62 protein-coding genes and 1 pseudogene (2 of these 63 only partly in view) are annotated in these 54,682 nt (G+C 65.2%); 39 read left to right on the top strand and 24 right to left on the bottom strand.

Annotation, left to right across the window (positions count from 1 at the left end):
• On the bottom strand, positions 1-45 hold the beginning of the coding sequence (locus tag ACWIBS_RS14865; RefSeq protein WP_376127297.1) for a helix-turn-helix transcriptional regulator. The gene continues 483 nt to the left of window position 1, outside the view; 45 of the gene's 528 nt are visible here — the first part of the coding sequence; it begins with the start codon at positions 43-45; its stop codon lies beyond the left edge, outside the window.
• Positions 46-194: 149 nt separating this feature from the next.
• Here ACWIBS_RS14865 and ACWIBS_RS14860 point away from each other — a divergent pair, with 149 nt between their 5' ends.
• The 6 genes from ACWIBS_RS14860 to ACWIBS_RS14835 all read left to right on the top strand — a co-directional run bounded on the left by ACWIBS_RS14860 (position 195) and on the right by ACWIBS_RS14835 (position 4,683).
• A complete protein-coding gene (locus ACWIBS_RS14860) occupies positions 195-422 on the top strand; it encodes a hypothetical protein (RefSeq protein WP_071044816.1) in 228 nt (75 codons plus the stop codon).
• 78 nt (positions 423-500) lie between these two features.
• On the top strand, positions 501-2,141 hold the full coding sequence (locus ACWIBS_RS14855) for a hypothetical protein (RefSeq protein WP_376127299.1): 1,641 nt from the start codon (positions 501-503) through the stop codon (positions 2,139-2,141).
• Complete coding sequence (locus tag ACWIBS_RS14850) at positions 2,138-2,965, top strand: hypothetical protein (protein WP_376127300.1); 828 nt, start codon at positions 2,138-2,140, stop codon at positions 2,963-2,965. Before ACWIBS_RS14855 ends, ACWIBS_RS14850 begins: the two co-directional genes overlap by 4 nt.
• Positions 2,966-2,978: 13 nt before the next feature.
• Positions 2,979-3,635 (top strand): ParA family protein, encoded by a 657-nt coding sequence (locus ACWIBS_RS14845; protein ID WP_071044819.1) that lies wholly within the window; start codon positions 2,979-2,981, stop codon positions 3,633-3,635.
• Positions 3,632-3,955, top strand: a complete 324-nt coding sequence (locus ACWIBS_RS14840; RefSeq protein WP_376127302.1) for a hypothetical protein — start codon at positions 3,632-3,634, stop codon at positions 3,953-3,955. The genes ACWIBS_RS14845 and ACWIBS_RS14840 overlap by 4 nt, the downstream gene beginning before the upstream one ends.
• 212 nt (positions 3,956-4,167) lie before the next feature.
• The gene (locus ACWIBS_RS14835; RefSeq protein ID WP_454137041.1) at positions 4,168-4,683 is read left to right on the top strand and encodes a protein-tyrosine phosphatase family protein; all 516 of its coding nucleotides are present in this window, start codon (positions 4,168-4,170) and stop codon (positions 4,681-4,683) included.
• Positions 4,684-5,033: 350 nt separating this feature from the next.
• On the opposite strand, the gene ACWIBS_RS14830 is transcribed toward ACWIBS_RS14835, so the two are convergent.
• From ACWIBS_RS14830 to ACWIBS_RS14765, 14 genes are all read right to left on the bottom strand, one after another.
• On the bottom strand, positions 5,034-5,762 hold the full coding sequence (locus ACWIBS_RS14830; RefSeq protein WP_376127304.1) for an SOS response-associated peptidase: 729 nt from the start codon (positions 5,760-5,762) through the stop codon (positions 5,034-5,036).
• Between the two features lie 89 nt (positions 5,763-5,851).
• Positions 5,852-6,304, bottom strand: a complete 453-nt coding sequence (locus tag ACWIBS_RS14825; RefSeq protein WP_376127306.1) for a ParB family protein — start codon at positions 6,302-6,304, stop codon at positions 5,852-5,854.
• Positions 6,301-7,299, bottom strand: a complete 999-nt coding sequence (locus ACWIBS_RS14820) for a ParA family protein (protein WP_376127308.1) — start codon at positions 7,297-7,299, stop codon at positions 6,301-6,303. Before ACWIBS_RS14820 ends, ACWIBS_RS14825 begins: the two co-directional genes overlap by 4 nt.
• Before the next feature lie 100 nt (positions 7,300-7,399).
• Positions 7,400-8,764 (bottom strand): hypothetical protein, encoded by a 1,365-nt coding sequence (locus ACWIBS_RS14815; protein ID WP_376127310.1) that lies wholly within the window; start codon positions 8,762-8,764, stop codon positions 7,400-7,402.
• A gap of 409 nt (positions 8,765-9,173) precedes the next feature.
• On the bottom strand, positions 9,174-9,404 hold the full coding sequence (locus tag ACWIBS_RS14810) for a type II toxin-antitoxin system RelB/DinJ family antitoxin (protein ID WP_071044894.1): 231 nt from the start codon (positions 9,402-9,404) through the stop codon (positions 9,174-9,176).
• Positions 9,405-9,488: 84 nt separating this feature from the next.
• A complete protein-coding gene (locus ACWIBS_RS14805) occupies positions 9,489-11,594 on the bottom strand; it encodes an FtsK/SpoIIIE domain-containing protein (protein WP_376127313.1) in 2,106 nt (701 codons plus the stop codon).
• Positions 11,594-11,878, bottom strand: a complete 285-nt coding sequence (locus ACWIBS_RS14800) for a hypothetical protein (protein ID WP_376127315.1) — start codon at positions 11,876-11,878, stop codon at positions 11,594-11,596. Before ACWIBS_RS14800 ends, ACWIBS_RS14805 begins: the two co-directional genes overlap by 1 nt.
• 78 nt (positions 11,879-11,956) lie before the next feature.
• The gene (locus ACWIBS_RS14795; protein WP_376127317.1) at positions 11,957-13,237 is read right to left on the bottom strand and encodes a M23 family metallopeptidase; all 1,281 of its coding nucleotides are present in this window, start codon (positions 13,235-13,237) and stop codon (positions 11,957-11,959) included.
• A complete protein-coding gene (locus ACWIBS_RS14790; protein ID WP_376127318.1) occupies positions 13,234-15,210 on the bottom strand; it encodes a hypothetical protein in 1,977 nt (658 codons plus the stop codon). The genes ACWIBS_RS14795 and ACWIBS_RS14790 overlap by 4 nt, the downstream gene beginning before the upstream one ends.
• Entirely contained in the window at positions 15,207-17,744 is a 2,538-nt protein-coding gene (locus ACWIBS_RS14785) for an ATP-binding protein (RefSeq protein ID WP_376127320.1), read from the bottom strand. Before ACWIBS_RS14785 ends, ACWIBS_RS14790 begins: the two co-directional genes overlap by 4 nt.
• A gap of 9 nt (positions 17,745-17,753) precedes the next feature.
• Positions 17,754-18,332, bottom strand: a complete 579-nt coding sequence (locus ACWIBS_RS14780; protein ID WP_376127322.1) for a hypothetical protein — start codon at positions 18,330-18,332, stop codon at positions 17,754-17,756.
• A 3-nt stretch (positions 18,333-18,335) separates the two neighbouring features.
• Complete coding sequence (locus ACWIBS_RS14775) at positions 18,336-18,638, bottom strand: hypothetical protein (protein WP_376127324.1); 303 nt, start codon at positions 18,636-18,638, stop codon at positions 18,336-18,338.
• 27 nt (positions 18,639-18,665) lie between these two features.
• Entirely contained in the window at positions 18,666-19,670 is a 1,005-nt protein-coding gene (locus tag ACWIBS_RS14770; RefSeq protein ID WP_376127326.1) for a conjugal transfer protein, read from the bottom strand.
• Entirely contained in the window at positions 19,667-19,918 is a 252-nt protein-coding gene (locus ACWIBS_RS14765; protein WP_071044835.1) for a hypothetical protein, read from the bottom strand. Before ACWIBS_RS14765 ends, ACWIBS_RS14770 begins: the two co-directional genes overlap by 4 nt.
• A gap of 260 nt (positions 19,919-20,178) precedes the next feature.
• Between ACWIBS_RS14765 and ACWIBS_RS14760 the strand changes: the two genes are divergently transcribed.
• From ACWIBS_RS14760 to nrdH, 25 genes are all read left to right on the top strand, one after another.
• The gene (locus ACWIBS_RS14760) at positions 20,179-20,904 is read left to right on the top strand and encodes a hypothetical protein (protein WP_376127328.1); all 726 of its coding nucleotides are present in this window, start codon (positions 20,179-20,181) and stop codon (positions 20,902-20,904) included.
• Between the two features lie 2 nt (positions 20,905-20,906).
• Complete coding sequence (locus ACWIBS_RS14755) at positions 20,907-21,095, top strand: hypothetical protein (RefSeq protein ID WP_376127330.1); 189 nt, start codon at positions 20,907-20,909, stop codon at positions 21,093-21,095.
• Between the two features lie 52 nt (positions 21,096-21,147).
• Positions 21,148-21,465 (top strand): ArsR/SmtB family transcription factor, encoded by a 318-nt coding sequence (locus tag ACWIBS_RS14750; protein ID WP_376127332.1) that lies wholly within the window; start codon positions 21,148-21,150, stop codon positions 21,463-21,465.
• 315 nt (positions 21,466-21,780) lie between these two features.
• Positions 21,781-22,482, top strand: a complete 702-nt coding sequence (locus ACWIBS_RS14745) for an SAF domain-containing protein (protein ID WP_376127334.1) — start codon at positions 21,781-21,783, stop codon at positions 22,480-22,482.
• A gap of 95 nt (positions 22,483-22,577) precedes the next feature.
• Positions 22,578-23,321, top strand: a complete 744-nt coding sequence (locus ACWIBS_RS14740; RefSeq protein ID WP_376127336.1) for a hypothetical protein — start codon at positions 22,578-22,580, stop codon at positions 23,319-23,321.
• A gap of 1 nt (position 23,322) precedes the next feature.
• Positions 23,323-24,960: an ATPase, T2SS/T4P/T4SS family gene (locus ACWIBS_RS14735; protein ID WP_376127338.1), complete on the top strand. Its 1,638-nt coding sequence runs from the start codon at positions 23,323-23,325 to the stop codon at positions 24,958-24,960.
• Positions 24,957-25,832, top strand: a complete 876-nt coding sequence (locus tag ACWIBS_RS14730; protein WP_376127339.1) for a type II secretion system F family protein — start codon at positions 24,957-24,959, stop codon at positions 25,830-25,832. The genes ACWIBS_RS14735 and ACWIBS_RS14730 overlap by 4 nt, the downstream gene beginning before the upstream one ends.
• Positions 25,829-26,713 carry a hypothetical protein gene (locus tag ACWIBS_RS14725; protein ID WP_376127341.1) on the top strand — a complete coding sequence of 295 codons (885 nt, stop codon included), beginning with the start codon at positions 25,829-25,831 and terminating at the stop codon, positions 26,711-26,713. The genes ACWIBS_RS14730 and ACWIBS_RS14725 overlap by 4 nt, the downstream gene beginning before the upstream one ends.
• Before the next feature lie 39 nt (positions 26,714-26,752).
• Positions 26,753-26,995, top strand: a complete 243-nt coding sequence (locus tag ACWIBS_RS14720) for a hypothetical protein (protein WP_376127343.1) — start codon at positions 26,753-26,755, stop codon at positions 26,993-26,995.
• A 7-nt stretch (positions 26,996-27,002) separates the two neighbouring features.
• Positions 27,003-27,401: a hypothetical protein gene (locus ACWIBS_RS14715; protein WP_376127345.1), complete on the top strand. Its 399-nt coding sequence runs from the start codon at positions 27,003-27,005 to the stop codon at positions 27,399-27,401.
• Entirely contained in the window at positions 27,383-27,838 is a 456-nt protein-coding gene (locus ACWIBS_RS14710) for a hypothetical protein (protein ID WP_376127347.1), read from the top strand. Before ACWIBS_RS14715 ends, ACWIBS_RS14710 begins: the two co-directional genes overlap by 19 nt.
• Before the next feature lie 7 nt (positions 27,839-27,845).
• On the top strand, positions 27,846-28,220 hold the full coding sequence (locus ACWIBS_RS14705) for a DUF3060 domain-containing protein (protein ID WP_075807116.1): 375 nt from the start codon (positions 27,846-27,848) through the stop codon (positions 28,218-28,220).
• A gap of 9 nt (positions 28,221-28,229) precedes the next feature.
• Positions 28,230-28,886, top strand: a complete 657-nt coding sequence (locus tag ACWIBS_RS14700; RefSeq protein ID WP_376127349.1) for a hypothetical protein — start codon at positions 28,230-28,232, stop codon at positions 28,884-28,886.
• 410 nt (positions 28,887-29,296) lie between these two features.
• On the top strand, positions 29,297-29,920 hold the full coding sequence (locus ACWIBS_RS14695; RefSeq protein WP_376127351.1) for a hypothetical protein: 624 nt from the start codon (positions 29,297-29,299) through the stop codon (positions 29,918-29,920).
• Positions 29,921-31,050: 1,130 nt separating this feature from the next.
• Positions 31,051-33,093, top strand: coding sequence for a hypothetical protein (locus ACWIBS_RS14690; protein ID WP_376127353.1), 2,043 nt, complete (start codon positions 31,051-31,053; stop codon positions 33,091-33,093).
• The gene (locus ACWIBS_RS14685) at positions 33,090-33,653 is read left to right on the top strand and encodes a prepilin peptidase (RefSeq protein ID WP_376127355.1); all 564 of its coding nucleotides are present in this window, start codon (positions 33,090-33,092) and stop codon (positions 33,651-33,653) included. The genes ACWIBS_RS14690 and ACWIBS_RS14685 overlap by 4 nt, the downstream gene beginning before the upstream one ends.
• Positions 33,654-33,795: 142 nt before the next feature.
• Positions 33,796-34,056, top strand: coding sequence for a hypothetical protein (locus ACWIBS_RS14680; protein WP_376127357.1), 261 nt, complete (start codon positions 33,796-33,798; stop codon positions 34,054-34,056).
• Complete coding sequence (locus ACWIBS_RS14675) at positions 34,040-35,143, top strand: zeta toxin family protein (RefSeq protein WP_452325339.1); 1,104 nt, start codon at positions 34,040-34,042, stop codon at positions 35,141-35,143. Before ACWIBS_RS14680 ends, ACWIBS_RS14675 begins: the two co-directional genes overlap by 17 nt.
• Before the next feature lie 36 nt (positions 35,144-35,179).
• Complete coding sequence (locus ACWIBS_RS14670) at positions 35,180-36,226, top strand: PDDEXK nuclease domain-containing protein (protein WP_376127361.1); 1,047 nt, start codon at positions 35,180-35,182, stop codon at positions 36,224-36,226.
• A gap of 6 nt (positions 36,227-36,232) precedes the next feature.
• Positions 36,233-37,060, top strand: coding sequence for a hypothetical protein (locus ACWIBS_RS14665; protein WP_376127363.1), 828 nt, complete (start codon positions 36,233-36,235; stop codon positions 37,058-37,060).
• 197 nt (positions 37,061-37,257) lie between these two features.
• A complete protein-coding gene (locus tag ACWIBS_RS14660; protein ID WP_376127364.1) occupies positions 37,258-38,196 on the top strand; it encodes a hypothetical protein in 939 nt (312 codons plus the stop codon).
• The gene (locus ACWIBS_RS14655) at positions 38,196-38,564 is read left to right on the top strand and encodes a hypothetical protein (RefSeq protein WP_376127366.1); all 369 of its coding nucleotides are present in this window, start codon (positions 38,196-38,198) and stop codon (positions 38,562-38,564) included. The genes ACWIBS_RS14660 and ACWIBS_RS14655 overlap by 1 nt, the downstream gene beginning before the upstream one ends.
• Positions 38,561-39,190, top strand: a complete 630-nt coding sequence (locus ACWIBS_RS14650; RefSeq protein WP_376127368.1) for a hypothetical protein — start codon at positions 38,561-38,563, stop codon at positions 39,188-39,190. The genes ACWIBS_RS14655 and ACWIBS_RS14650 overlap by 4 nt, the downstream gene beginning before the upstream one ends.
• Before the next feature lie 716 nt (positions 39,191-39,906).
• A complete protein-coding gene (locus ACWIBS_RS14645; protein ID WP_376127369.1) occupies positions 39,907-40,185 on the top strand; it encodes a hypothetical protein in 279 nt (92 codons plus the stop codon).
• 65 nt (positions 40,186-40,250) lie between these two features.
• A complete protein-coding gene (gene nrdH, locus ACWIBS_RS14640) occupies positions 40,251-40,484 on the top strand; it encodes a glutaredoxin-like protein NrdH (RefSeq protein WP_071044856.1) in 234 nt (77 codons plus the stop codon).
• A gap of 39 nt (positions 40,485-40,523) precedes the next feature.
• Here the strand turns inward: nrdH and ACWIBS_RS14635 are convergent, their stop codons facing one another.
• Positions 40,524-40,760: a hypothetical protein gene (locus ACWIBS_RS14635; protein ID WP_376127372.1), complete on the bottom strand. Its 237-nt coding sequence runs from the start codon at positions 40,758-40,760 to the stop codon at positions 40,524-40,526.
• 219 nt (positions 40,761-40,979) lie between these two features.
• Positions 40,980-41,480 (bottom strand): hypothetical protein, encoded by a 501-nt coding sequence (locus ACWIBS_RS14630; protein WP_376127374.1) that lies wholly within the window; start codon positions 41,478-41,480, stop codon positions 40,980-40,982.
• Between the two features lie 191 nt (positions 41,481-41,671).
• Between ACWIBS_RS14630 and ACWIBS_RS14625 the strand changes: the two genes are divergently transcribed.
• The 4 genes from ACWIBS_RS14625 (at position 41,672) to ACWIBS_RS14610 (ending at position 47,816) form a co-directional block, all read left to right on the top strand.
• Positions 41,672-41,977: a hypothetical protein gene (locus tag ACWIBS_RS14625; RefSeq protein WP_376127376.1), complete on the top strand. Its 306-nt coding sequence runs from the start codon at positions 41,672-41,674 to the stop codon at positions 41,975-41,977.
• Positions 41,978-42,036: 59 nt separating this feature from the next.
• Entirely contained in the window at positions 42,037-44,199 is a 2,163-nt protein-coding gene (locus ACWIBS_RS14620; protein ID WP_376127378.1) for a site-specific DNA-methyltransferase, read from the top strand.
• The gene (locus ACWIBS_RS14615) at positions 44,196-46,787 is read left to right on the top strand and encodes a DEAD/DEAH box helicase (protein WP_376127380.1); all 2,592 of its coding nucleotides are present in this window, start codon (positions 44,196-44,198) and stop codon (positions 46,785-46,787) included. Before ACWIBS_RS14620 ends, ACWIBS_RS14615 begins: the two co-directional genes overlap by 4 nt.
• Before the next feature lie 639 nt (positions 46,788-47,426).
• Positions 47,427-47,816: a hypothetical protein gene (locus ACWIBS_RS14610; RefSeq protein WP_376127381.1), complete on the top strand. Its 390-nt coding sequence runs from the start codon at positions 47,427-47,429 to the stop codon at positions 47,814-47,816.
• A 59-nt stretch (positions 47,817-47,875) separates the two neighbouring features.
• Here the strand turns inward: ACWIBS_RS14610 and ACWIBS_RS14605 are convergent, their stop codons facing one another.
• Positions 47,876-48,004 (bottom strand): hypothetical protein, encoded by a 129-nt coding sequence (locus ACWIBS_RS14605; protein ID WP_376127383.1) that lies wholly within the window; start codon positions 48,002-48,004, stop codon positions 47,876-47,878.
• A gap of 138 nt (positions 48,005-48,142) precedes the next feature.
• Between ACWIBS_RS14605 and ACWIBS_RS14600 the strand changes: the two genes are divergently transcribed.
• A complete protein-coding gene (locus tag ACWIBS_RS14600; RefSeq protein ID WP_242089912.1) occupies positions 48,143-49,411 on the top strand; it encodes an IS256 family transposase in 1,269 nt (422 codons plus the stop codon).
• 75 nt (positions 49,412-49,486) lie between these two features.
• Here ACWIBS_RS14600 and ACWIBS_RS14595 read toward each other — a convergent pair.
• From ACWIBS_RS14595 to ACWIBS_RS14580, 4 genes and pseudogenes are all read right to left on the bottom strand, one after another.
• A pseudogene (locus tag ACWIBS_RS14595) lies at positions 49,487-50,065 on the bottom strand (HNH endonuclease family protein); the annotation flags it as partial.
• 1 nt (position 50,066) lies between these two features.
• A complete protein-coding gene (locus ACWIBS_RS14590; protein ID WP_376127385.1) occupies positions 50,067-50,357 on the bottom strand; it encodes a hypothetical protein in 291 nt (96 codons plus the stop codon).
• 396 nt (positions 50,358-50,753) lie between these two features.
• The gene (locus tag ACWIBS_RS14585; protein WP_376127387.1) at positions 50,754-51,344 is read right to left on the bottom strand and encodes a hypothetical protein; all 591 of its coding nucleotides are present in this window, start codon (positions 51,342-51,344) and stop codon (positions 50,754-50,756) included.
• Positions 51,345-51,346: 2 nt separating this feature from the next.
• Complete coding sequence (locus ACWIBS_RS14580; protein ID WP_376127389.1) at positions 51,347-52,270, bottom strand: ArdC family protein; 924 nt, start codon at positions 52,268-52,270, stop codon at positions 51,347-51,349.
• Between the two features lie 487 nt (positions 52,271-52,757).
• On the opposite strand from ACWIBS_RS14580, the gene ACWIBS_RS14575 reads away from it, so the two are divergent.
• The 3 genes from ACWIBS_RS14575 to ACWIBS_RS14565 all read left to right on the top strand — a co-directional run bounded on the left by ACWIBS_RS14575 (position 52,758) and on the right by ACWIBS_RS14565 (position 54,017).
• Positions 52,758-53,252 (top strand): hypothetical protein, encoded by a 495-nt coding sequence (locus ACWIBS_RS14575; protein WP_376127391.1) that lies wholly within the window; start codon positions 52,758-52,760, stop codon positions 53,250-53,252.
• Positions 53,253-53,354: 102 nt separating this feature from the next.
• On the top strand, positions 53,355-53,696 hold the full coding sequence (locus tag ACWIBS_RS14570) for a hypothetical protein (protein ID WP_376127393.1): 342 nt from the start codon (positions 53,355-53,357) through the stop codon (positions 53,694-53,696).
• Positions 53,697-53,711: 15 nt separating this feature from the next.
• Positions 53,712-54,017, top strand: a complete 306-nt coding sequence (locus tag ACWIBS_RS14565) for a hypothetical protein (protein WP_376127395.1) — start codon at positions 53,712-53,714, stop codon at positions 54,015-54,017.
• Positions 54,018-54,050: 33 nt separating this feature from the next.
• Here the strand turns inward: ACWIBS_RS14565 and ACWIBS_RS14560 are convergent, their stop codons facing one another.
• Both ACWIBS_RS14560 and ACWIBS_RS14555 read right to left on the bottom strand, forming a co-directional pair.
• Complete coding sequence (locus ACWIBS_RS14560; protein WP_376127397.1) at positions 54,051-54,416, bottom strand: hypothetical protein; 366 nt, start codon at positions 54,414-54,416, stop codon at positions 54,051-54,053.
• Between the two features lie 13 nt (positions 54,417-54,429).
• Positions 54,430-54,682, bottom strand: the 3' portion of a protein-coding gene (locus ACWIBS_RS14555; RefSeq protein WP_376127398.1) for a DUF3846 domain-containing protein. It continues 110 nt past the right edge of the window; 253 of the gene's 363 nt are visible here — the last part of the coding sequence; its start codon lies beyond the right edge, outside the window; it ends in the stop codon at positions 54,430-54,432.

The following is a 54,682-nucleotide window of genomic DNA, read 5'->3' as shown; positions in this document are numbered from 1 at the left end:
TTCCGCGCTGCTTATCCGGCGCCCGGCAGCGTTGGTGTCTTTCATTCGCGGGAGGCCCTCTTCTCGATCGAGCATGCGTGACTGCGCGCTTCCTTCATAAATGTAACGAGCCGTGGCGACAGGTTCCCACTGGAAGGGGCGACACTCCCCATCCGGTATCTGGTTTCGCATCCCTGTTCCGTAACATGGTTGTCATGGCGAACATCGATGACATCCGCCGGCAGATCTCTCAGGTCGGTGTAGAGATCTCCCGCACCGACGAACTGCTGGAGCGTCGTGGGCATCTGGTTGAGGAAGCGCGCGCAGCTGGCATGACCTATCGGGAAGTTGCCCAGCTGCTGGGTATGACCGAGACCGGGCTTCGGAAGACGCAGAAGGCGTTTCGCGCGCGCTCGTCTCATCTTGAGGCACGCGCATCCTGAGCTTCGGGACCCTCAGAAGCCGTCGCAGTTCGTGAAATATGCTTGCAAATTGCAATATTCTTTTACTAATATAAGCACATGGAGGTGACGGGCATGGAGGACTTCGACTACCGCCCGAAGCCTTGGGTACCGAAAGACGTTCCGACCATCTGGGTCGATCACACGTCCGGGCAGGGTGTGACGCAGGACGGCGTAGTTGTCCGGCCGGTTGTTGGCGATCGCCGGAAGAACCCGAACCTCACCGACTTGCTCGATACAGCCGCCAGCTACGGCGCCAATCGGATCATGCTGACGGGAAAGCGCCCCGAGCCCGAGCCGGGCATTCGCCACTGGCTGTACGTGCAGACGCCGCGGTGGAAGCCCGGTACTCACTGGATCAACAACGGGCCGCCTACGGGCAGGTTCGAGCACGAGACCACCGGCTTCAAGATCGAGATCCGCACGGCCGAAGAGTGGTTCGGTGAGATTCCTCTCACCCCTGCGCAGGCGCGGAGCGCGTGGGACACCACAGCCGCGATTCTCAAGGCCGCCGATGAACGCGCGCGGATGTTCAACTCCCCCGCTGCGACCGGAACGAACCTCTGGGCTCTGTCGCTGCCCAAGAACGTCAATCCCGTGCCGGTGTCCTCTGACATCGCCGAGGAGATCCACGCGACCAGTGGCCAGCACCATATCGAGCATCTCGTTGCCGGCCCGGACTTCTCGACCCACGAGGACTGCGTCCCGCTGGTTGATCCGGCCAAACAGAAGAAGATGGCCGAGTTCGCGTATGTCGACGGTCGCTTCATGTACGCCGCGCTCGGCCGCGAGCTCGGGTTGGGTCCAGCGCGTCGGCTGAATCGTGCGGCCGCGTATCAGCTGATGGATGAGGATCCGTACGCACGCGCGAGATTCAACGTGCGCTTCCAGGTGCCCTCGACGTGGAACCACGTCGGACTCCTCGGCGTCCGCCACCAGCGGGTGGAAGAGGGTTGGTACTACCCGAACCGTCCAGGGGCGCGTGGTGAGACGTGGGCGGATGCAGCCGAGATCCAGGTGGCGCGCGCAGCGGGGTGGGTGATTGACCCGCTCGAGGCTGTCGTCTTCCGCAAGGCGCGTCCGTTGGACACCTTCTTCGAACGGATCATGCGCGCCCGAGACCGGGTCAACGAGCACCCCGATATGCACCCTCTGCTGCGCAAGGCGGTGATGGCTGCGCTTCGAGCGATCGTGCTGCACAGTGTGGGCGCATTCGCGTCGTCGGGTCGCGATCAGACCCGTGTCGCGACAAACGCCCTCGATGTTCCTCCGCAGTTCCAAGCTCGCATGCAGCGGCAAGGAAAGCTGTTCGTCTACCACGTTCCCAGCGAACGCAACTCCCGGACGGAGTCCTTCTATCACCCGGAGCTCGCTGCTCAGGTGTGGGGGCGAGCTCGCGCTCGAGTACTCGACGGACCAAGCGCTCTCGGGCTCCACACCGCCGGGGCTCTCGCAGTCGATCCGTCCACACTGCTGGGCATCCAGGGTGACGCCATCTACACCAGCATGCTGCCGACCTGGTCACTGCCGGTCGCGAGCGGTGGCGGCGACGACGGCAAGCCTGGCCGCCTGCGTCTGCAGGGCTATCTGCGTGGGTCGTTCCTGACGCCGGAGCGACTGCAGCAGCGCCTGTCGTTGCGCGGCCGCGCAGAAAAAGCCGGCGTCGAGTCGGCGCTCGAGCACGAGGTGGTGATGTCGTGAGCGACAACAGCAATAGCGCCCGATCTGCGCAGGACTTGGTGCGCTTCCTCCGCGGGCGCGGGATCTCGACGGCGGAGATCGCGGCCGAGTTGCACCGCTCCCCCAGGATGGTGCGGAAGATCCTCAACGGCGAGACCAGCGGCGCGCTGTATCGATCGACTCTTGAGGAGCTGGCCAACACCGGTCGCACCTCCAGCGTTCCCCCTCGCCGGCGCCTGAAGTCGGGGGGTCTGGTTCCCGTCCGGGCCAAGGCGGGTGCAAAGCAGAAGACCGTGGTTCCTGAGGATCCAGGTGGCAAGTACACCTCCGCCCGCCAGGGTGGTGCCATGCAGGCGTCGACGACGTACATGGCCGAGGGTGGTCGGCAGGTCGAGCTCCGCCTCCCCAAGGGGAAGACTGCGAAGGGCCGCACGTCGGCCGACGCTGAACTCGTCCGCCAGATCCGGAACGCGGCCAAGGGCCAGGCCCGCGACAATCAGAAGAAGATCCGCGCGACCTTGACGTTCGCCAACGGGCGCGTCATGGAGGTCAACACGTACAACGCCTCGACGATGCTGCAGCGCGTCAACGAGGCCGGCGGCAGTGCACTGGAGTGGATGCGCGGTGAGTCCAAGAACAGGTACCTCAACCTCGACGTGTCCCGCGAACCCATCACAGGGGTCACCCTGACGGTGTTCGCCGACACGAAGACACCCGAGTACGAGGACTTCAAGGCTCAGGGCAGGCCGCGGCGATCGCGTGCACTGAACCCTGCCGAGATTCGGCGCCAAGAAGAAAAGGCACGCCTCGAGCAGGGGCGACGCCGCGGCGGCCGCAGGTCGTGACGAGGAGTAGACGATGACTGATAAGCAGACGCCACTAGAGAACCCCCTGAGGCTCACCGTCGGCAACCTCAAGGGCGGCGTGGCCCGGTCGACGACGTCGATCATGCTTGCCCTCGCTCTGGTTAAGCGCACCGGCCAGCGCGTGCTTCTGGTCGACGCGGATGCCGCGAACGGCACGAGCTTCGAGTGGTCCGAGTACGCCGGCGAGGTGTGGCCAGCCGAGGTCAACGTCGTGTACCTGCCGTCACAGATGCTCGGCAAGCGCGTCCGCGAGATGTGGCCCGAGGGGCACCTGATCATCGATACCGGCAATGACTCGACGACCCTGCGGCAGGCGCTCATGGTCACCGACCACCTGGTGATGCCGATCGGCGCCACCCCCTCGGAGGCCACGCGGCTCACCCCGACGCTGCAGGCCGCTGCCGAGGTCGCAAGCATCAAGCCGATACAGCTGTCCATACTCTTCACACGCACCAAGCCAAACACCATCAGCTTCCGTGAAGCGTGGGAGCAGCTCAAAGCGATGGAAGGCGATGTCGAGGGTCTCCACGTTCTCGATGTCAATGTGCCGTTCCAGCTGCTCTACTCTCAGGCGTTCGGCACCGTACCCACGAACCTCGGCGTCTACCCCGACGTGCTCGAGGAGATCCTGGCGGGAGGCGACCGATGACCCAGCCACAGAGGAAGCCCAAGACGGACTGGAGCGCAGCGTTCAGCAAGCCCGAGACGGCTTCGCGATCCCTCGAGCCGGTGACGGAAGTCGACGTCGAAGACGCCGAGCAGGATCTCGCCAAGCCGGCACCGCGTCGACGCGGGCCCTACAACGTGAAGAAGGTCGACAAGAAGCCGGCCACGTTCCGGCTGCCGCCCGATGTTCATGAGCTGATCGATCGCGCTCGCCAGGAGGCTGCCGACAACGGCATCCGGCTGACGAAGGACGACGCGGTGACTGCGGCGGTACGTCATCTCTACGGACGCAAGCGACGCTGAGTCAGATCGTCTTGAAGGCCACCGATACTTCATCGGTGGCCTCTTCTCTTTCCGTGAACGTCGCATCACATCGACCGGGAGCTCACGCGGAAGACTCCAGAACGCATGACATTTCGACTCGAAAAGTTGTTCGATGACACGCAGTTTGGCGAGTACTCGAGCTTCGGCTTGCCGGAATTCCGCGGTCCCTCGATCCGCCACCGGCACTCGTTATGCCAGACAACTTGTCAGTAGTCGACGAGCAGTGTGCGCAGCCCGCACGCAACCAAACGGCCGCCCGGCAGGATGGAAGCATGCATACGTGGGATCCGATGATGGCTGGGGTTGTCGAGCTTCCAAACGGTCGCACCGTGCGGGGTCGATCCCTGAGGGCAGGCCCACCGGTTGGCGATGAGGTGCCCGACTTCGGGATCTATCTGACCGCGAAGCCGCACGCTGAGGCTTGGGAATCCCGATGGGTTGCCTGGCCGGACTTCCGTGTGCCGCGAAGCGCGACCGATGCGGTTGCAGCGATCGAGGAGGCGTTGACCCGATCAGCCCGAATGAAGGTCGAAATCGCGTGCGGAGGTGGACGGGGACGAACAGGAACGGCTATCGCAATCCTCGCGCGCTACAGCGGTGTCCCCGCAGAGGAAGCCGTGGAATGGGTGCGCACGCACTATCGATCCGGCGCCGTGGAGACACCGTGGCAGAGGCGATTTGCGGGGCAAGTTGCGATCACACGCTGATCCAGCGGTTCTGATGACAGACGATGAGTCTCGCCGAGTCTCGCATTGACTAAGGAGGATCTATGATCACTCACCGCAAGGTTATGGCGCTACTGACAAAGTTCGTGGCCGTACTGACAGAGTTCTGACAATCGGACAAAAGTGCTTGCAAATTGCGTGTATTTTGCTTGCAGATTTCGCCGCCCGTGTTAGGCTGAGCCGCAGCGTTGACCCGCGCTATAGCGCGAGGGAGATGCGGAGGCTCAGACCAACAGGCCCTCTCCCCCAGTACACGGAACGCATTGAAGTGCGTCACGTTTCGGACGTTGAGGGCTGCTTGCATTTTTCAAGCACTTTTCGGTTGGCGCTGCTCAGCTCGGCTGATCGATCGGTTCGAGCAGCGTCGAGTCGTGCCGGTCGACGGTGCGGGCGTTGTTCATCCGAGGGTCGACAAGATGGGTGCGCATCGTTTCGGCGATCGCGCTCGAGCTGGCATCGAGTTCGTCGAGCAGCTCGAGGCGGTTCCTTTTCGATGCGGCGCTGTCGTTTTGAATGGTGAGCGAGGTGGGGTTGAGCCAGTCGTCGCGGAGGTCGTCGGAGATGAACGCCGGCATCCGGTCGTGGATCTCTCCGGATGCGTCTCGTGCCTCTCTGGTGATGACGACGAATACCCGCTGCCGCTCTCCTGCGATGTCGGTCGTCCAGGTCAGGCCGGCAGCGGCGAGGATCCCGTCGCCGGCGATCAGGTGCGGCTGCTTGCTTCCCTTCGGCCCCGTCCATTCGAAGTAGCCCGGCGCCATGGGAACGATGCAGCGGCTGTTGGAGAACGCGCCGACCCAGAACCCGGTAGGCAGCTTCTCGATCCTGGCGTTGATAATCGGCCCACCGCCGGGGCGGCTCGCGGGCTTGGGCCAATCCCATCGTGCGAGCGTGAGCTCGCGTTGAACGTCATCGTCAGCGAGACGTTCACGGATGATCGGAACGCTGGTCGTGGGCGCAATCGAGTAGGTGGGTCGCCAATCCTCGGGTTTGCCTCCGCTGACGACAAACTCCGTGATCAGCTCGTTGGTCTTCGACGACAGAGAGAAGCGGCCGCACATGAGCAGAGCGTAGCTCGCCCGTATCCCTGCAGCTCGAGGATGGCTCGGCTCCAGACCGTGGTGCGATACACGCACCCGACTGTGTGTATTCAGTCGCGCACGGGGCGGCCGCGTTGCAGTTTTCCCGCGGCCGCGAACTCGTTGCCGGAGTTGTGGAGCTGCTCTCGACGGATGGCCTCGTTCACGAGTGCCGTCTCTACGAAGGCGCTGAACGATTCGTCCCCTTCGAGGTGCGCGGTCGCTTTGTAGGCGGCGACGACCCGTGCCCGCTTGCCCGCGTCGATGTAGGTATTCACGCGTCCCTGAGCGCCCTGTGCGGGCGGGGCAGGCTTCCGTGGCTGCTGGGCCTTCGGTCGCACGTTTGGCGCCGTGGAGGCCTTCGTGGGCTGCTCCTTGGGCGTTTCCGGCGCGGGTGTCCCTGCGGATACTTCTTCCGGCGCGGGTGGCGTGGCTGTCTCGGCGTCGCGATTGGCGGCAAACATCCGCTTGGGATCGACCTTGCGAGGCGCGAGGCCCGTGATGCCCCGGGTGCTGTCGGTCATGAGTGGGCTCCTTCCAGCGTCGGCGTCTCTGCCATGATGATGCGGTCGTTGATCTCCTGTGCGATCGCCTGCAGGTCATCGGCAACGGATCCTGCCGTGGCGCTGGTGAGCTGCTTGTCCTTGAGTTCGCCGCTGCGGATCTTCCACCAGGCGATGCCAGCCTTGGCCTCGGCCTTTGCTCGCTCGTCGAGCTCGTGCGCGAGGAGCCCGGCGCGGCGTGCCTGGCTGGCGACCGCTTCGCTGTGGCGAACGGTTCGTCGGAACACGACCTCTCGGCCGATGCCGCCTTCGTCCCCGACTCCGAACATCGCGTCGAGCTCGGCGCGCGCGTCGCGCTCGGCGTTGCGGATCACGACTGTGCCGTCCTTGCGTCCGGTGGCGGTTCCCACATCGGTGAGGATCACTCCCAGCAAGTCGATCCCCCGGTTGACGTCGAGCACCTGGTCGATGCGCTCGGCCACTTTCGCGACGCCCTTGATGCTCGAGTTGTCGGTCTTGCTCGGCACAAGCACCCAGCGTGCTGCCGACAGGGCTGCCAGTTGAAGTACTCCGTCGCCGGGTGGGCAGTCGAGGAAGATGAAGTCGTAGCCGGAGGCCACGGGCTCGAGGATGCGAGCGAGTGCGAGCTTCGCTGCGGTCGGGTCGTTGCCCATCTTGGCGCTCAGTGCCGCGGTGACGTTCGCGAGGTGTCCCCCGCCGGCCCAGACGTCGAGGTTTTCTCGGACGCCGATGAGCGCGTCCACGCTGCCGCCGAACATCAACGCCTTGGCGAGTGACTCTCCCTGGTCGTTGCGGTCGTCGTCGGCGTAGCCGAGGTCGTCTTCGAGGTTGCCCTGCGGGTCGAGGTCGACCAGGAGTACTCGCGCGCCGGCGAGGGCGAAGTAGCCACCTATGTTTGCTGCGAGCGTCGTCTTACCGACACCGCCCTTGAGGCTCTCGATCGCCATCACTCTGCTGAGCTGGTCATGGTCGATCGTGGCTCGCGCGTTCACCATCGTGGATCCTCTCGCCGTTAGTAACGGGATTACCGTTTATTGCGTGTATCACGTCTTTCACGAATATAACGTGTATTCCGTCGTTGACGCAATACACGTCTTATCCGTTATTGGCGTTATTAGCGTCGTTGCCGTTTTTTCCGTCATTGCCCGATGACGCGAGGTGCCCCACGATGTCGCTCACTGCGGACGGCAGCGGCGCCCGGTGGGGGAACACGACGCGAACTCGAGCGGCGTCCTCAGCGCCGTCGACAAGGGCGACGACGAGTTCTTCGCCGTTGTCGCTGTCACGCCACCGCGCAGCCCCAGCTGCGACGTCGTGCTCTGGGTGCCATCCGTGCATGGTCAGGCACTTATCGAGAGCGGAGATCTCGCCCACCAGCTGCTGCGTTCGCACTGGCATGGCGTAGAGGGCCCGCTCGTGGCCGATGAGCGCCATCACGAGCGCCTTCGCAGCGGCTGCCCGCTGTGCTGCGCTTGCTGGCTGCCTCCTCAGGCTGTGACGGCGGAGCTGTTCGATGATCGCTTCACGAGCGCTTTGATCCTCCTCCAGCAGGCGCTGCCGCTCCCTTTCGGCTTGTCGTGCCGCCTCAAGGTCGGAGTGTCGCTTCGTGAGGCGATCTGCGTGCTCTCTGAGTTGCCGCTGCAGGCGTGTCTCGCCTCGAGTGAATGTCTGGAGCTTGGACAGCATCCAGGCGAAGTGCGCGAGACGGTCGCGCTTTTGCCCGTTCTCGAGCGGGAGGATTTTCGCGGCCGCCATCGCCTCGTCGAGCTCTGCGCGGAGCGTGGCGAGGGTGTACCTGTCGGGCGTGACGTCGTAGCGCTGCAGGATGTTGCTCAGCTGGCCGATGTGGCGGCCGCCGTGCAGTGCACCGGTGGCTGTGGGTGGTCCTCCGGCGTCCAGGCCGTAGTTGCGGGCGACGGCCCAGGTGAATCGCTGAACTTCGATAGGGCGAGGCGATGTCGCCGGGGGGACCCGGCGTGTACTTCTTCGTCTCGGCTTTGGCCGCGAAGCGGCCGTCTCGCGCGCTCCTGCGCGCGTTGGTGACCATTTTTGAACAGGAGATGTCTTAAGAACTGAACCTCTGCGAGGTAGGTGGCAAGTATCCACAGGGCTGGTGGGGCGAGGCATGACGAGAGCGCGCACCGATGCGGCAGCTTCCTGATATCTCCCGTGCAGCCTCTTGGCCTGGCTGCGCTCGGCGGGGGAGAGGTGCCGGCCCATGACGACCGTGACGGCGAGGCCGAGCTTCTCGAGCAGACGCCGAGCTTCGCCGACGGTGCGCTTGCTCATACCCAGGCGCTTCGCGACCGTCTCGTGCGAGGTGCTGACGCCGCGGCCGGTGCGCACGTCGGCCGCGGCCATGTCGGCGCGGGCGACGAGGATCGCACTCCCAACGGAGATCTTCTTTCCGCGGAGCTGCGCAGCCCGCTCAGAGCCCAGGACGCGCTCGACGAGCGCCATCCAGGCGCGTGCAGAAGTCCACGCCGGCAGTGCCGCATAGGCGCCGTCAGCAGGAGTTAGCGACCACGATCCCGAACGCTGCGAGCCAGACTGCGGCTTTCGATCGGATGAAAGGCCTGCTACTCCGGCATCCACAGGCGAAATCTGCTTGCATTTTTCTTGCAAACTGCTTGCAGATTTCGCGTGGCGAAGCTCGCTAATCCCAGCATTAACGGTTACGATGAGGCCACCTCCTCTACCTCCTCGGTAGGCGTGACAAGACCCCGGGTTGCTTCCCGGGTGACATACACAAGAGATCTGGCTGGCAGGCCTGAACTCTTGAGGACTAACTCGGACTGATTTGTTTGGCGACGCTCAGACCGAGACCATTGACACCAGGACCCCTCGCTTCGGCGGGGGGTCCGTCGTTTTATGCCGTATCGATAGGCAGCTCCCCATCCCGTGGAAGTTCGGGCATCCAAACGGGAATGCCCTGGTCCGTCAACTCGATGTGGGCCACGAGCTCGTCGACGAACTCGGAGGTCGAGATGCCCACTCGCGCTGCGATAGCGTCGGCGCGCACTTTCGTCTGACGCTCGATGCGCCAGCTGGGCTGGACCGGGTCGAGCAGCGCCCCACGTCGCCGCTGAATACGTGCCATGCGCGCCACTAAACCACATGTGCACACGCACATGGAAGACATTCGAGTGCGTGTCTACATCTCGGGACATGAAGAGCAGCACGATTATGCACCGGGGCTACGCACGGTGATGGCGCCGTCAGAGGGCAGCGAGAGCGTGCCTGGTTCGCCGGTTTCGAAGTCGCGGTAGGTGAAGGCGATGTATCCCTCGTCGAACTCGTCGTACTCGGCTGTTTCGACGAGTCCCCAGGTGTTGGTGTCGGGGTCGACGAGGGCGAGCATGCCTTCGCGGGCGAGCGTGCCGTCGTCGGTGAGGACTTCTTCCACGACGAGCTCGTCGGGCTGGGTGTAGCCGGCGAACAGTTCTTCGGCGTCGTCGAGCTCGGGCTCTGCTTCTTCACGCTGGATTCGGTCCAGCTCGGCGACACGGTTGTCGTCTTCGAGGCCGGTGATGAGTCCGCGCGCTTTGTGCTGAAGTTCGTCGATGCGGTCGGCTGTGACGATCCGAGCCGCCATGTAGTCGTTGTAATCGGGCACCCCGTCGGTGCCCGTGCCGTCGAGGTCGGCTTGGTCTTCCGGGTCGACGATCGCCATCAGCTGGTGGATGGTGTGCTTCGGTGTGATCTGCTGGACGAGTTTGAGGTCGTCGGGAAAGACCCAGTTCTCAGGGTGTTCGGGTTCGGTCTGGTAGGGGTCGGGCGTCCAGTAGGCCTGGATCTCGACGGGGGTGCCGTGGTCGTCGTAGGCGATGCCGCGGCCCTTGGCGTTCACGGGAACGGTGACGCCGGTCGAGTAGGAGTTCCACATCATCTGTGCGCCGTCGGGGGAGAGGCGTCCGAAGGATGCGCGGAAGCCGAAGTTGTCGCGCATGTCGCCGGTCAGGAACTCGGCGTCAGGGCGCTGGAGACCGAGCAGCGCGTGCATTCGCACCTTGCGGGCCAGGGACATGAAGTCGCTGATTTCCTCGAGCACGGGCGGCTGTGTGCCGGGGCCCTTGGGTTTGACGGTGCGGTACCAGCGGGTGACGGCGTTCTTGAAGGTCTTGAACTCGTCGATGGGGAACAGGACGGGGGTGAAGTCCTCGAGGCGCATCCGTCCGCTCTCGTAGTCCTCGAAGCGCTGCTGCATGGTGCGGAACACCTCGTGTGCGACGCGCGCCTGGTGGTCGATGCGTCCGGCGATGATCCGCACGTTCGGCCAGGAGCGCAGACCGAGCAGCTCGATGCGCTTGCCGTCGATGCCCCAGATCTCCCACCCCTGCGCGGCGAGAAACTGGATGATGCCCAGCATGGCGACCGTCTTGCCGGCGCCGGTCTTTCCCGTGATAAGGCCGTGCGGGTCACGCTTGGGACGCCAGTAGATCGTGTTGCCGTCCTCGTCGACGGCGAACGGGACTTTGAGGTCGTCGTAGCTGGCGAGCGGATCGACCGCGGCGGGGGCGCGGTTCGGGTTGAAGATCACGCCCGACATGTCGGGACGCACCTCGAGGCGGACGGTGTCGTTCTGCAGATCCCAGAATGCCCGCCAGCGGCCGTCGAGCACCGAGGAGATCTGCGACTCGATGCGGCCGCGCAGCGCGCTCGAGGACAGCCTCGGCGTCACTTCGTAGCGGACGGTGATCTCGCGCAGCTTGTCGTCCACGAACTTCGTTGACGCCTTGGCGTCCCCGCCGAAGGTCTTCGCGATCACGGTGTGCACACGCTCGATCTGCGCGTCCTTGCTGGTGTCGGCCTCTTCGGTGTTCAGCGCGAGTTGGAACCACCCTTTGCGGGGCTTGTGCTTGCCGAGCTTGTATCGAGAGTCGAAGGCGCGTTCAACGATGCGCTTGGTCTCTCCCAGAATCTCGGGGAAGGACTCGTCGGCGATGGGGTTGTAACGCACCAGGAGACGCGTGGGCTTGCCGAACCATCCACCACGCCACCGTGTAGCGGTCAGCTGTTCCCGTGCCGGAGCGGGCCATCCCAGGGTCCCGTAGAGGCGCATCAGGCACAGGTCCAGGGATTCCTGACGACGGGAAGAGCGAATGTGAGTGGCGATGACAGCCGCGGTGAGCGCGACCGTGATGATGCCGACGAGGATCAGGGTGAAGATGGGCAGTTCGAGGAGCATGCCGGCTCCGATTGCCAGCAGCATGCCGGTCAGGAGTGCGCCGACGGCGAGGATTGGCGGGTTGCTGCGGGGGAGTGCGGCGGTTGTGGCGCGGACGGACATCAGCGGGTCGCCTTTTCGTCGCGGCGTGCGTGGAGCCGTTTGATTCCGAGGGCGCCCAGGGTCAGCAGTGCGACGAGGAGACCTCCGAGGATGACGATCCTTGCCGTGTCGAGCCCGATTCCGTCTGCGATCGGGATGACGACGTTCTCGTCGACGAGGAGGTGGGCTTCGAGGAGCAGGGCGCGCACGTCGGGGAGGAAGGAGGCGAGCAGTCCGGGGCCCAGTAGGAGCGCAAGGATCGGCAGGGTGAGGATCAGCATGGTGCGGTCGTCGTCGGTGTTCATGAGTCCTCCTGCGTTGGTACGCGTTCACTCCATAAGGGGTTGGTTTGCGATGGTCGAGTCGACAAATCCGCGCTGCGGTTAGAGCCGTCGGCACCAGTCGGTGGGGCATACATCGACGCTCCACAGCTGCATGAACTGCTCGGGGTCGACGAAGTTCTGGTGCTCGGGGAGGGTCGCTGAGCGCATGCGTGTTTCGTTCTGGGAGAGGGTGAGCTTGGCGACTTCGGCGTTGGTGTTGTTGGCGACGTTGATGCGCAGGTCCAGGTGGCAGCCGCCGCTCGGGGGCACGTTGCCGACCTTCCCGATCTGCTGCCCTGCGGTCACTTGGTCTCCGACGTCGACGAGGCGGTCGGACTTGTACATGTGCAGGTAGGACACGACGAAGCCGTCGGGGTGCTTGACGGATAGCCACAGGGCGCTGGAGAGAACTACTTCGCCGGGGAGGATCGCGTAGACGGGCGCGCCGCAGTTGCCGGGCCAGTTCTGCAGGTCGAGCGCAGCGTGCCAGGTGGAGGCGCCGGGTACGTCGATGTCTCGGGGCCCGTAGCCGCTGGTCATTTGGTAGGGCTGGTCCAGGGGCAGCGCCATTTCGCCGATGATCGTGCCCGTGCCGCAGCCGGAGCTGATCCCACCGCCGAGCTGGGTGATCAGGAGCTCTGCGCCGGCTTCCCACTTGTCGTACGCGTCGGGGTAGGCGCTGATCTGCACGGTCTGGGCGGCGACGCCGGGTGTCATGGCTTCCCACCCGGGGATATCGAGCAGGCCGCGGGGTGAACCGCCGTTGGGGCCGTCCTTGCCGCCGAAGAAGGCGCGGATGGAATAGTCCAGGTTCATCCGCTCGGCGACGGTTCCCCAGCCGGCGCGCTGCTGGAAGGGGTTGAGGCTGTCGTGGTCGCTGCCGACGGCGTCGTGGTCGTAGTTGAGCGACTCGGGGACGGTGGAGTTCGCGTACATGCGCAGCACGGATTCCTGCAGCGCTGTCATCAGCGCGACTTTGATGCCCTGGTCGGAGACGCCCAGTTGCCGGCCGACGGTGATGATCGAGGTGGCGATCGTCAGCTGCTTACTCTGGAGGGTGACCGTGCTGTCTCCGCGGGGGATCTCCAACGTCTCCGGCGCCGCGGCGGGTGTGGAAGCGGTAGCTGCAGAGGCGACGGGTCTTGGGGCGGGCGGTGCGCCAGTGGGTGCTCCTGTCGGGGCTGGGCCAACGGCGCCGGCTGTGGAGGGGAGACATCCGGTTGAGCTGCCGGCTGCGGCCGCAGAAGAGGACAGCGCTCCCAGCGCGACGACGACGAAGCCTCCGGCGCCGATGACGAGCACGACGACGAGGGCTGCGGCGACGAGGAGCAGCTTCTTCATTGGCGGGTCAGTTCCTTCGGCCGGAAGGCTTCCAGCTGTCGACGGCGCTCGAGAGCGCGCGGTGACGCCTGCGCGGGAGTGGGCGGCAGCGAAGACACGTCGTGGACGATCGTCGGCATACGGCGAGCTGTCGCGACACCGTCCTTGTCGACCTGGATGCGGCTGGGCATTTCGGAGACGGTGACGACCTTGAGCTCGCCGACGTCGTTGCGCTGCGCTCGTTGCGCTGCTGCACGCGCGGCGCGACCGGCGAGACCTTTCCCTGCCTCGAGCGCAGCGGCTCCGGCGGCTCCAGCAACCCCACCGGCCGCGGCGCCCTTGGCGACGTTGACGACCGTGGTGCCCGCGCCGATCGCCTTGCGCACACCCGCGCTCCCGTGCGGGCGAGGGCCACCATCGGGAACCGTTGCGCCGGATCCGCTACTCCCGCGGCCGCCACCCGTTGTCAGCGATGCCTGTTGCGGCCGCGGCTGAGGTGCGTTGGGCACCTGGTGCAGCTGGATCGGGTCAGGTTCCGATAGCGCCGCGGGGGTGGGAGAGGCCTGCACCGACTTGGACCCATCACGCTTGAGAAGGTCATATGCGTTCTTGGCCATGCTGGTGACGGCACCCATCTTGAGTAGCGCGTTAGCGTCCCGCGGGCTGCCCTTCATCCCCAGCCCGAGCCGGCTCAGGGGCCCGGCCGCCATACGCCCGGCCTTGAGAGTCGCCTTCCGTGCCCGCCAAATGAGCACCACCATGATGATGAGCAGCAGCGAGAGGATGATCATCCGGAAGTTGTGGGGGATGCCACCGCTGGCAGTCATGATCCAGGTCGTCAACTTGAGGTACAGCGAAAGCAGGCAGGTCATCACCACCAGGCTGATCAGTCCCATGAACGTGTCGCTGATGGACCGCCACAACGGCTCCCGGTTGATCGGGAGAATCGCCAGGTAGACCAGGATCATCGACTTCACCGCGGCGACGAGGAAAAAGAAGACAGACACGAGCAGGAGTGCGGCGATCGCCAGAGCGAAGATCAGCAGGGTGGTGACGCCGCCGCTGTTGACGAACGCGAACATGATGTTCAGCGCCCCGGGGTTGTCCGACACCGACTTGGCGAAGTCGGGCAGGCAGTTGGAGAACGCCGCGTAGCTGCCGGAGACGAACCCGGTGATCGGGTCGGCCGTGGTCATCGCCGCGGTGTACGGCTCTTGGCAGTTGTCGGGCAGCACCATTCCGTAGGAGATCACCTGGTGCGGGACCCGGATGAACACGTCGACCAGCTGCGAGCTCACGGCGGCCGACATCGTGTCGACATCGACAGAGGTCTGGGTGTCGTCGACCACGATCGCCGCGGCCAGTGAACCACCCCACTCCTGCGCGTTCTCGAGCATGCCGCCGGTGGCGGTGAGGGTTGCCACCGGGTTGGCCAGCGCACCCACGGCGAGCACTGACATCACCAGGGCGATGACGAGCTCCCACACGCCGGCCGAGGTCTTCCCGAACAGAATCGCGGCGCCACCGGCGAGCGCGGCGATGGTGAGAGCGAATGGGATCCATCCGACGCCGGACAGCACGCTCTGCAGCCACACAGCGAGTGCGTTGAACGGGGTGGCCAGCCAGCCGACCCATTCGAAGGACAGCAGGAAGCTGAACAGCCAGATGATGGCGGTGGTGAGGTAGTACTGCACCATCCAGACCAGCTGCACGACGAAGTTGGCGATCACCTTCCAGGGGGTCCAGATGTCGCCGGCATTCACGTTGATCGTCGCGTACGCCTCGATGGGGACGCCGTGGGTGTCGGTGAATGTGGTTCCTTCGGGGAGGAGCCAGGAGGCGTGTGCTGCTTGGGAAGTGATGACGGTGAAGTACGTGATCAGCAGGAGGACGGCGAGCGTGCGTGCCTTCCACGGGTGGGTGTGCGCCCAGACCCGTGCCCGAAGCGCCCAGCTGCTGAGGGTGTGGAACGAGGTGGCGTAGAAGGTGATCACGGTGTCTCCGCTGCGAAGGATGGCGTGGACATGACTGCCTGACGGCGGTCGGGTCGAGCAGGGAGGGTCTTGCGGAACTTGCCGTAGCGGCCGCGGATGTCGCGCATCAGGCCCTCACCCCGTCGGCCTGTGGGGACTTGCCGGTCGGCGCCCATCGGGCTGAGGTTCTGAGTGACCTCACGGACGGTCTCGTTGGTGACGGGGAGGCCCAGCCATTCGATGGCGCGTCGGGCGAGCTTCTCGTCGGTCTGTCGCATCACGAACCGGGTCTTGATGAGACCGCGGGTCACCTCGTCGCCGAAGTCGGCGGGGTCGTGTGATCCGACGCCTGCGGCTGCGCCGTGCTTGCGGCCGTCGCGGAAGAAGGTCTGCAGCTCGGCTTCTCCATCGCGGCTGACGGTGATGTGGTGGGCTTCGTCGAAGATGGCGAGGGCCAGCCGGTAGATGTCCATGAAGCAGGCCTCGCGGGTCAGTTGGGTGAGGACCGCGTACATGGCGCGCCCGAACTTCTTCTCGAGCGGCAGCTGCTTGAACAGGTGTTCCTTCTCCACTTCCGCGCGGTCGGGCAGCGGCAGGCCGCGGGTGGTGAACACGATCGCGTCGGCGTTGAGGTCGAGGGCGGGGATGTTCTCGTCGAACAGGACCGTTCCGAACTCTTTGGTGGCGACGACGCGGATGAGGTGGAGCAGCTCGGTGGCGATGGTGTTGTCGGGGAGGGTTCCGAGGTGGGTCATGAGCGATCCGAGGCTCACGATCTTGTGCTCGGTCATGTACTCCGACTCCAGAAGGCGGGACAGTTCCACCCCGCGCGGTTCGACGGGGTCGACGTTGAGCATGAGCGCGAACAGAGACTGCACCATACGGGCGCCTTTGCGGGGTCCGAGGACGCGCAGCGGGTCAAGAGACCATTCCGGCTCGAGGATGTCCACGACTCGGACGATCTTGCCGCCGTCGGTGGAGTCGTCCTGGTCGTAGGCGAGGGAGCGTGCGAAGGTGGCATACTCACGGGCGTTGGTGCGGTCGATCGCGACGATGCGGCCGCCGCGGTCCAGGACGTCGCCGGCGATCGCCTTGAGCAGCACGCTCTTTCCGGCGCCGAGCTCGGCCACCACACCGAAGGATCCGCTCGAGTCGGCGCGGATGTTGCCGTGCAGATCGATGAGGATCGGGGTGTGCCGTCCGGTGGTGATGTTGTCGCCGAGGCGAATCCCGCGGTCATCGCCCAGCGAGCAGCTGACGATCGGAAGGCCGGACGCGAACTCCCTTCCGGTGGTGATCTGAGCCAGGTCGCGCACGAGCCGGGATGTCGGGGTGCCTGGTTGCATCGCCCACCACAGCTCCTCTTGGCCGCCGAGAGGGGTTTCCAGAAGGAAGTCGCTTGCCTTGTAGTCGGCCGCGACGTAGCGGGCGCGTGCTTGAGCAATCGCCGGCGTGGGGCCGCCGACGGAGAGGATGACGGTTCCTTCAACCTCGACCTCTTTGTCGGAGACGTTGAGGGATGCGTGATACGCCGCGAGCGTCTCGCCGATCTCGATGAGATCAGCTCCGCTTCCGGTGATCGCGTTGGTCCCCGACTGCTGCTGCACCTGGTCGATCAGCTGCTCCTCGGCGCGCTTGTTGCGACGCTTGACGGCCTCGGCCGAGGTCACGGTCAGGCGAATCGCCCAGTCGACGTCGATCTCGTACTGCTCGACACGGCTGATCCACTCGACCCCTGGCATCACCCAGCCGCCTTTGGGCCCGCCGACGACGGCTTGCATGACCTGATAGCTGGGTTCCTCGGAGTGAGGGCTCTGCACCTTGAGGTAGCGGCGGTTGAACGGCAGGAAACGCTTGAGTTCCGCGGGGGAGAGATCAGACTGGCCACCCTCGTCCAGCCAGGGGCGAGGCATTGCTGTGGGCAGCTGCGTAGCGGGCACCTCGTCGATCCCGGGTGCCTCGTCCGGCGCGGCGCCATCCAGAACGAGACCACGGTGCTGAGAGCGCAGCGCAATCCAGATCTGCTCGGCGATGGTGGCAGGGCGGGCCTGGAAGCCAGCAGGGATGCGGTGTGCGAGCTGGTCGGCCGCGGCCATGGCAGCGGCGACTTCGCTCTTGGTCGGTGCGGTGCGCGGCAGGGCGAGTTGTTCACGGAACTGGTTGAAACCGGCGCGCCATGTTGCGCGTGACCGGGTGCGCCAGTTGCCTGCCGCGAGTGGGATGGACAGCCAGTAGACACGCTCCCCAAGCGCGATCTCCTCGAGGGAGTCGAGAGTGAGGGCGCACTCCTCGGCCCAGGCAGGCGCGTCGCGAACGTCGACGCCGGCGAGCATCTTGTCGACGATGTCGACCGGGTCTGTCGCGGCGCAGAACCCGAGCAGGAGCGCTTCGCCCCGCAGCGACTGGAACAGCGCCTGATGCTGCGACAGCACAAGGCTGGCCATCTCGTCGGTGCCGAGACCGTGGGGGAGTCCCTGCAGGCGCCAGGTGGCCCAGATGACGCCGGTGCGTGTCCAGGTGAGGTTGCCGGCGAAGGCGGCGGCGGGGATCTGCATGAGCGGCTCCTAGCTGTTGGTGGAGTTGACCTGGGTGAGCAGCCGCTCGAGGCCAGTCGCGGGTCGGTGCGCCGGGGTGGTGATCGGCGCGGGCGGCGTGAGGGAGACGTCGCGGCGGGGCCGCGGGGTCTTCGTCGGGTACGGCGGGAGGTTGGCGCCCACCGGCGCGGGAGGGGGGACCAGCGATACAGGCTGTTCGGGGGGAAGCACACGCGTGCCGCCTCCCGCGCCGTGAGGTGCAGCGAGTCGGATCACCTGCCCCTGGTACTTCCCCCCGAATGGCTTGAACATCGCGGCCGCGGCGTCCAGGAACGCGAACAGCAGATTGCGCCTGGTCATCGGCAGCCGGCCCACCAACCAGGTGACAGCGAACGCGAGAACGGCTGTCATCAGGATGTCGAGGAGGATCTCGCCCGTGCTCCACAGCAGACCGCGAGTGGCGAACATCGCCAGCAGCACAGCACCGCCCACCCCTACCTGGGTGAGCGTGTACGGGCCGCCGGGAATGCGCGAGCCGTCGTTCATCCGGCCGATCATCTTGGGGAATCGGCGGGACTTCGTGTAGAAGCGGGCGGTCTCCTGGGGCACGGGTTACACCGCCGGTTCGGCGAGCTCCGGAAGCGCCCAGACCCCCACCTCGTCGGAGGTGAGCTGAATGGCCGGGGCGGCGTTGACCTCAGTGTTGAGGCGGTCGGAGAAGAGCTGGATGCCGCCGTTGACGAGCATCACGACCACCGCGGCCGCGAGGCCGGTGACGATGATCTTGCCCCACTTGAGGTTGGTCATGATCGCGACGCCGATGACGACGACGATCGCGAGGAAGACGACAGCGACCTGCGCGACGGTGGTCCACGATGCGAAGAGACCGATGAGCCAGTCGGAGAGAGATTCCATGAGTGCTGTTCCTTTCAGGAGACCCGCTCAGCGCGAGGGGGTCGGGGTGGGTGTGGATTTGCTGGAGGTTGCTCCGGTGGAGCGCTCCTGTGGTGCGAGATCGACGGTTGTCGTCTCCCATCGGCCATCACGCGCGGTGAGCGTGAGTGCGTAGGTCGTGGTCAGCCGCTGACCGGAGGCGCTGGTCACATCCGCGGTCGCGAACACGTGCACGACGTCGCCGCCGGCGGGCGTTTCGGACGCCTCTTTGTCGCTGCGGACGTCGGTGACTTTGAGCTCCTGGTATGGGGCGGGAAGGACGGCGTTGATCGTGGAACCGGGGGAGATGACTCGGGTGATGTCCCCGGAACCGGCGAGGTAGGCCGCCAGGAATGCTTCGACCGTCGCGCGGGCGGGCGTGTTGGGGGAAACGGTCTTGGTGTACGGCATCTGCACGTTCGCGGAATCGCGGAGCGGTGCGGCGACCGGGGTGGGTAGTGCCACCACGGCCAAGCCGGCGTCGGCGATGCGAACGGGAACGGAGAAGTAGCGGCGCGGCCAGAACGTCAGGCCGTCGTCGGAGGTCATGTCGTACTCCTCGACATTGGCCGCCACCACCACGCTGACCACGCCGGTCTCGTCGACGGGGTCGATGGACACGACGCCGAGGTCTCGGTAGACCCACGCTGATTCACTGAGCATCGACGTGGTCGACTCGTCGATGTAGTCCAGGAGGGTGCCGGGCTGCTGTCGTGTCGCGCTGAGCCAGGCGCCGACGAAGCCCGTCGCGTAGGCGCCGGCTTGCTGCTGGGCTACCGTCAGCCCGCCCTCGGCGGTCGAGACGGCTGCGGCAGGTTTGGCGGGAGGCAGCAGCAGCTGCATTCCGAGCGCGAGCACACCGCAGGCGATGCCGAGGTACAGCAGACCCGTGACGGCCTTCTGACCCAGGCTCCTCCCGTACGACCAACTGGAACCTTCGACCGTCGTCTGGGCGATCGGAGCGGCGGCGTCCGGGCCGGCGGACGCCGCCGCAGTCTTGCGAAGCTTTTTCATGAGGCCTCCTCAGCCGTATCGGGAGAGCCGGTCAGACGGCGGAACTTCGACGCGGCGTCGCGGTAGCGGTCCGAGTTGAGGAACGCCAACGCCCGCTGGTGTGTGGTGGGCGAGAAGAGCCCCTCGTGAAGGTCCAGGGCGATGTCCTGCCCCTCGTCGTAGACGCCCAGTACGGTCGCGTTCTCCCCGAGCTGTGTCAGCAGTTCGGCGCCGATGACCGCATCGTCCTGGCCCTCGCTTGAGCTCATCTCTCGCTCTCCTCGTCGTTTACGGCGGGAGCGTCACGGCTCCCTCACCTACAAGGGGTGGGCGCTGCGAGGCGAAGTGGACAAACTCGCTGAACTTTTTCTGCGGCCGGGGATACACGCCCGCGATCGCTGCAAACACGCGGAACAGCACCAGCAGTCACGCAGAGATCTCGCTGCCGCAACCACCCCGGATACACGCAGGGGTACACGCCGCGTGAGGACCGTCGTGTGGGACCACATCCGTCAACCCGGGAGTCCCCATGTCGATCACCAGCACGCGGCCGGCGCCGCTGATGACCCGCCTCAACAGCGAATGGACCACACAGATCGCCGCGAAGGAGTACGAGTTCGGCAGCCTCGGGTTCCACACCGCCGGCGCCCTGCTCGAGCAGATCCGCACCACCAAAGGTGCCGCCCAAGACGCGCTGCTCTACGAGCTCGTCACCCTGGCCCACCAAGGGGACCGCACCGCTGAACGCGTCGTCCTGCAGTCTCTGATTCCCGCAGCGCAGCGCATGGCCCACCGAGTGCGATCACTGGACGACTTCGATCGCCACGACCGCGTCGGCTACGCCATCGGCGCCGCATGGGAGTCCATCCAGAAGTACAAGCTGCACCTGCACGCGCGAGTGATGGCCAATCTGACCATGAACATGCTGGGCATCCTCGCCCCGGAGAAGACCGCCAACGACCGGCTCATCGCCGACAAGACGGCACCGATGGCCGCGGACGTTCTGGAGATCGAAGCCGGCGCTTGGCAGGAGCCGGAGCGCACTCCGGAGGAGCAGCTCGCCAACCTGTTCACCTGGGCCCTCGACATCAAGCTCGTCACCACGGACGAGCTCGCGCTTCTCTCACGCACCGCCCTTAGCGATGAGAAGCACGCCGACATCGCCAGCGAGCTGGGGCTGTCCACAGCCTGCCTCCGCAAGCGCGCCGACCGGATCCGCGCCCGCATCGCCACCGCCGTCCAGGAAGGACTGTGACCATGAGCTCGCTGCACGAGAGCCGTTGGGAGCTCGCGTTCACGTACGCCTCCGCACCCGCCTCCATGATCGACAATCCCGAACGATTCGCCGACGAGTACGAAGCGATGAGTGAAGACCTCGACAACGTCATCTTCTACCCCGATCGACCGCTCCCCACCCCGGAGGACTTCGCGTACTTTTACGCGTGATCCCCTCACGGCAGCTGCAGTGCAGCGTCACCCCGCTGGCACAATGGCCAGCATGCCCGAAGACTCCCCCGACCTTCTCGCTGATCTGGTCAAGACGATTGGACTATCGTCCTCTCGGGTCGGAATCATCCGCATCGCATATCGAGACGGTCAGGTCACCGCAGACCAACTCATGGACCAGCTTGGCATCGCGCGCAGCACTCTCACCTTCCACATCAAGCCCCTCGTCGACGCCGGCATCCTCATCCCCGAGATGGATCCGACCCGCGTCGGGAAGGCATCCGGATTCAACCGCCTGATCTGGCGGGTGAACCGGGAAGCTGTGGATCAACGCCTCCAGATCATGACCGCGTTGATCACTGGCAGCTGATCGACCCGCGGGCGCGTCACAGGAACCCGCGTGCTCGGTGCGTCGTGGTTCTGCTGCCACACCCTCCTGCCGGCGACCCCGAGAAGCTCACAACAGACTTGTCCCCCGTTCGGGGGACAGATTGTTGTTCTCGGTCGACATAGCTTTCCCCACCTCAAGCCAAGCGGCTTTCGATGGGATCGAAGGCGGGGTTAGGCTGTCTGCAATTCGCTCCTGGGGGGCAGCGGGCGCGAGCTCGGCACAGCCAATATGTCGACTCTCGGTTCCCGCTCCCGCCCCTTGTGGGTAGAGGACGACCTAAACGAAAGGACGACGGTGAGCACAGCAACCGACACCGCTCCGGCTGAGAAGAAGGCGGACAAGTCCCGCTCCCGCGGTCAGAGCTCCGCCGACACTGCGGCCGTGCCACCAGTCCGCACACGACGCTCTGGCATCTGGCTCGCCGCTGCCATCGTGCTGATCCTTCTCGGTGCCATCGGAGGCGCCTTCGTGTACACGACGGCCAGCAACACCGAGCAGGTCTTCGTCGCCGCCAGCACCATCGCCCGCGGCGACACGATCGAACGCGACGACCTCACCACAATCGCCTTGGCCGCAGGGCAGACCACACAGGCCATCCCCGTCACTCGAGCAAACGACGTCATCGGCAAGATCGCCACCGGCAACATCGCCGTCGGCGGGATGATCACAGAGAGCGACCTCACAACCACCCTCCCCGTCCCCTCCGGACAGGCGCTCGTCGGCCTCGAGCTCAAGAGCAGCCAGCTGCCCGCGCAAGCCCTGGTCGGAGGCGATGAGATCGTCATCGTGCCCGTCGCGACCCAATCCGCCACCGGACTACCGACCACGGTCGATCCGTCCACCACAGTTCAGGCCACCGTCTCCCAAGTGAGAACCTCCGCGAACACCACCGGCACCGTCGTCGTCGACGTCTACGTCGACGCACGCTCGGCCGCGAACGTGACCAGCCTCGCCGCGGCTGGCGGCGTCGCCATCTACCTCGCCCCGGGGAACTGACCGTGGCAGTTATCGCCCTGACCAGCATCAGCGGATCCCCCGGTGTGAGCACGGCCGCTCTTGCTCTTGGCGTGCACTGGCCGCGACCCGTTGTAGTGATCGAAGCCGACACCAATGCGGTCACCAGCGCGATGCCCGGCTTCTTCCGGTCCAACCTGCTCCCCGAACTCGGTGGGATCGAGAAAGTTCAACTCGCCTACAGCCGTGGCATCCTCACCCCCGAAGATCTCCTCGACCCGGACCGCTACCTCGCGATCGCTGTCCACGAACTGCCGCCCATCAAGGCGGCACCGATCCCCGCACTTCCTCCACAACACAAGATGTGGGTCGTCCCCGGCTTCTTCCACCTGAGCATCGCTGACGGCGTCAGCGGACTGTGGGCCAGACTGCCCGAGCTGCTGCGGTCGCTCTCCGAAGCGGGCATCGACGTCATTCTCGATCTCGGCAGACTCGGCCGTGACGACGTTCGCCTCCCACTGATCGACACTGCCGACCGGGTCCTCATCTGCGCGCACTCGACCATGGTCGACCTGAACCGCGTGTACCGCCGCCTCGAGATCCCCGACCTCGCCCAGCGGATCGGTGTGGTCGACGACGAGAAGTTCCTCGTACTGCTCACCGAAGCGGTCGCCGAGCAGCTGCCCGCCTCGGACTTCACCACCAACGTGCTGCCGGTACTCGGTGTGCTGCCCTTCGACCCGCAAGGTGCGGCCACGTTCTCCGTCGGGCGCCCGGACATCAAACCCAGTCGGAACAGCTACCGCCAGCGGATCCGCAGCGTGATCACCTCCCTGGGCAGCATCATCGGTTACAGCGATCTCGATCGGAGCGCCAGCTGACATGAGCGACGAATCCATTCCCGAGGTCCAGATCAGCACTCGCCCTTTCCTTGGCGACCTGCTCTCAAGCGCCCCAGACGTCACCTCGCGCACCAGCGGCAACACCGCGGCCGAGAACCCGCACCTGTTCGCCGCGGCAACCGGCCGCGCGCACCTGCACCGGGTCGCCGAAGATGAGCGACCCACCGTCGCCGCACCCACCGCGGCAGTGCTTCCCGACAACTACCAGATGCCTGCTCCTGCCTCGCCGGCACCGGCGACCCGACGTAACCCCGCTGTCGCGCCGGTGACCGTCGTCGAGGCACTTCTTGACGACGTCGACTGGAACGCCGTCGACACGCTCACCAAGCAGCTCACCCTCAATGAGGACGGCGCCGGACGCACACGCGCCGAGTTCGATGTGGCCATCGCATCGGCCGGTCCCGAGACCCCGTTCGAGGAGCAGTCCCTCTCGGAAATCACCCGACTGGTCACCCGGCACGCCGAGTGGCGCGTGGTCAACCTGGGAAGCGACAACGAGTGGTCCCCACGAAAGCGCGCGCAGCACGTGCAAGCCGTGTTCGACAACGCATTCCGCTACGGAAGGCTGCAGCAGTACCTGCGTGAACCCGATGTGGAAGACGTCAGCGTCGTCGGCCACGACAACGTCATGGTCACCAAGGCGAGCGGTCGTCGGGAGCAACGGCCACCGCTCACCGAACACGCCGGCGACCTCGAGCAGATGATCTCCGACATCGCATCCTGGCGCGGCCGCTCCTTCTCCCGGCCCGGCGGCCACCTCGACCTAGATATCGGCGGTGCACGCCTTTCGGCTACCGGCGTGCCGATCACGAGCGTGCCCAACCTCACCATCCGCAAGCACAACCTCGTGGACGTCGACCTCGACGACATGGTCAACATCGGCACCATCACCGACAAGATGAAGACCTTCCTCACCCTCGCCTCACGCGCGAATTGCTCGGCACTGATCGCCGGATTCCCCGGTACCGGAAAGACGACGTTCCTGCGGGCATGGATGGCGACCGTGCCGTGGGACGAGAAGATCGTCACCATCGAAACGGAGCGCGAGCTCTACCTCAATAAGGGCGCCAGGCACGCCCAGGTGCAGGACCTGCAGTACATGCCGGCCATGTTCTCGGGGACGGACGTGACTGCGTCCTACAGCCTGAGCGACGCCTTCTACGAGTCGCTACGCTCGTCCGCGCAGCGAATCCTCTACGGCGAGATGCGCGGCCCAGAGTCCGGATGGGCGATGAAGGCCATGCAGGCAGGCCGCGGCTCGATCTCCACGATCCACGCCCGCAGCGCCGACGACGCAATCCACCGCTTCGCCGACATGCTCATGAGCGAATACGGTCTGGCAACCGACTCCGTGCCCCTGCGCCAGATCCTCCGCAGCATCGACATCATCATCTACCTCGACTTCGTCGAGAACAGCGACGGAACCCGCACCCGCATCGTCTCCGAAATCGCCGAAGTCCGACCGAACGACCGGCTCGAACCCATGGCCGCCAAGCTCTTCCAGTGGGACTGGGACAAGGGCATCTACACCGAACCCGAGCGCCCCACCGAAGACAAGCTGCGCCCGATGCTCGAGCGGGCAAGCCGCACCAGCGGAATCCCCTGGGAGGCGCGATGATCCTGCCCGCAGCAATCGCCGGCGCCATCCTCCTGGCCGGCCTCGTCATGATCGTCGCCTACTTCCGGCCCGCACCGCCCAAGCCGCAGAAGCACGTCAAGACGCAGGCCACGCTCGTCCAGCGTTGGCGGCGAGTAAGCCGAGCAACACGACTGCGCCTCATCATCGGTCTTGTCGTCGGCCTGCTCGCAGCACTCATCACCGCACTCCCGCTTCTGATCATCATCGTCCCCGCCGCGATCGTCGGGCTCCCGCTGCTCCTGGGCAAACAGGACACCCGCGAGCAGCAGCTCATCATCGCCCTCGAGGCGTGGGCGCGATCGCTCGCGTCTACTGCCGACACCGGCAGGTACACCCTCCGCGAGGTAATCGGCATCACCCGCGGCGCCACCCCACCGCTGCTGCGCGGCGCTGTCGACCGGCTCCACGCGCGCATGTCTACCTCCTGGACAGCCGCCGAAGCATTCAAGGCCTTCGCCGACGAGCTCGACAGCGCCTACGTCGACGAGGTCACCGTCTATCTGATCCAGGCCGCCCAGTTCAACGCCGGCGGACTCGCCCGAGCGCTCTCCGCCGTCGCCGACACCCTCGCGATTCAGGCCAAGCAGCGGATGGAGATCTTCAACGAGAGGGAGAAGCCGCGCCGCACCATGCAAGTGATGACCGGCATCGTCGCCCTGGTGCTCGTCGGACTCGTTGTGTTCTCCGGCACGCCGACGATCGCGTTCTACCGAACCCCCGTCGGTCAGGTCGCACTTCTGGTCATCATCGGCGTGTTCACCGGGATCCTCGCCTGGGCGAAATCCCAGACCCGCTTCCGTCCAGAATCCCGCATCGTGCTCAGCAAAACCCCGCTGGAGGTCGAGCGATGAACCCCGTGCTCCTGGCCATCATCCCCGGGCTCATCGCCGGCGCCGGCCTGGCCGTCCTGATGCTCACCTACGCTCCGCGCACCATCCGTGCCGGCGACGCGCTCACCCGCCTGGGCGAAGTCTCGATCCCCAGCGCAACGCCCGTCAAAAACCTCGCCGGCTGGGACAAAGCTGGCGCCTGGGTCTCCCGCCGCGCTCCCAGCATCCCCTTCTTCTCCGCGCCCACCGCCGAGCTCGACCTGCTCGAGATCCCCGTTGCTCAGTTCTACGCGGACAAGCTCAAGATGGCGGCGATCGGCTTCGCCATCCCGCTCGGATTCGCTGCCATCCTGCAACTGGGCGGCCTGAGCTTCCCGCTCCCCGTCCTGTTCGCCCCGATCCTCGCCTTCATCTTCTGGATCATCCCGGACTCCAATGTGCGCTCCAAGACGAAGGAGGCGCGACGCGAGTTCACCAGGTTCGTGACCGTCTACCTGCAGCTGGTCGCCGTCGCACTCCTCGGGAACACCACGGCGGACGCAGCTCTCACCTCCGCCGCATCCGTCTCCGACTCCTGGGTGTTTCGTCGGATCCGCCGCGAGTACCAAGCAGCCGAACTCACCCGCACCAGCAAGTGGGACGCTCTCGAGCGGCTCGGAGTCACCGTCGGCGTCCCCGCGCTCGTCGACATGGCGCGCACTATGCGCCTGTCCGAAGCTCGCGTCGGACTGCGTGAGCAGCTCCTCTCGGCCTGCGACATGCTCCGGGCACAAGTCGCAGCATCCGACAAGGATGCTGCCGAGAGGGTCACCAGCAAGATGGACATCCCCGTCTACTGCACCATCATCCCGATCCTCGCCCTGATGATCGTCCCGTCCGTACTTCAACTCGCCAGCATCTGAACCACCTGCACCACCCACCACCGAAAGGAAACCCACATCATGAGCACCATCACAGACAAGGCCACCAAGGTCTCGGACAAGGTCAACCAGGCAGTCATCACCACGCAGGCACGGGTACGCGAAGGCGTCGACCGCCTCACCGAGCAGCCCGAGTCCGGCCTGGACGACGCCGCCTGGAAGGCGATCTGGATCACCGTCGGCGGCGCCGCGGCGATCGCCATCGCGACCTTCATCTTCACCTGGGGTCAGGGGTACATCCAGGACCGCCTCAACGGGTTCTGATTCACGCATGCGCACATGGCTCCAGACCACCAGAAGAAGGCTGGCGGGGGAGGAGGGATACGCCTCGACGGCGATCCTCGTCCCCGCCAGCCTGATTCTGCTGTTCTTGGGCCTGCAGGCTGCGACCTGGTACCTCGGCACCGATGCCGCCAACACCGCAGCTCAAGCCGGCTACACGGTCGCGCGCGCCTACGAGTCCGACGGAACCGCCGGCATCGCTACGGCAGACCAGCTGCTCGATGGCACCGGGCTGCTCATCAACCCGCAGGTCGCGGTGAACCGTACGGCCGACACTGTGACCGTGACGGTGACCGGGCAGCCGGTATCCCTCATCCCCGGTGTGACTTTCCCAACCATCACGCGCAGCCACACGGGGCCCGTCGAGAGATGGGTGCCGGCACCATGAAGACGATCCGGCGGATCATCCGCAGCGAAGCCGGAGATCTCGATGACCTCCCCGGCTGGACCATCCTCGCCCTCTCCGCGCTCACCCTCATCGGACTAATCGTCTACGCCGGCCGCGGCGGCGCAGCCGCCAACACCGTGCAAGCAGCCGCGTACGCCGCCGCACGAGACGCATCCATCTCCCGCACCGTCGAAGAAGCCGTTCCCCACGCCCAAGCCGCGGCCGCAGCTGCACTCGGGAGCAACGTCACCTGCATCGACCTCGACATCGAGATCGGAGGCAACGGCCTCAGCACCGGCATCGGCCAGACAGGAACCGTAACAGCGACCGTCGCATGCACGATCGCGACAGCCGACATCTCATTCCCAGGTATGCCGGGATCAATCACGATCACCAAGACCGCCAGCAGCCCCGTAGACCCGTACAGAGAGAGGTGACCAGACCATGAAGTACATCCCCATGTGGCTCGGATTCTTCGTCGCCCTCATCATCATCGCCGGCATCGTCGTAGACGGTCAGGGCAAGACACAGACCTTCCAGCAGGCGCTCACCGTCGCCCAATCGGCAGCCAGAGCCGGAACCAACGCCGCCACCGGCAACTCCGTCAACGGCGACGCATTCAACCTCTCCATCCCCGCCGCGGTCAACGCCGCCGAAAACTACATCACCGCAGCAGGTGCCACAGGCACCGTCACCGTCAACGGCAACGAGGTCTTCGTCACCGTCGACATGACCTACACGCCACGTATCCTCGGCTCAATCGGCCTCGGCCCACTGCCTGTTCAAGCAACCGGATCCGCAGTACTCATCGACGACTAGGAACAACGCATGAAGACCACCCGGAAGACCGCCGCGATCACCCTCATGGTCGCCGCCGCCCTCGCGATGGCCGCGTGCACCCCCACCGCGCCGACCGACCCCACGACATCCCCCACAGCCTCGCCCACGGCGACAAGCACTCCCACCCCCACCCCAGAAGCAGCGCCTACTCAGAGCCCGGTGTCTGCACCCACTACGCAGCAGGAAGCGATCACCGGCGCCAGCAACACGATTCAGCAGTATCTCGCCGCGTCGTTCGCTCTAGCGCAGAATCCTGACCTCGGTGAGTCGTATCTAGACGGGTTCCTAGTGCAGGGGTCGCCTCAGGCGAAAGTCATTCGTGACACCGTAGCTCACAACATCGAGATCGGCCTTCGGCAGACCGGGTCGCCCACAACCTGGAAAACCAACGACGCCATGTCGTATGCATCGCAGTCGACGAACGCGGCAACTGGCGAGAAGTTCGAGTTTGGGGCGGCCATTATCTATGGCTGTGCAGACAACACCAGTTGGACATTTGAGGTGCCAGAGGGGCAGGTGGCGCCCGAGATCCCGAGGGGATCTTTCCCGAATCAGTACACGCTCATCTATGAGCAGACAGCTCAAGTTTGGCTGATCCAGGAGAACGTCTCGCTGCGTGACCAAGACGGGGCTCCGACATGTTGAGAGCCGCTCGTAGATCGCGCACAGCGGCCGGGCTACTGGCGGTTGTAGGCGTCGTTCTGACCATACTGGTCATGACCTCATCACCTGCCGCGGCCAATGATTGCAGGTACAACGACGTTGGCGAGTGGGTCTGTGACGTTGAGGTCGGACAGCCGGGCACCCCAGGCACTCCTGGCGGAGGCGGAGGAACCGCTCCCGCTGATTTTACTCCCGGGCCGACGTCGTGCATCTGGGACGGAGTACCCGGCTCTGAAGAGCCGGAGCTGCAGACGAAGGAACTTCCATGCTCATCGGGGGATGGCTATTGGTCGAACGAACGCCAGTGCTATTGGTCGATCGACGATCCTCAGCGTCCTGCACCGAACGGAAAGAGTAGGAACGTCGGCGCCTATTACAGCTGCGACCCACACGTGCCAAATGCGTCCTTCTGCGGCACGGTCCTGGCGTGCTACGGCATCTCGACCTGGCTGGACGCTCCTCCTCCGGGCATCACTCGCTATACGCCGGCGCAGGCGGCCGGCATGCTCGTGCGCACGTTCGTGCTCCAGCCGATCACGATCGGGATGGCTCCGGAGAGCAAGGTCCACACCGACGACCCTGCCGGCACCGCGGCGTATCGGCGCACGTGGGTCGGCATCCCGGTCTGGCTGTGGGTCGACAGCACCTCAGAGAGCACGTGGGGGCCTCTCACCCGGACGGCGACCTATGGCGGCGTCACCGTTACCGCGACCGCGCAGGTGCAATCTCTGACCTGGTCGTCGGGCGACGGGCAGACGGTCAACTGCGGTGTCGGCACGCCGTTCAACGCAGCGGCCATGGCCGATCAGCTGGCAGTCGACTCCCCGACCTGCGGGTTCCGGTATCAGCGAACATCCGGCTCCGGCACGTTCACCGTTTCGGCGTCGACTACCTGGGTCGTGCAGTGGAACGGTGGCGGGGAGAACGGCACGATCGCGATGCCCACGACCACCTCGAGCGCGCAGGTTCGGGTGGGCGAGCTCCAGTCTGTCAACACCGCCAACTACGGTGACTGAACAGCCTGGCTGATCGGAAGGGCAATAGCGTGATCAAACTGCTGCGAGGCTTGGGCTCTCTGATCGTCATCGGTGCGCTGCTCGTCGGTGTACCGATTGCGCTGGTGACCATCGCCGGGAACCCGCTGCCCTCACCTGAACAGTGGCAGGCGATCTTCACCCTCACCCCCGATTACGGGTGGGTCATCACCACGACGAAGGTCCTTCCGCTGCTTTGTTGGATCGCGTGGGCTGCGTTCGCCGGTCCTCTGCTGGTCGAGATCTTCGCAGGCATCGCGGGACGTCCGACTCGCAAGAGGGTGGGAGTGTTCCGAGGCCAGCAGCGGGTGGCTGCCTCGCTGGTCGCTGCGGTCGCGGTCATGCTCACCGGCTTTGGAGCGATTGGTACCACTACTCCGGCGGCCGCGGCGGACTTCTCTCAGTCCGTTTCTGTCTCCACGGTTGCTACGGCGCCCGCGCAGAGCAGCCCAGCTCCATCAGTTGCAACGACAACTCCCGAGACGGCCGCACCGATTGCGGCGGAATCGCCAGCGCCGGCCTTCGTGTACACGACGGTGTCCCACGCAGTTGTCCGCGGCGACACGCTGTGGGATCTCGCGGAGAACTACTACGGCGACGGTCGGCGCTACCCGGAGATCTTCGAGGCGAATAGGGGAGTGGTGCAGTCGGATGGTCGCGCCCTCAGCGACCCGGATCTGATCATCACGGGATGGACGCTCGCAGTCCCTAATGTCCAGGTCGAGCAGGCTCCGCCGTCGCCGGCACCCGAGCTTCCCCCGTCGGGCACAGATGACTCTACGAGCTCTGATTCACTCGATGAGGGCACGGACACGGGGGCAGATGCAGGCGGAGCTGGCGCGGATTCTGCCGGCGGCGCCGGCGGTGCGGGAGCAGGAGCGGGAGCAGGAGCAGGTAGTCAGTCAGACTCCTCGGCGAGTGACACCTCGGCGTCCACTGAGGAAGCCTCCACGTCCAACACCGACGTCAACGAGGCAGATGACGCGGAGTCCTTGATCCCGCTCGCGACCGCTGGCGGCGCTGTCGGGCTGCTTCTGGCGGGTCTACTCGCCGCGATTGGGACGAGGCGACTACGGCAGCGCCGGCAGCGCGCGGCCGGCGAGCGTATCGCGATGCCCGAGCAGGCCGCGGCCGACCTCGAGCTGGAAATGCGACTGGTTGAGAACCCGATCGGCGTCGAGGACATCGACAACGCGCTGCGCGGGCTCCAGGAATGGGCGGAGAACACGGGATCGGTTCTGCCGGAGCTGCTCGCAGTTCGCCTCGCTGATGATGAGATCGCCGTCTACCTGACACAACCGGCCGACCTCCCCGAGCCGTTCGAACCTGCCCACCCCGACCGCACGGCCTGGGTGGTCCGCCCGGGACGAGCAACACCGCCGACTCGACCGACCGTCTCCCCATACCCGGCCCTGACGACAATCGGCACCGACGACGCCGGAGGGGTCCTCCTTCTCGACCTGGAACAGATCGGCTCTCTCAACGTCGTCGGTGACGCGGAGACCGCACGTGGAGTGCTCACAGCGATCGCCGTCGAGCTCGCCGTCAATCCGTGGTCCGATCAGATCCAGGTAACCCTGGTGGGGATGCCACACGGACTCGCGCACGAGATCGGCACATTCCGCATCCAACACGTCGACGACGTACCGGCATTGCTCCGCAACCTTCGCGCTGACATGGACGACCGCCGCGCCGCCCTCGACAGCTACGGCGTCGACGACGTACACCAAGCCCGGGTCCGCGCCACGGAGATGGAGTCGTGGGCACCGCACATCGTCATCCTCGGCGAAGAGCCAGCAGAGCATCTCCGCGCCGAGCTCGCCGAACTGGTAGCACGCATGCCCCGCCTCGGCATCGCGACGGTCGCCAGCGGCGACGCCATCGCCGCCGGCTCGACCGTCGTCATCACGGACCGAACCACGGCCGAGTACCGGTCCGGCGGCCAGCTGCCGCCGCTGCCCTTCCACCCGCAGATCCTGGCGGGTGAAGAGCTGGAACTCATCCAGAACCTCTTCGACACCACGACACGCGAGTCGATCCCGGCTGACCTTCCCATCGAGAATCACATCGACGAGCGGCCTCCCTTGGAAGAGCAGACGGCCGCTCCCGAAGCCACGGAGACCGCTGGCGAGCTCGCCGAGGAGACAGAGACCCCTGTCGCCGAGATACCCACCGTGAACACTCCTGCCGAGGAGGTCGCGGTCGGCTCGGTCGACGAGACCGCTGTAGAACCCGACCTCTCCAGCGAGGAACCCGCATCCGGGTCGGCATCTTCCGACGTCGACGACGCGGCAAGCCTTCCCGAGCCAGATGCGGCTACCGCCGTCGATTCGACCTCCAGCGTCAGCGTCGAGCCTGCCACCGAGGGGCTGGACCCTGCGGCGACCGTTCAGGCGCCGGAATGGCCCGCACCCTACGTCCGACTGCTCGGCACGATCGACGTGCTCAACGTCGCAGATGCCGACAGCCTCCCGGGCCGTGGCGTCGAGATGATGGCCTACCTGCTGCTGCACAACGGCCAGGTTCCCGGTGCCCAGCTGCAGAAGGCGTTCTGGCCGGATAAGTACGAGCCGTCGAATAACAACGCGCGCCAGCTGGCCAAGCATCTGAGGAACGCTCTCGGCAGCGACCCTGAGGGGCACAAGCTGCTCCCCGAGGGTCGTAACGACGTCGGGTTCCGGATCCACCCGGCCATCCGGAGTGACTGGGATGACTTCCGCGAGCTCATCGGACCGGACCTCAAGGTCACTCCGAACGAGGACCTCATTGCCGCTATCCGTCTCGTCCGCGGCCAGCCCTTGACCCCGGCCCGCAATCGTCGCGGATGGTGGGTGTGGCGCTCGTTGCTCGAGGAGCAGATGATCGCCGCGGTGCTGGATGCCGCTGACGAGCTCGCCCACCGGGCACTTCGCCATGGAGAGATCGATCAGGCGCGGTTCGCGGCGCGTATCGCCCAATCAGCCGATCCGCTCAACGAAGCCGGATGGCGCCTCGAGTTGGAGGCGGCCATGCGCGCAGGCAGCGCAACAGAGTTCTCCCGTGTCGTCGACGAACTCTACGCACGTCCCGGGGGTGGCGATCCTGACTACGAGCTCGACGAGGCGACCCAACGACTTATCGACGCTGCGCAGACGAAGCTCGCGGGAACCCGATGACCGTGGTGGAGGCTGCTCCCTCGACTAGAGGGCGAGCGGCGGGCGTCTACGTGACGGCGACCGCGGGCGGGCTCATCCTCGCGTCGATCGCATACCTCAACGTCCAGATCTACGCCTGGGTCGCGCTGGCTTGCTTCGCAGCTGCCGCTGCAACCATTGCCGCGGTGGACGTGCGGACCCGTCTCCTGCCCAATCGCTTCACTGGTCCACTCGTCGTCGCCGCAGCTGTACAGGTGGCGGCGATGAGCGTGCAGCAGATGGATCTCTGGATCGCCATCGGTGCGGTGATCGCAGCGGCCGTGGTGTTCGCCGCCTACGTAGCGATGGGCATGGCGGGCTGGTTCGGTTTCGGTGACGCCAAGTTCGCGGCAGGGCTGGCGCTCTTCGCAGGGATCTTCGCGGGCTGGTTCGCGATTTACGCCGTGCCGCTGGCTGTACTTCTCAGCGGTGCGGAACGAGCGATCAGGCTCGCTCGAGGTGGAGATCGCCGCGCTCACGCGCATGGTCCCGCGATCGCGATCGCTGCGATCGCGGTGGCGGCGATCGGCATCGTCACCTGAGTTTGTCGAGCGAGGCTGCCGGCTTCCACCCCTTGTAGGGGAAGGGAGTTCTGATGTCCCGCAACGGAAACCTTATCGAATATAACCCGTCCTGTCGTATGATGGGGCCATGGACATGATGGTTGTGGAGGAGGTGATCAGGATGACCACTACTACCCCACTCGAGCTCGCTCAGCAGTACAGCGAGGGCGAGATCTCGCGTTCGCAGCTGCTCGAGGTGCTGGCGGTGTACCCATACGCGCCACGAGAGCGCATCGCGCCGCCGTTCGACGACCCGGTGATGACGACGCCCGGCTCGTTCGAGGAGATCGGCTCGGCGCTGGCCTGCGACTTCATCGACGACGAGCTCTACGACGAGATCGCGGATGCCGTGAGGGAGCACAACGGTGGCCGCCTTCCCTGATCACATCGACTTCGAGGGCCGCAGACTGCTGCTCGAGCAGCTGGGCGCCCCAGGTGGTCCGCTCGCAGATGACACCGCAAGTTCCACGATTCACAACTCGACCTGGTTCGAGGAGGGCATTCAACCCTCTACTCAGCGGAAGGCCGTGCACCGAGAGATCCGCAACACGTTCCGCGCCCAACGTCCCAATGTGAAGCGTGAGCGTCGCGCGATCGTTCTCGCCGGGCCACCCGGCGCCGGCAAGTCCTCCGCCCGGAAAAAGCTCATCGCTGACATGGGTTCCTCCGACGAGGACTGGCGGGATCTGAACGCGGACGACTTCAAGGATCAGCTGCTCCTGCGAGCGGCCAGAGACGGATCGATCGACCGCGAGCTCGCTCCGCCGGGAACGGAGGCTCTGACCCCGCGAGAACGCGCCTCCCTCGTGCACGAAGAGTCCTCTTTGCTGATGAAGCAGGAGCGGGATCGTGCGATCCTGCGCGGAGAGAACATCATCCTCGACGGGACGCTCGCGAACGAGCCCAAAGCCTTCGCGATGCTCGAGGTGCTGCACAAGCGCGGATACGCCGTCGACATCATCGTCGTCGACGGGCCGAAGCCCGTCACGAAAGCACGGGCGGAGTACCGGTGGCGCAGCGAACACATCGAGAGCCTCAAGCCCGACGCCACAGCGACCGAGCAGCTCGGAGGTCGAGCCGTTCCTCCCGGCTTCATCGACAAGCTGTACGAAAACGATGAGCAGTCGATCTGCTCCGGGATCGCCAAGCGTGTAGCCGAGGCGAACTCGAACGTGGTCAGCTTCCAGCGGTACGCCGTCGACAAACCGGAGGCCGCTCCCGAGCTGGTCGAGAAGTACTCCGGCAAGCGAGACGACGGACGTTGGTCGCGAAAGTGGGCCCTCCGACGGGCTGCACCCCCGCTCGAGATCTCGGAAGCACCTGCCGTCCATTCACCCTCTGCATCTCCTGCTGCCATCGCATCGTCTACCGAAGCCGGAGGGGACGGTCACACCTGGGTCCAGGCGCACACCCGCAACGGCCGCGAAATCGAGGGCCACTACCGAAAGCCACCGTCACCGCGGCGGTGAGCCGCTGTCGGCAATGTGAAATGGGAGGCTGAGCAAGTGAGCGAACTGGAACCGAGCGACTACGCGACGACTCTCGAGGAACTCAAGGGTCGTGTACACGCCGCCCGGCTGCGGGTACAGCGCAGAGCCAACAACGAGTTGCTGCAGCTGTGGTGGCACGTCGGCCAGACCATTCGCACGCGGCGATCCCAGGAGGCCTGGGGCACGAACGTTCTCGACCGGCTCGCAAGAGATCTTCGCACCGAGTTCCCCACGATGAAGGGCTTCTCGACCGCCAATCTGCGGTACATGAGGCGCTTCGCCGAGGCATGGCCCGATCTCGATGCAATTCGCCAACGACCCGTTGGCGAATTGCCGTGGGGTCATGTCATCGAGCTGCTCGACAAGCTCGACGACCAACAGCAGCGGGACTGGTACGCCGCGAAAGACGCCCATCACGGGTGGAGCCGCCCGGTCCTCGCACATCAAATCACCACGAAGCTGCACGAGCGAGAAGCGGCCGCGCCGACGAACTTCGCCGGCGCGCTCGAACGGATCGACTCAGACCAGGCGCAGGAGCTCACGAAAGACCCGTACGCGCTGCAATTCCTCGCCGTCGACGGCGATGCCTCTGAACGCGAACTCGAGCAACGCATGGTCGACCGGATCCTCGACACAATGCAAGAGCTTGGACCCGGGTTCGCGTTCGTCGGCCGCCAAGTTCACTTCGACATCGAAGGCGACGACTTCTACGTCGACCTGCTGTTCTTTCACGTCGAGCAACTTCGCTACATCGTCATCGAGCTCAAGACCACGAAGTTCGACCCTCGCGACGCCGGCCAGCTCGGGTTCTACGTCGCGGTCGTCGACGACCGCTTGCGAATCCATGACAAGCACCAGCCGACCGTCGGCATCCTGCTCGTCGCCGGCAAGAACGACACGGTCGTCCGCTATGCGCTCGCGTCGACGACGCAGCCGGTCGCTGTGAGCCGATACGAGCTCACCGAGGATGCGCAGCAGGCGCTTCCGGACGAGGAAACCATCGCCCGCGCCTTCGCGGACGAGCTCGCGCGCGACGTCGACGAGGGTGACGCCGGGGAGTAGGCGCCGGTGGACGTCGCGAGGAACGCCGCGGGTGATCTCGTCACCCTCGAGCAAGTGCGCGGCCAGGCGGTGATTCCCACCCTGTGGTGCCCCGGTGGGCTTCCAGGCGGTGAGGAGTGCGGCGCCGAGGTCTGGACGACCGCGTTGCACAGCACGAAGAAGGCGGCCGCGTTCGCAGCGCACCACGGCGAGGGCTGCGATGAGGGCTCCATCCGGTCCAAAGACCGCCGCGGCGACGCCGGCCATCAGTACGAGCAGGGACCACGGCCGACGCGCTGGCGGATGCGGCTCGGTGTCGCCGAGCCGTCTGCAGGACCGGATGGTCGTCGTCGTCCGGATCCGAACCGACCCGGGCAGCTGACACGCCGCTTCCGCACCGAACAGGCACAAGATCAGACCGACATTGCCGATCAACGATCCTTCTCCACGATGCTGGTCAACCTGGTCGCCGGCACGATGCCTCCGGGCCTCGAGCTCGTCCTTGGCGCCCAGGACCCAGTGGCGGCCGACAGCGTCATCGTCCATGCCCGGGACGCGTCGATCGCGGCATGCCTCAACACCGACCTCATCATCTGGGGACGGGTCGCCGGCTACACCCACACCAGGTGGGAGGGGCTGATGATCCGGCTCAACGGAGCCGCCGATCAGGTTGCGATCCTCGTCGACAAGCAGAACCTCAACCGGCTCCACATCACCGACGCAGACGCTCTCATAGGGCGGCACGTCATCGCCTACGGCCGGTACACACTCCCTGAGGGGTCGAGGAGACCGCACGTCCGCGCCACACGCGCAACCGTCGCATTCAACCCACGTGTGATCCGTCGGCGCCACTGACTTTCGGGCCCGAAGTGCCCAGTCGTACGCGTCGCATTACCGCGTACGCCGGCCGTCAGCCGATGAGCAGCAACCGGATATGTCCACTTTCGCTGTCGTAGTCCACCCCTTGTAGGTAGGAGAGCTCCTTCTCCGCTTGCACAACCGGCCAATGCTCTGCTTACATTTATAAAAGTAAGTTAGTCGAGAAGGGATGGATGATGGAACGCACTGCGGTTTGCCCGCCCGACCACAAGCACGGTGCCACGCCGACCTGCTACCGCGTCCACCGATGCAGCTGCGCGCCCTGCTGCGCGGCGAACACCAAGCGGTGCTACGAGCGCAAGAAGCTGATCGCCTACGGCAGGTACGACTCCGGCATGTCGTCGACGGCGCCCGTCAAGCTGCACATCGGGATCCTCCTCAAGCACGGCATGACCGTCACGGCGATCGCCGCGGCTGCCGGCGTCAGCACCGACACCATCCGCGCTATCTGGTTCGGCAGCAAGCGCAAGGACGGTCCCGGACGCGGGGCACCGCCCGCGCGGATCCACCGGACCACCGCCGAGCGGATCACCGGTGTGCAGCCGGACCTCAGCACGCTGCCTCCTGACGTCAAGGTGTCCTCTCGGGGCATGCGGCGGCGCATCCAGGCTCTGGGAGTGCTCGGCTGGGCGCAGACGCGGCTGGCGCGTCGCCTCGGGATCACGCAGTCGCGCATGGCACGCATCCTCACCACTGATGGCGAGATCCCCGTCGAGCTACACATGGCCGCGGCATCGCTCTTCGAGGAGCTGTGGAACGTAAGACCGCCCCACGAGACGCGATACGACCGCGCCGTCTACACGGGAGCGCTCGACTACGCCCGGCGGCTGGGATGGCTACCGGCAATGGCGTGGGACGACATCGACAACGACGACGAGCCGGCCGTCGAAGACTCCGAGCCAGTCATCGACGAAGTCGCCGTCGCCCTGGCACTCAACGGTGAGCGCGTCCGTATGACGCGGGAAGAGCGTCACCTCGCCATCCACCGCGCGCGCGAGCTCGGCTACAGCCTCGAGGAGACTGCTCAGTTGCTCGGCGTGACGTCGCGGACCGTCCTGCGGGTGCAGCACGTTTCTGACGAGCTCGTGGCCGACCAGAGGATGGCTGCCTGATGAGCCGCACCCTCGACATGATCGAACGCGTCGACCATGGCACGCCCGCGGGGTACATCGGCGGGTGCAAGAGCCGGGGCGGCTGTCCCAACCACAACTCCCGGAAGCTGCTGACGTGCTACGAGGCTGCCCGAGCGCATGGCCGGTACTACCCTCTTGCGAAGCTTGAGCTGACGATCGAGATCACCCGTGCCATGGTCAGGCTGGCTCGCCGCTCCGATTCGGCCGGCATCCGTGATCTGCTGGAGGCGCAGTCCCAGGACGTCCAACGCGGTGAGTACTCCGTGACAGCCTGGCCCGGTCTTGGCGCGGAGGGTTTCGCTCGGCCCATCGTCGCCGCCGGCGCTGGTGGCGAGGTGCAGCCATGACTCTGGTCGTGAACGCGCATCCGGCAAACCAGCCAGGCCCTCTGCGCAGAATCTTCATCGCGGGATGGGGGCTGCGCCAGGCGTTCCTGCCCGTGGTCGCTGCGGGCGTGTTTGATCTCTCTGCGGGCGGCTCTGCCTGGCCGTGGCTGGTCGTGGCGGGGGTAGGCAGCAAGATCCTCGGGACACTCCTTCAGCGCCGAGCTTGGACACTCTCTTCGGCGGCCAGTGAGATTAGCCCGCCGCTTAGGGACGCGCCCTCCGCTTTGCTGCTCGCCTCCGAGATCCTCGCGCAGGTGGTCACAGCCGTGCTCGTGTTCGCGCTTGCACTGTGGTCTTCGCTCTTCGGCATGCTGGTCGGCATCCTGTTCGCCGCCGCGCTGCTCGGCCACTCTGCCGCCGATGCGGCCACTCGATTTCTGCGAGTCGGCGGAACGCTTCAACAGTTCATGATTGCTCGCATCGTTGTTGCGGCTGTGCTGGTGGTCGTCAGCTTGACGCCCGCCTTGCTCGCCGCCCAGACAGGGGCAGCTGTGGCATCCGCAGCTCTCGCGGTGGGCACGGTCGTCGGCATCACCGGCATGCTCACCGTCTTCAGTCGCGTGGGTCGCTCGAAGTGGGGTTCATGATGCGAGCGCATCCGACCGCGTACACGGTGTACCTCGAGTCGCCGCAGACGGCGATCGTGCCGCTTCCGCCGCTCCTGATCGGCGCGGATCTCATCGTTCGGTCCGGGATGCCGCACCGCTGCCTACCGAAACTTCTCGGCTTCGCTGACCCGTCGACGGGGATCATCAGAGTCTGGGCGCGTGACCTTGCCGAAGCTGCCGAATCCGTCGCGGGAACCCGCCCCGTCTTGCTAGTAGACCGGCGAATCTGGCGGCATCCCTGTGCAGTGAAGGACGTAACGATCCGGATGCACGCGACGGCGGTCGCCTCATACTCAGGATCCTCCTCATGACGAGCACCGAACACGCACCAGCGATAGAGCACTTCTACGTGCCAGGCGGCGTCGGCCGCTGGGGCTGTGGGTGCGGCGCCCGCGGGCGGGTGACCAACTCTGCTGGCGATGTCGCCGGCGCATTCGACGCACACATTCAGAAGGTGCTCCGCGCTGCTCGCGCGAACGCAGCCTCCGGTTGACCAGGGAGATCTCGTCCATGCAGTTCACCGTCACCATCACTGGGTCCGAAGGAACGTCCTCCACGATCCTTACGGCTCAAGAGCTCGAGCGGACCGAGACGGTCGGGAGCCTTGTCACGCGAGCACAGTATGGGTCGATCCTCATCGAGCGAGTGTGAGATCTGGGATGCGCAGGGAGGGGCGACGGATGAGAGTGCGGCTGATGACGGGACGGCAGTTGAAGGCGCACCTGCTGGTGGCGAGTGCTTTCGCTGCGTCGGCCGGTGAACGGGATGCGCTGGGTGAGTCCGCCTACCGGATATACAACGCGGTGCTATTTGTGCGGGAGCTGCCTGCTCTGCAGGCGGCCGCGGACGAGTGGGCCCGCACGCTTCGGGAGCACCCCCGCCGCGCACTGTGGGTGCGGACGCCGCGATTCGCGTTGGCCGTGCCATTGCCGGCCCGTAGGCCGCGCCGCATCGTCATCACCGCGCTTCAGTGACATCCACCTGATGTCTGAGCTGGTTGGCAGTCTCAGCGCAACGAGAATAGGAAGGAGGACACCACATGGCCACCACGGTTTACACCAAGCCCGCGTGCGTGCAGTGCACCGCGACCTATCGGGCGCTAGATGCGAAGGGGATCGAGTACGAAGTTCACGACCTCTCGCAGGACGTTGACGCGCTCGAGCAGGTGAAGGCGCTTGGGTATCTGCAGGCGCCCGTCGTCATCACCGACGAAGATCACTGGTCGGGATTCCGGCCAGACAAGATCGACGAGCTCGCTGCTCGTCTCGCCTGATGCGGTTGAACGGCTGAGAGACCCAACATCCGGGACCTCTCAGCCGTTCTCCGTCGCCTTGCTTACCGCCCACAGGCGGACCAAGGTGTCGCGTACGTGGGCGTTCGACTCCAGGAGCAACCTCACGCGGCTAACGTGAGCTGCGGTCGCTTCGGCGCCCATCAAAGCGCGGACCTGCGCGCTCTCTGCTGCCCAGACGGCGAGCTCGTCGAGGCTGATGTCGACGGTGGCGACCACCTCAGCCTGCTGAGTCCATCTCACGGTCTGCTTAGTCATGTCAGTCTCCGCGGAAGAACCCCACTGCCGCGACGATGAGTAGCCACACCAAACCCGCCGCCAGCCCTGTCAAAATGATCCGGTCGAGGATCGGTGCCACCACGATCCCCAAGAGCCCTGCACCAGTGACCAGGGCGAGAACGGCGACTACAGATAACTGCACTGACAAGCGGTGGCGGAGGTGCTCCGGAAGGCGACCGGGAGTCCGTGGCTGCCCGCTCATGCGTCAGCCTTCGCTTCCAGACCGGCGAAGCCGATCTCTCGTGTCCACGCCGGCTCGCACTTCCGGATGCCGCGCAGGTCGCCATGGTTTTCGCGGGGCCACCTCAGGAGCGGGCCCTTCCGGAGGCTCTCGCCCAAGCGGGCGACGATCTGTCGCGCCTGCGATTGCTCCCATCCGGGGTGCGATGCGCAATTGCGGACGTAGTGCCGGCGCGCCGCCTCGACCTGCAGCGCCACCGTGGGCTGCAGGAGATAGCTCAGCGCGACTTCCATGATCGGCTGCCATCGGTATGTCGAACGGGGCGGGTTCGTGGCCTCCGCCAGGCTCACCGCGTCGAGGTTCGCGTCGCTGAGCTCGCGGCCGATTCCGTCCGCGACATGCGTCACGCACTGCGACCCGGTCGGCATCGGCTTGGCCGGGTCGGGGCTGAGTCCCAGGATCATCAGGGCAGAAACAAGCAGATCGATCGTGTCGTCTGAAACGAGTGCTGCAGCCATAGTCTCACTCCCTACTAGTTAGTATCTCTGACAGTTACTAACTGTATCACCGGTGAGAGACGTCGACAATGGTCGGCGGCAGCCGTCTCGGGTCGCCTCGACCTCAAGCTCCCCGCAGCTCGCGGCGGCGGATGAATCGCTAGCCTGAACGCAAGCGCACGACATAGTCGTTGGATTGAAGAGGGGGATTCATGGCCGGCTTGATCGACTTCGCCAAGAACATCGGGCAGGAGGCTCTGACTCGGGTGCGAGGCGTCGCAGCCGAACACACCGATCAGGCATTCGAGGACGGGTTCAACACGGCCGCCAACATCTGCGTGCAACTGGTCACGGATGCTTCCGCCGAGCTCACCACCAAGATGAGCAGCACTTCGCTGTCAGATCGAGAACAAGCGCAGCTCGCGCAGCTGACAAGGCTCAAAGGAGAGATGGAGCAGGCGCTCTACGCATACTGGGAGAAGGCGGCCACCGAGCAGCCATCCTCCTCCAGTCGCTAATCCCGGCCGAGGGCAAGGCTTGCGATGAGAGTCGCAACGGGATCAATAGGCTGTCCGTTGTGTCCCGAATCACCCAGCTGCTCAAACACGTCGAGCAACTCAACCCCCAGCTGGCAGCCGACCTCACACGCGAGTACACCGCACTGAGCGGCCGCCGCGCGTTCGGTCTCAACTTCGAGCGGCACACTCCAGAGACGGTCGAACTGCCCGGCCGCCCTGTTCGCGTCAACGACAAGGTGCGATTCTTGCCTGCCCGCGGCGACGCACCTTCCACCGTCGACGATCGTCTGTGGAGGGTGAGAAGCATCGCCCTCGAAGAAGCAACCAAGACGGCGACGCTCGTCGCCTCGATCGAAGACTCCACGCCTGCTCCGACAGATGTGGAGCTCGAGGTCGTGACCCGGAACATCGACGACCTCGTCGTCGTCGCCGAGTTCCGGGATCCCATCTACCCGGGCCTTGTGTCAACAGGGCGAGTAGAGCGCGGCGGAGACAAGCCGTTCCACACCGTCATCAACGCCGAGAACTTCCACGCACTGCAAACGCTGCAGTACACCCACGCAGGACGGGTCGATGTGATCTACATCGACCCGCCCTACAACACCGGCGCCAAGGACTGGAAGTACAACAACGACTACGTCGACGGCGAAGACATCTACCGCCACTCGAAATGGCTAGCTTTCATCGAGCGCCGCCTGAACGTCGCCAAGCGGCTGCTAAACCCAGACAATTCTGTCCTCATCGTCACCATCGATGAGAAGGAGTACTTGCGGCTCGGGCTGCTCCTCGAGCAGGTATTTCCGGAAGCACGAATCACCATGGTGACGTCGTCAATCAATGGTGCGGGATCCACCCGGAGCGGAACCTTCAACCGATCCGCCGAGTACCTGTATTTCGTTCAGTTCGGAAGCTCCGCTCCCTCACCTTTGCCCCTGGGCAGCGAGTGGAACCCAGTCGTGACACGCAACAAGAACGACATCCGATGGAACCTGCTGATGCGCTCCGGAACACAACCCTTCCGCACGACACATCCCAACCTGTTCTATCCAGTGAATGTGGTCGACACCCCACAAGGACCCATCTTTCATTCCGTCGGCGAGCCGTACTACGGAGACGGCTGGCAAACCCAACCCGCCCCAGAGGGCGCCGTAGCGGTGTGGCCCATCCGACAGGACGGTCGGGAAGGCCGCTGGCAGATCAGTCCCGCGGCTCTCCGAGAACTGATAGCTCAAGGTCATGCACGGTTGGGCAAGTGGAACGCCGAACGAACAACTCCCTATTACCTCAAGCTCGGGGAGCGCAAGAAGGTCACCGAAGGCACCTTCAAGGTGCTCGGACGTAGGGCCGACGGCTCAGTCATTACCGACAGCTCCGACTACGAGGCACGATTCGTGCCTACCGATGTGTGGCGAATCTCATCTCATGACGCCGGCAACAGCGGGTCGCGATTGCTGGCCGCACTTCTCCCCGACAGAAAGTTCCCCTATCCCAAGGCGCTCTATGCGGTCGAGGATGCGCTCAGATTCTTCGTCGCTGACAACCCGGACGCGACGATAGTCGACTTCTTCGCTGGCTCCGGAACGACCGCGCACGCAGTGATGCGACTGAATCGACAGGACGGCGGACGTCGACAGTCGATCAGTATCACCAACAACGAAGTGAGTGCTGACGAGCAGAAGCGACTGCGTGCAGACCGTCTACGGCCCGGCGATCAGGAATGGGAGCGCTGGGGTATCTGCGACTACATCACCAAGCCGCGACTCGAGGCGGCGATCTTGGGAAGAACGCCGGCAGGCGAGCCGATCAAGGGAGACTACAAGTTCGTCGACGAGTTTCCGATGCTCGACGGCTTCGACGAAAACCTCGAGGTGTTCACCCTCACATACGAGTCACCACGGATGGTTTCTCACAACAGAGCGTTCTCGGCGATTGCTCCACTTCTGTGGCTGAGGGCGGGAGCTCGTGGGCCGCGTATTGACGCCGAAGAAGAGGATTTCGCGATCGCCGAGACGTACGGGGTGCTGTTCGACGTGGACTCCTCGAGGGCGTTCAAGGAGCAGTTGGCCGCGGCGCCATCGGCACGCGTGGCCTACATCGTCACCGACGATGACAGATCGTTCCAGATGGTCTGCGCAGGCCTCCCGGAGCACATAGAGCCAGTCCGGCTATACGAGTCCTATCTGACCAACTTCACGATCAACGTCGGGGGAGAGAGCCGGTGAAGTTCACCCTCAAGGACTATCAGGCCGATGCGGTAGCGGACGTGCTGGCCAATCTCATCGACGCGCGCGAGGACTATCACCGGCCACGGCCGCGGCTGTCGGCGTTCTCGCTGTCTGCTGTCACCGGTGCTGGCAAGACCGTCATGGCGGCCGCGGTCATCGAAGCGCTGTTCGCCGGCAACGACGACTTCAACTTCGCACCCGACCCGGGCGCCGTGGTGCTGTGGTTCACCAGCGACCCGTCACTGAACGAGCAGACCCGTCATCGCATCCTGCAGGCTACCGAGGAGATCCCGTACTCACGACTCGTCGCGATCGGCAACACGTTCGCCGGAGATCGCCTCGAACCCGGGCACGTCTACTTCCTCAATTCTCAGAAGCTTGCTGCCCGATCACTCCTTGTGCGCGGAGGCACGCTCGCCGACGCCGAGAACATGTTGATCGCTCCAGACCGCCGGGCCAACACTTTCTGGGATGTCCTGCGCAACACGATCGAAGATCCCGCCCTCACGCTGTACGTGATCCTCGACGAGGCACACCGGGGGATGAAGCGCCCCAATCGCAATGAACGGGCAGAGAAGTCAACGATCGTTCGTCAGCTCGTCAACGGCGAAGCTGGCGCCCCTCCGGTACCGGTCGTGCTCGGCATCAGCGCAACGGTCGAGCGGTTCAACCAGGCGATGGCCGACTCGTCCGGACGAACTCTGCTTCCAAACGTCGTGGTCGACCCCGCCCGAGTGCAGGAGTCTGGACTCCTCAAGGACGACATCCGTCTCGACTTCCCCGCAGAGACCGGCACCTTCGACACCGTGCTGCTTCGCCGCGGCGTACGCAGAGTGAAGGAATCCACCCAGCACTGGGCCGACTACCACCGCGCACAGGAGACCATGGAGGATCCCGTCATTCCCCTCCTGGTGGTGCAGGTGCCCAACACCCCCAGCGACCAGATGCTGCTCGATGCGCTCCAGGCGATCGCCGACGAGTGGCCGGAGCTCGGCGATGCGAACATCGCACACGTCTTCGGCGAGCACACCGACCTGGTCATCGGTGGTCGCGTCATTGGCTACATCAGCCCCGAGCACGTGCAACAGCGCACCGCCATCCGCGTCCTGCTCGCGAAGGACGCGATCTCGACGGGCTGGGACTGCCCGCGCGCCGAGGTGCTCGTCTCCTACCGCCCAGCCCAGGACGACACGCACATCACCCAGCTGCTCGGCCGGATGGTGCGAACACCGCTGGCCCGACGCATCCCCGGAGACGATCGCCTCAACTCGGTGGAGTGCATCCTCCCATTCTTCGAACGGTCCACCGCCCGAAAGGTCGTCGAGCTGCTCCTCGGCGTCGCCTCCTCCGACGGCGATGACGACGACCTCGACGCCGGCGGTGGCTCCGGCGGCGGTGACGGTCGACGAGTGCTCCTGGGACCGATCGACATGCACGTCAACGCCACCATCCCGGTAGAGGTTTGGAACGCGTTCGATCAGCTCCCGTCCGAGACGCTCCCTCGGAAGGGCGCTCGACCCACCTCACGGCTCTCGGGACTGGCCCAGGCTCTCGCATACGACCGCCTTGTGCCGAATGCCACCAAGCTCGCCCACACCGAGCTGCTGGCGGTGCTCGACGGTCTCGCGGCCCGCTACGCCGACATCGTCGACGAGGCACGCCAAGATGTTCGCACCGTCGACGGAGAAACCATCATCGCGTCCATCGCAAACCGGACGTTCATCGTCGACTCGACCTTCACCGAACTCGCCGACGACCGCACGGTCGACGCCGAATATCGCGCCGCCGGCCGAGTCCTCGGCAAAGACATCGCAGCCCGATACGCCGAGCGCATCGCAGACCGTGACGGCAACGACGACGCCTTCTTCGCAGCACATCTCCAAGTCGCCGCGCTCGCCAAAGTGCCGACCGTGGCGGACGAGCTCAACCGCGCTGCGACTGCACTCGCGGAACGATGGCTTGCCGAGTACCGGATCCCCATCAAGGGCCTCTCCGACGAGAGACAGGCCGTTTACGCCGAGCTCATCGCAATGACGGGCACGCCGCAGCCGATCTCCGTCCTCCGGCCCAAGGTACGTACGGAGTCGACTATCACCGAAGACGGCAATCCAGTTGCCACGCGCACCCACCACCTCATGTCGGACGAGCACGGCGCGTTCCCCATCGGTTCGCTCGGCAGCTGGGAGATCGACGTGCTCGATCGCGAGCTGCCCCACAGCGCCGCCTGGTACCGAAACCCGGGAAGAGCTGCCGACGACGCGCTCGCGATCGCCTACGTGGACGGCAAGGGTGCGTGGCGCCGGTTGTTCCCAGACTTCATCTTCTTCGCCGACGTCGGTGGGAGCGTTCGGCCCTCTATCGTCGATCCGCACGGGTTCCATCTCGCCGACGCGTTGCCGAAGCTTCGTGGTCTGGCACGGTTCGCCGTCGAGCATGGCGCCGCGTTCCACCGCATCGAAGCGGTCGCGAAGGTCGACGACACGCTGCGGGTGCTTGACCTCACGCAGCAGAACGTTCGAGATGCGATCGGAGCGGCAAGCGACGCCGAGGCTCTCTACCGGAGCGGGGCGGCCAGCAACTACTGATCACCGCCGAATAGAAGAAGACGCCCGGTGGGTGAAGCGGGAGATGGGAAGGAGCACTTGTCAGAGATACTGCTTCTCAACCGCCGCACCGCAACCGGGCGTCTCAGAGGAGATTACTCCACCCTGGCGACACGCGTACAGGCGGCCCGCGATTCGTGGCAGACAGGGGGCCACATTCGCCTGCGGATCTGCGCGTGTGCGCCCTCGAGGGGGAACCGATAGTCCACTCCTCGTGAGCGCCTGAAGAACAGTCAGGGACCCCGATGCTCTTCAGATAGCGTGGGGCCGTGCCGAAGACTGTCGCCTTGTCCGCGCCCATCGCGGCTAACGAGTCCTGACCGCTCCATGCCCGATTTTCAGCCAGACGCTATTGCCGCGTCGATAGAGCAACTTTCGCCATCTACGCTCGAGCGATCCGGCGCGCTCTTCTATTCGGGGTCGAGCGCTTTTCAAGGTCACCGTGACCTATACATCTTGGGCTTGAATCCCGGTGGGTCGCCCGTTTCCCAAGCGAGTGAGACGGTCGCACGCAGCGTTCACGATTGGAAGCGGCGTGCGGCGCCCTGGTCCGCGTATCTCGACGATTCCTGGCAGGGCAAACCCCCTGGGACGCACGGGCTGCAACCACGCATGCGGCACGTGTTCGACCGACTGGGGCTTGACCTCCGCGATGTGCCGGCCAGCAACGTCGTGTTCGTCCGGTCGACGAGCGAGGAGGCGCTTGGTCGTGAAAAGGAGGCGCTGCTGAAGCAGTGCTGGGTGGTTCATGACGCGGTTCTTCAATCGCTGGGGATTGGCACTGTTCTTTGCCTCGGTGGCACTGCTGGACGTTGGACTCGGGAGGCGATCGGCGCCGACCGATTGATCGACCGGTTTCGGGAACAGAACGCCCGAGCATGGACCAGCGAGGCGCACGTCGCGGCCGACGGCCGTGCTGTCGTAACCGTGACCCATCCCGGCCGCGCTGACTGGCGAAATCCTGCCGCCGACCCCACGCCACTGATCCGCGCGGTACTTGCCCGAGCGTGACATCGCTTCCGCCATGTCTGCGGACTTGCATTCGCCCGGCCTCATGACGGAGATCTATATCAGGCGCAGCTGGCGAGCGTCGTAGTGAGCGCGCGCCGGTCTTCGAGGGTCAGCTCCAGCTGGTAGTTGGTGGCGACGAGAACCATCCGTGCGACGTAGACGCAGCGGTAGCTGACGTTCGGAGGCATCCATTCGGGCCCGCTGTCACCGGGTGAGTCCCATAGCGTGGTGTCACTTCCCGCGGGGTCCTCGTCGTCGTAGACGATGACGGGCCACCGTGGGATACCCAGTTGTTTCCGCCAAGAAGCAAAGAAGTGGATCCCACGATGACCCAGAACCAGTCTGCCTTGACGACCCTGATCGGCGAAGTCCTCGCCGACCCCGACCTCGCCCACTCGGACGTGTTCCGCCGGATGCTGCAGGCCGGCCTGCAAGACCTGATCAACGCGGAAGCGACCGTGAAGATCGGCGCGGCCCCGCACGAGCGGTCTCCTGAGCGGACGACCCGCCGCAACGGAGTGCGCCCGAAGACGCTCGCGACCCCGGCCGGGGAGGTGGACCTTCAGATCCCGAAGCTGCGGGAGGGGTCGTTCTTCCCGTCGTTGCTGCACCCGCGTCGCCGGGTCGACAAAGCCCTCTACGCGGTCATCTGCCAGGCCTGGATCGACGGAGTCTCGACCAGGAAGGTCGACCAGCTGGTCCGTGCGCTCGGCAACGACACCGGCATCTCGAGGTCGACCGTGTCGCGGATCTGCGGGGAGATCGACGAGGCGGTGCAGGAGTTCCTGCACCGCCGGATCGATCACACCTGGTTCCCTTACCTGTTCCTCGACGCCACCTACCTCGACGTCCGCCACCGCGGCCGGGTCGTCTCCCAAGCCCTCGTCGTGGCCACCGGAGTCTCCGGCGACGGCAGGAGGGAGATCCTCGGGATGGCGCTCGGGGACGCGGAGACCACCGACTTCTGGACCGAGTTCCTCCGCTCCCTCCGCGACCGGGGACTCAAGGTCGCCACCGACGCCGACCCGCTCGGGGTGACCCTGGTCACCAGCGACGCGCACGCCGGCCTGAAAGCCGCGGTCAAAGCGATCCTGCCCGGATCCGGGTGGCAAAGATGCCGGGTCCATTTCGCTCGCAACGTCACCCAGAAGATCGGCTCGGCCCGCTCCAAGCCCGTCAACGCACTGATCTCCACGATCTTCGCGCAAACCACGACCGAAGCCGTCACCGCGCAATACCAGGCCGTCACCGACAGCCTCCGCGGCTCATTCCCGGAGATCGCGACCATGCTCGAGGCCGCCGAACCCGACCTCACCGCGTTCGCACCGCTGCCCCGCGAGCACTGGCAGAAGGTGTGGTCGAACAACCCCATCGAGCGCCTCAACCGCGAGATCAAACGCCGCGCCGACGTCGTCCAGATCTTCCCTGACCGCGACTCCGTCACCCGCCTCATCGGGGCCGTCCTCCAAGAACAGCACGAGGAATGGTCCTACGGCGAACGCCGCTACTTCTCCGACATCTCCATGCGCAAACTCGTCCATACCCTGCACGATCACACCGAGCAGCCCCGCCCCGAGCGCTACCTCACCGCCTGACCCTCCACCCACCACAGGGAACAACCGGAGTGACACCACACCACGGGACTTGACCCTGTCACCTTTGGACTGGTTGAGCGGGCCGTCGACGGGCGTGAGGTTGAGTGGGTCGTTTGCGAACTGCTGTCTCTTCACCTCGGTCCAGGCGTCCGCTCCGCGTTGCCAGGCTGCTGACAGCGGCCAGAGGTGGTCGATCTGCACCGCTTCGCTCGTGCCTTGACCGCGGGTGAACGCGATTGCGGTGCCGCTGAAGGGATCGGCGAGCGTGCCCGTGAGAACGACACAGTCGTGTGTTCCGGGCTTGAATGTCACCTCCGTCAACCAGATTCGGAGCATGTCGTTGCGGGTGTCACAGCCGTTTCGGTCCACATCCGCCCAGCGCTGGCCGAAGGTGTCACGTTCATACGCGCGGATGAGCACCTCATCGGCGGGCGGCAGTTGGTCGATCTGCTGCTCGATGAGCGAATGGTTGAAGGCGTAGGAGCCGCTCTCACTTTGTGTGGTGTAGCCGGCGTTCACGAGGGGCTGCAGGTCGGGGTCGGGGACGATGCTCTCTGCAGGGGACGCGAACGAGCCGGACGTCAGCCAGATCGCCGCCGTGGCGGCGCAGACGGCGCTGATGGCGGCGATGGCGGTTACGATCCGGCGAGCCATGTCAGGCGGCGAGCTGGCGACCGTTGGGGATGTCGTCGATGAGTTCCTGGAACCCGGTGGCAGCGTCGAGGAGTACCTGTGCATCGTCGGTCATCGCCTGGATGGTCGTGGCGGACTCGGTGACGGCTGCGCGGTTGAGTTTGCTGAGCATGGCGGTGGCGTTGGCCAGCGCGAGCCTGCGGGACTTGTTCAGACGCTTCGCTTCCTGGGCCGGAGTGCCTCGCGTGGTTGCGGTCGGGTTCGCCTGGCGGTGCAGAACCTTCATCACCTGCATTGCTGTCTTGTTCGCCATTTCCCTCAACTCCCTTCGGTATGTATCTCTCTCAGTTACTATTCTACAGGATTGCGGAGGCTGTGGAAAGTTGAGCTTCCCGGCCACGACGAGCGAGTAGCGTGCCGAGATGATCGCGGATGACGGCTTGGTGTCCTCGGACCCGGATTGTCCTGGGTGTGGAACGCGGACGCGTTCATACGGTCGCTGGTGGAGGTGCTGGTGCGGGTTGGTCATCCTGCCGGTCGGGGATGCCGTCCCGGAGCCGCGCGTCGAGATCGGGGCGATTCGCCGCGATCCAGCTACAAACGTCGCTCCATTCGACGCCGGATGGGTATGAGTGGTGAGGGGGCATGGGCGCCGATTTTAGGTGCGGATACCGACGTAAGCGCTGCTCGTCTCTATACCGATCGGCGCTCAGGCCTGGGTGAGTAGCGCTTGCAACCGCGCGCGGAACTCGGCACAAGCCTGGTCGAGAATTGCTGCCCGATGCCGGTCAGCCTCCGGACGGGTCTGGAGCTCGGCGAAGTGCTCACTCAAGACCCGACGGCGTGCGTAGCTGATCGTGTTCGCAGCGGCGTGGGTGGCATCGGTGGCGATCGACGAGATGAATCGCTTGAGTCGTTCGTCAACGTTCAGAGGCGGTAGGTGGAACTCGACACCGGCCAGGTCGTCGAGGATGAGTTGCCGCTGCCGGTCGGTCAACGGCGCGCTGTAGTTCCGTGCAGCGGGAAACGCGGAGATCTCGCCACCGGCGTAGACGGTCAGGTCGACGTGGACCATCTCCCGTTCGGCGCGTCCGATGCGCACGATCGTGAGACGATCACCGGTCTCCGTATCGATGGGGCGCAAACGCCCGCGGGTCTCCCTCGAGGCTGGGGGAGCTTCAATCGAGCGCACGTCACACACTTCCCAGAGGATGCCGGCGGCACGGATGTGGGCGCCGTAGGAGACCGTCCCTGCAGACGCGTGGGCGCCGGTCTCCAGGGGTCCGGTGTCCTGCATCATGGTCAGGCGGCGAGCTCGTGAGCGATCGCGGGCGCTGGTGTCAGGATCTCGGAGATGCGCTGCGCTGCGTCCAGGACGCGTTTGGCTGTCTCGCGCATGACGTCGGCCTCGGCGCGCTCTGCCCACCCCGTGATGTAGCCGGCCGAATAGTCGGCCGAGTCGAGGCCGAGGATGCCCAGTGCGACGTAGGCGGCGGACTCCGCTTCGACCTCGCATGTGCCGCGATGCGCCACGTAGTCGCAATCCTCATCCGTGTGCCCGAGGAGGAAGTGGCAGACCTCGTGGATCATCGTCTTTGCCGACTGGGCGGGAGAGATCGAGTCGGACAGGGCGACGTGCTTGCGTGTGCCTGACGCGTAGCCATTCATCCCTTCGGGCATGCGCTCGCGGCCGACAGTCCACCCCAGACCCGTCATGTAGTCGCTGAGGTCATCGACGATCCCGAGATCGTCGTCCCCGGTGAGCTGCTTCACGGGGTTGTCCGGGGCGCCTGGGTGCCCGGGGATGGGATCGGTCTGAGAGATGTCGAAGACGCTCAACACGGGAAACCAGGTCACGGTTCGTGCTTCGCTGTCAGTGCTCTCATCCTCGGCCGCATCGATGCGCTTCTGGGCGTACCCGAAGATTCGGATTGCCTTGGTGCCGCGGCGCACCTGGCGGCCAAGCTCCTGCCACTTCCGGAAGCCGGCGACCTGGGTGAAGGAGTCGGCGCTGCCCGTGAGACCGGCAGCCTTGAGCGCCTCGAACTGGGCCCAGATGAGGCAGAGGTTGTTGAGCGAGTAGCGGTGGAAACTGCGTGCGTATCGCAGGAACTCGGTCCACTGCTCGGAGTCGCGAAGCTTCTCGACCTGCGCAGTGATCGTCTCGTGCAGTGCTTCAGCGCGAGCCTTGCGCTCTTCGGGGCTGAGCGTCTTTCGAGTAGCCATCGTGCACCATCCTTCTGTATGTATCTCTGACAGTTACTAATATACACCCGACGAGGGACACGCGGAAGATCTCTCCCTAACCCCATTCGCTCCGGCGGCAGGATCCCGACGCGAGTGTCTGCGGGTGGGTGTATTTTGTAACTGACAGAGATACGAAAGGGAGGTAAGCGCGATGCGAGACGTGAAGAACGCTCCTTCAGCCGGCGCGAGCTCGTACCAAGATCCCTACCCCGGTCGAAAGGGCGCCGACCGGATCACCGAAGCATGTGGCGCGTGTGGGGGTACGGGCATCTACAGCGCACCCAGCCGGATCACCTTCTACACCTCGAGCGTCGGTGACGTCACGACCGGATGCTTCGCCTGTGGGGGAGCCGGCACGCGTTCATTCCTCATCTCGTCTGCCCGATCCACCGCACGTCGCCGCGCACGCCTCGCTGACGAAGCCCGAGACGCGCTTGCGCGAATTGTCTCCGCGCAAGCGCGCTTCATGGAGGAGAACGCATCCGCCCACGGCGCGCTCACCCACGCGTACGGTGAACTGCGCGAGGGCGATCCGCTGCGCCGCAGGGCGGGGGATCTCTTGGATGCTGCCGAGACTGCCGGCATCGAAGAGCTCGACTTCGATGTCTGGGGCCTCGAAGCTGAAGCTGTCATCGCCGAGTTGCGTAAGCAGGAGGCTGCCAAGCGCCCCGTTCCCACCGGTCGTGTGCGCCTCGAAGGGGAGATCACCGCTACGAAGTGGGTGGAGAACGCCTACGGCGGCTCGCTCAAGATGCTCGTCACAGGTCCGGGCTGGAAAGTATGGGGCAGCGTGCCGCGTGGGCTTGAGTTCGATGGTCGACCCGCCCGCGGCCACCGCGTGGCGTTTACAGCGACCGTCGAGCGTGGTGACGATGACGAGTCCTTCGGCTTCTTCTCTCGGCCCGCCAAGCCGCAACTGCTCGCTCACCCTGTCGAGGCGTCTGCTGCTGATGCGGAATGACGCTATCTCGCAAGACGCGAGCTCACAATCGCCACCTTGACACATCACCCTAGGAGAGTACCGTTAGTAACGAACCAAGATACTAACAAGGGGAAAGCAACTATGGCGCTGACACTCACGATCACCAGAGAGATCCCGCCGTCTCAGGTGGTCGACCTCTGTGACCTTCTTCGCGGTCCAAGCTCATCCTGGCTAGTTGCCACCGAGTCCGATCTCGACGCGGCGACCGTCTCCATCACTCACTACACCGACGTCGACGAGCCCGAAGGAGAGGTCACTACGACCGTCACCTTCCAAGGAATCCTCGACGCGCTCGCCGCGGCCTATGCGGAGGGACAGCTCTGCTGTGCAGCCGTCATGATCGACGATCTCGGCGCCGGCTGCGCTGACGACGCCGACCACATCTTCCATCGCGTCACGTTCGACGCGCCCATCTACAGCTAGATCTGGAGCAAAGTCATGCACACCACCAAGATCGCCTCGTCGCCGAAGACTGCGGTCATCGCAACAGGCATCGTCCGATCACCCCTCATGCTGACCCGCAGCCTTCCCGGACGAGTAGCTCGGGTGAGCTTCCGCATAGACGGTGAGCACGGCCCGTATAACGTCCACGCGACTGGGCCTCGCGCTGAGATGATCCGTGCTGCCGTCAGCAAGGGTGATCGCGTCACCATCACCGCTCTGTGCGCGACGGTGAGCCATGCGGCCCAGACCGTTCCCGACATCGAGGTGGAGACCATCGAGGTCGTGCACCGCGACCGCTGACCCCTCGACCAGGAGTAAGCGGCGCGCGTGGTGTCAGGGCAGCGGCTCGTCGAAGGCGTGGATATCGTCGAGCAGGCTCACGTAGCTGAATGCATCGGTGGGGGAGTCGCCCCATGAGAGTCCTCCTGTGGCGATGTACTCACGGCCGCCGATCCGAACATGTGCCACGTCTCGGGACTCGAGCCCTCCGTTCCTGATCCAGCTTGTGAGCGCGTCAGCAGCCAGATCGGCCGCCCTGCCGGATCTGTCCTCGAACAGCTCCGGGTAGAGCTCTGTTTCCAGATCCCCTTCCGAGGCCGCCGCTGCCGCTCGCTCCTCCACGCGGGTGCACAGCACGTCGACCGACGCATCGGAACCCCTGCTGGTCATTCGGGGAGAGGCGGCGATCGCCAACAGCATGTCCGCACCCATCTCAGGCCTCCCCGCGCAGCATCATCGCCAGCTGCTCCACCAGCGCGGCTCGAGTCTCGGACAGCCCACGAGTCTCGCCCGCCTCGTCGATACCCCCCGTGAAGATCACCGGACCCACGATCGGGTTGGCGGCACCGAGGCAGCCGAGTTGGACTGCCTCCGCGAGGGGGTTGCGCTCGAGCGGCGAGAACTCGGCCCAGCCGTTCTCGTTGGCGTAGAACTCGAAATCCTCAGCTAAGGTGACGGGCTCGATG

The sequence above is a fragment of the Microbacterium sp. NPDC055442 genome (assembly GCF_053644215.1).
This window is presented reverse-complemented; position numbering and strand designations above follow the sequence as displayed.

Excerpts from the sequence above, each read along its gene's own strand:
- ACWIBS_RS14635 (WP_376127372.1), bottom strand. The coding sequence starts at position 40,760 with ATGACTAAGCAGACCGTGAGATGGACTCAGCAGGCTGAGGTGGTCGCC.
- ACWIBS_RS14750 (WP_376127332.1), top strand. The coding sequence starts at position 21,148 with ATGCCCGAAGACTCCCCCGACCTTCTCGCTGATCTGGTCAAGACGATT.
- ACWIBS_RS14655 (WP_376127366.1), top strand. The coding sequence starts at position 38,196 with ATGAGCCGCACCCTCGACATGATCGAACGCGTCGACCATGGCACGCCC.
- ACWIBS_RS14755 (WP_376127330.1), top strand. The coding sequence starts at position 20,907 with ATGAGCTCGCTGCACGAGAGCCGTTGGGAGCTCGCGTTCACGTACGCC.
- ACWIBS_RS14630 (WP_376127374.1), bottom strand. The coding sequence starts at position 41,480 with ATGGCTGCAGCACTCGTTTCAGACGACACGATCGATCTGCTTGTTTCT.
- ACWIBS_RS14580 (WP_376127389.1), bottom strand. The coding sequence starts at position 52,270 with ATGGCTACTCGAAAGACGCTCAGCCCCGAAGAGCGCAAGGCTCGCGCT.
- ACWIBS_RS14660 (WP_376127364.1), top strand. The coding sequence starts at position 37,258 with ATGATGGAACGCACTGCGGTTTGCCCGCCCGACCACAAGCACGGTGCC.
- ACWIBS_RS14860 (WP_071044816.1), top strand. The coding sequence starts at position 195 with ATGGCGAACATCGATGACATCCGCCGGCAGATCTCTCAGGTCGGTGTA.
- ACWIBS_RS14810 (WP_071044894.1), bottom strand. The coding sequence starts at position 9,404 with ATGGCACGTATTCAGCGGCGACGTGGGGCGCTGCTCGACCCGGTCCAG.
- ACWIBS_RS14730 (WP_376127339.1), top strand. The coding sequence starts at position 24,957 with ATGATCCTGCCCGCAGCAATCGCCGGCGCCATCCTCCTGGCCGGCCTC.
- ACWIBS_RS14800 (WP_376127315.1), bottom strand. The coding sequence starts at position 11,878 with ATGAACACCGACGACGACCGCACCATGCTGATCCTCACCCTGCCGATC.
- nrdH (WP_071044856.1), top strand. The coding sequence starts at position 40,251 with ATGGCCACCACGGTTTACACCAAGCCCGCGTGCGTGCAGTGCACCGCG.
- ACWIBS_RS14785 (WP_376127320.1), bottom strand. The coding sequence starts at position 17,744 with ATGCAGATCCCCGCCGCCGCCTTCGCCGGCAACCTCACCTGGACACGC.
- ACWIBS_RS14760 (WP_376127328.1), top strand. The coding sequence starts at position 20,179 with ATGTCGATCACCAGCACGCGGCCGGCGCCGCTGATGACCCGCCTCAAC.
- ACWIBS_RS14820 (WP_376127308.1), bottom strand. The coding sequence starts at position 7,299 with ATGGTGAACGCGCGAGCCACGATCGACCATGACCAGCTCAGCAGAGTG.
- ACWIBS_RS14625 (WP_376127376.1), top strand. The coding sequence starts at position 41,672 with ATGGCCGGCTTGATCGACTTCGCCAAGAACATCGGGCAGGAGGCTCTG.
- ACWIBS_RS14840 (WP_376127302.1), top strand. The coding sequence starts at position 3,632 with ATGACCCAGCCACAGAGGAAGCCCAAGACGGACTGGAGCGCAGCGTTC.
- ACWIBS_RS14805 (WP_376127313.1), bottom strand. The coding sequence starts at position 11,594 with ATGTCCGTCCGCGCCACAACCGCCGCACTCCCCCGCAGCAACCCGCCA.
- ACWIBS_RS14835 (WP_454137041.1), top strand. The coding sequence starts at position 4,168 with ATGCCAGACAACTTGTCAGTAGTCGACGAGCAGTGTGCGCAGCCCGCA.
- ACWIBS_RS14685 (WP_376127355.1), top strand. The coding sequence starts at position 33,090 with ATGACCGTGGTGGAGGCTGCTCCCTCGACTAGAGGGCGAGCGGCGGGC.
- ACWIBS_RS14570 (WP_376127393.1), top strand. The coding sequence starts at position 53,355 with ATGGCGCTGACACTCACGATCACCAGAGAGATCCCGCCGTCTCAGGTG.
- ACWIBS_RS14715 (WP_376127345.1), top strand. The coding sequence starts at position 27,003 with ATGCGCACATGGCTCCAGACCACCAGAAGAAGGCTGGCGGGGGAGGAG.
- ACWIBS_RS14590 (WP_376127385.1), bottom strand. The coding sequence starts at position 50,357 with ATGGCGAACAAGACAGCAATGCAGGTGATGAAGGTTCTGCACCGCCAG.
- ACWIBS_RS14605 (WP_376127383.1), bottom strand. The coding sequence starts at position 48,004 with ATGCCTCCGAACGTCAGCTACCGCTGCGTCTACGTCGCACGGATGGTT.
- ACWIBS_RS14725 (WP_376127341.1), top strand. The coding sequence starts at position 25,829 with ATGAACCCCGTGCTCCTGGCCATCATCCCCGGGCTCATCGCCGGCGCC.
- ACWIBS_RS14700 (WP_376127349.1), top strand. The coding sequence starts at position 28,230 with ATGAAGACCACCCGGAAGACCGCCGCGATCACCCTCATGGTCGCCGCC.
- ACWIBS_RS14815 (WP_376127310.1), bottom strand. The coding sequence starts at position 8,764 with ATGGCGCTCGTCGAGCGCGTCCTGGGCTCTGAGCGGGCTGCGCAGCTC.
- ACWIBS_RS14585 (WP_376127387.1), bottom strand. The coding sequence starts at position 51,344 with ATGATGCAGGACACCGGACCCCTGGAGACCGGCGCCCACGCGTCTGCA.
- ACWIBS_RS14855 (WP_376127299.1), top strand. The coding sequence starts at position 501 with ATGGAGGTGACGGGCATGGAGGACTTCGACTACCGCCCGAAGCCTTGG.
- ACWIBS_RS14825 (WP_376127306.1), bottom strand. The coding sequence starts at position 6,304 with ATGACCGACAGCACCCGGGGCATCACGGGCCTCGCGCCTCGCAAGGTC.
- ACWIBS_RS14775 (WP_376127324.1), bottom strand. The coding sequence starts at position 18,638 with ATGGAATCTCTCTCCGACTGGCTCATCGGTCTCTTCGCATCGTGGACC.
- ACWIBS_RS14705 (WP_075807116.1), top strand. The coding sequence starts at position 27,846 with ATGAAGTACATCCCCATGTGGCTCGGATTCTTCGTCGCCCTCATCATC.
- ACWIBS_RS14600 (WP_242089912.1), top strand. The coding sequence starts at position 48,143 with ATGACCCAGAACCAGTCTGCCTTGACGACCCTGATCGGCGAAGTCCTC.
- ACWIBS_RS14560 (WP_376127397.1), bottom strand. The coding sequence starts at position 54,416 with ATGCTGTTGGCGATCGCCGCCTCTCCCCGAATGACCAGCAGGGGTTCC.
- ACWIBS_RS14830 (WP_376127304.1), bottom strand. The coding sequence starts at position 5,762 with ATGTGCGGCCGCTTCTCTCTGTCGTCGAAGACCAACGAGCTGATCACG.
- ACWIBS_RS14650 (WP_376127368.1), top strand. The coding sequence starts at position 38,561 with ATGACTCTGGTCGTGAACGCGCATCCGGCAAACCAGCCAGGCCCTCTG.
- ACWIBS_RS14770 (WP_376127326.1), bottom strand. The coding sequence starts at position 19,670 with ATGAAAAAGCTTCGCAAGACTGCGGCGGCGTCCGCCGGCCCGGACGCC.
- ACWIBS_RS14645 (WP_376127369.1), top strand. The coding sequence starts at position 39,907 with ATGACGGGACGGCAGTTGAAGGCGCACCTGCTGGTGGCGAGTGCTTTC.
- ACWIBS_RS14710 (WP_376127347.1), top strand. The coding sequence starts at position 27,383 with ATGGGTGCCGGCACCATGAAGACGATCCGGCGGATCATCCGCAGCGAA.
- ACWIBS_RS14795 (WP_376127317.1), bottom strand. The coding sequence starts at position 13,237 with ATGAAGAAGCTGCTCCTCGTCGCCGCAGCCCTCGTCGTCGTGCTCGTC.
- ACWIBS_RS14680 (WP_376127357.1), top strand. The coding sequence starts at position 33,796 with ATGACCACTACTACCCCACTCGAGCTCGCTCAGCAGTACAGCGAGGGC.
- ACWIBS_RS14765 (WP_071044835.1), bottom strand. The coding sequence starts at position 19,918 with ATGAGCTCAAGCGAGGGCCAGGACGATGCGGTCATCGGCGCCGAACTG.
- ACWIBS_RS14735 (WP_376127338.1), top strand. The coding sequence starts at position 23,323 with ATGAGCGACGAATCCATTCCCGAGGTCCAGATCAGCACTCGCCCTTTC.
- ACWIBS_RS14565 (WP_376127395.1), top strand. The coding sequence starts at position 53,712 with ATGCACACCACCAAGATCGCCTCGTCGCCGAAGACTGCGGTCATCGCA.
- ACWIBS_RS14690 (WP_376127353.1), top strand. The coding sequence starts at position 31,051 with ATGCCCGAGCAGGCCGCGGCCGACCTCGAGCTGGAAATGCGACTGGTT.
- ACWIBS_RS14575 (WP_376127391.1), top strand. The coding sequence starts at position 52,758 with ATGGAGGAGAACGCATCCGCCCACGGCGCGCTCACCCACGCGTACGGT.
- ACWIBS_RS14845 (WP_071044819.1), top strand. The coding sequence starts at position 2,979 with ATGACTGATAAGCAGACGCCACTAGAGAACCCCCTGAGGCTCACCGTC.
- ACWIBS_RS14720 (WP_376127343.1), top strand. The coding sequence starts at position 26,753 with ATGAGCACCATCACAGACAAGGCCACCAAGGTCTCGGACAAGGTCAAC.